Origin of the sequence: Campylobacter sp. TTU_617, from assembly GCF_016599045.1 — a bacterium.
Taxonomy (GTDB): domain Bacteria; phylum Campylobacterota; class Campylobacteria; order Campylobacterales; family Campylobacteraceae; genus Campylobacter_D.
Genome location: NZ_JAENKV010000011.1, coordinates 1 through 48,959, shown reverse-complemented (window position 1 = coordinate 48,959; position 48,959 = coordinate 1). Strand labels below are relative to the sequence as shown.

General features: G+C 27.4%; 44 protein-coding genes, 2 tRNA genes and 2 pseudogenes. 37 read left to right on the top strand and 11 right to left on the bottom strand.

Annotated features, from left to right (window positions below):
• The first annotated feature begins 11 nt into the window (after positions 1 to 11).
• From GQV94_RS05915 to GQV94_RS05895, 5 genes are read left to right on the top strand one after another with little or no spacing between them, the layout of a single operon-like run.
• The gene (locus tag GQV94_RS05915; protein ID WP_200170125.1) at positions 12 to 374 is read left to right on the top strand and encodes a Rid family detoxifying hydrolase; all 363 of its coding nucleotides are present in this window, start codon (positions 12 to 14) and stop codon (positions 372 to 374) included.
• Between the two features lie 2 nt (positions 375 to 376).
• Entirely contained in the window at positions 377 to 1,816 is a 1,440-nt protein-coding gene (dcuC, locus tag GQV94_RS05910; protein WP_200170124.1) for a C4-dicarboxylate transporter DcuC, read from the top strand.
• 11 nt (positions 1,817 to 1,827) lie between these two features.
• Positions 1,828 to 2,991 carry a trans-sulfuration enzyme family protein gene (locus GQV94_RS05905; RefSeq protein ID WP_200170123.1) on the top strand — a complete coding sequence of 388 codons (1,164 nt, stop codon included), beginning with the start codon at positions 1,828 to 1,830 and terminating at the stop codon, positions 2,989 to 2,991.
• Between the two features lie 9 nt (positions 2,992 to 3,000).
• Positions 3,001 to 4,368 (top strand): adenylosuccinate lyase, encoded by a 1,368-nt coding sequence (gene purB / locus GQV94_RS05900; protein WP_200170122.1) that lies wholly within the window; start codon positions 3,001 to 3,003, stop codon positions 4,366 to 4,368.
• Positions 4,369 to 4,376: 8 nt separating this feature from the next.
• Positions 4,377 to 5,714, top strand: a complete 1,338-nt coding sequence (locus GQV94_RS05895) for an MmgE/PrpD family protein (RefSeq protein ID WP_200170121.1) — start codon at positions 4,377 to 4,379, stop codon at positions 5,712 to 5,714.
• A gap of 547 nt (positions 5,715 to 6,261) precedes the next feature.
• On the opposite strand, the gene fldA is transcribed toward GQV94_RS05895, so the two are convergent.
• From fldA to GQV94_RS05880, 3 genes are all read right to left on the bottom strand, one after another.
• A complete protein-coding gene (fldA, locus tag GQV94_RS05890) occupies positions 6,262 to 6,753 on the bottom strand; it encodes a flavodoxin FldA (protein ID WP_200170120.1) in 492 nt (163 codons plus the stop codon).
• An 80-nt stretch (positions 6,754 to 6,833) separates the two neighbouring features.
• The gene (locus GQV94_RS05885) at positions 6,834 to 7,484 is read right to left on the bottom strand and encodes a potassium channel family protein (RefSeq protein WP_200170119.1); all 651 of its coding nucleotides are present in this window, start codon (positions 7,482 to 7,484) and stop codon (positions 6,834 to 6,836) included.
• Positions 7,481 to 8,824 (bottom strand): TrkH family potassium uptake protein, encoded by a 1,344-nt coding sequence (locus GQV94_RS05880; RefSeq protein ID WP_200170118.1) that lies wholly within the window; start codon positions 8,822 to 8,824, stop codon positions 7,481 to 7,483. Before GQV94_RS05880 ends, GQV94_RS05885 begins: the two co-directional genes overlap by 4 nt.
• Positions 8,825 to 8,962: 138 nt before the next feature.
• On the opposite strand from GQV94_RS05880, the gene GQV94_RS05875 reads away from it, so the two are divergent.
• Positions 8,963 to 9,038: transfer RNA gene (locus GQV94_RS05875), tRNA-Phe, on the top strand.
• A gap of 303 nt (positions 9,039 to 9,341) precedes the next feature.
• Here the strand turns inward: GQV94_RS05875 and GQV94_RS05870 are convergent.
• Positions 9,342 to 9,418, bottom strand: a tRNA-Ile gene (locus GQV94_RS05870).
• Positions 9,419 to 9,472: 54 nt separating this feature from the next.
• Positions 9,473 to 10,573: an FtsW/RodA/SpoVE family cell cycle protein gene (locus GQV94_RS05865; protein WP_200170117.1), complete on the bottom strand. Its 1,101-nt coding sequence runs from the start codon at positions 10,571 to 10,573 to the stop codon at positions 9,473 to 9,475.
• Positions 10,574 to 10,648: 75 nt separating this feature from the next.
• Between GQV94_RS05865 and GQV94_RS05860 the strand changes: the two genes are divergently transcribed.
• The 18 genes and pseudogenes from GQV94_RS05860 to GQV94_RS05780 all read left to right on the top strand — a co-directional run bounded on the left by GQV94_RS05860 (position 10,649) and on the right by GQV94_RS05780 (position 30,232).
• On the top strand, positions 10,649 to 11,614 hold the full coding sequence (locus GQV94_RS05860; RefSeq protein ID WP_200170116.1) for an RluA family pseudouridine synthase: 966 nt from the start codon (positions 10,649 to 10,651) through the stop codon (positions 11,612 to 11,614).
• A complete protein-coding gene (locus GQV94_RS05855; protein WP_200170115.1) occupies positions 11,562 to 12,767 on the top strand; it encodes a fibronectin type III domain-containing protein in 1,206 nt (401 codons plus the stop codon). Before GQV94_RS05860 ends, GQV94_RS05855 begins: the two co-directional genes overlap by 53 nt.
• Positions 12,767 to 13,942: a tRNA (guanosine(46)-N7)-methyltransferase TrmB gene (trmB, locus tag GQV94_RS05850; RefSeq protein ID WP_200170114.1), complete on the top strand. Its 1,176-nt coding sequence runs from the start codon at positions 12,767 to 12,769 to the stop codon at positions 13,940 to 13,942. The genes GQV94_RS05855 and trmB overlap by 1 nt, the downstream gene beginning before the upstream one ends.
• Before the next feature lie 73 nt (positions 13,943 to 14,015).
• Positions 14,016 to 14,681 (top strand): cell division ATP-binding protein FtsE, encoded by a 666-nt coding sequence (locus GQV94_RS05845; protein ID WP_200170113.1) that lies wholly within the window; start codon positions 14,016 to 14,018, stop codon positions 14,679 to 14,681.
• Positions 14,668 to 15,474, top strand: coding sequence for an ABC transporter permease (locus tag GQV94_RS05840; protein WP_200170112.1), 807 nt, complete (start codon positions 14,668 to 14,670; stop codon positions 15,472 to 15,474). Before GQV94_RS05845 ends, GQV94_RS05840 begins: the two co-directional genes overlap by 14 nt.
• Positions 15,471 to 16,655 carry a murein hydrolase activator EnvC family protein gene (locus GQV94_RS05835; protein WP_200170111.1) on the top strand — a complete coding sequence of 395 codons (1,185 nt, stop codon included), beginning with the start codon at positions 15,471 to 15,473 and terminating at the stop codon, positions 16,653 to 16,655. Before GQV94_RS05840 ends, GQV94_RS05835 begins: the two co-directional genes overlap by 4 nt.
• Before the next feature lie 50 nt (positions 16,656 to 16,705).
• Positions 16,706 to 17,425 carry a UMP kinase gene (pyrH, locus tag GQV94_RS05830; protein ID WP_200170110.1) on the top strand — a complete coding sequence of 240 codons (720 nt, stop codon included), beginning with the start codon at positions 16,706 to 16,708 and terminating at the stop codon, positions 17,423 to 17,425.
• 9 nt (positions 17,426 to 17,434) lie between these two features.
• Positions 17,435 to 17,653 carry a DNA-directed RNA polymerase subunit omega gene (locus GQV94_RS05825; RefSeq protein ID WP_200170109.1) on the top strand — a complete coding sequence of 73 codons (219 nt, stop codon included), beginning with the start codon at positions 17,435 to 17,437 and terminating at the stop codon, positions 17,651 to 17,653.
• On the top strand, positions 17,640 to 19,832 hold the full coding sequence (locus GQV94_RS05820) for a RelA/SpoT family protein (RefSeq protein WP_200170108.1): 2,193 nt from the start codon (positions 17,640 to 17,642) through the stop codon (positions 19,830 to 19,832). Before GQV94_RS05825 ends, GQV94_RS05820 begins: the two co-directional genes overlap by 14 nt.
• 12 nt (positions 19,833 to 19,844) lie before the next feature.
• On the top strand, positions 19,845 to 21,053 hold the full coding sequence (gene tyrS, locus GQV94_RS05815) for a tyrosine--tRNA ligase (RefSeq protein WP_200170107.1): 1,209 nt from the start codon (positions 19,845 to 19,847) through the stop codon (positions 21,051 to 21,053).
• Positions 21,050 to 22,141, top strand: coding sequence for a nitronate monooxygenase (locus GQV94_RS05810; protein ID WP_200170106.1), 1,092 nt, complete (start codon positions 21,050 to 21,052; stop codon positions 22,139 to 22,141). The genes tyrS and GQV94_RS05810 overlap by 4 nt, the downstream gene beginning before the upstream one ends.
• Positions 22,141 to 23,389, top strand: a pseudogene (locus GQV94_RS07960) (N-acetylmuramoyl-L-alanine amidase); the annotation flags it as partial. The gene GQV94_RS05810 and the pseudogene GQV94_RS07960, both read left to right, overlap by 1 nt.
• Positions 23,390 to 23,493: 104 nt before the next feature.
• Positions 23,494 to 24,180, top strand: a pseudogene (locus tag GQV94_RS07955) (N-acetylmuramoyl-L-alanine amidase family protein); the annotation flags it as partial.
• 5 nt (positions 24,181 to 24,185) lie between these two features.
• Positions 24,186 to 26,018, top strand: a complete 1,833-nt coding sequence (gene mnmC / locus GQV94_RS05800; RefSeq protein ID WP_200170104.1) for a bifunctional tRNA (5-methylaminomethyl-2-thiouridine)(34)-methyltransferase MnmD/FAD-dependent 5-carboxymethylaminomethyl-2-thiouridine(34) oxidoreductase MnmC — start codon at positions 24,186 to 24,188, stop codon at positions 26,016 to 26,018.
• Positions 26,019 to 26,136: 118 nt separating this feature from the next.
• The gene (locus GQV94_RS05795) at positions 26,137 to 27,276 is read left to right on the top strand and encodes a hydrogenase small subunit (protein WP_200170103.1); all 1,140 of its coding nucleotides are present in this window, start codon (positions 26,137 to 26,139) and stop codon (positions 27,274 to 27,276) included.
• 2 nt (positions 27,277 to 27,278) lie between these two features.
• Positions 27,279 to 28,994 carry a nickel-dependent hydrogenase large subunit gene (locus GQV94_RS05790; protein WP_200170102.1) on the top strand — a complete coding sequence of 572 codons (1,716 nt, stop codon included), beginning with the start codon at positions 27,279 to 27,281 and terminating at the stop codon, positions 28,992 to 28,994.
• 9 nt (positions 28,995 to 29,003) lie between these two features.
• Positions 29,004 to 29,699: a Ni/Fe-hydrogenase, b-type cytochrome subunit gene (gene cybH / locus GQV94_RS05785; protein ID WP_200170101.1), complete on the top strand. Its 696-nt coding sequence runs from the start codon at positions 29,004 to 29,006 to the stop codon at positions 29,697 to 29,699.
• The gene (locus GQV94_RS05780; RefSeq protein ID WP_200170100.1) at positions 29,696 to 30,232 is read left to right on the top strand and encodes a HyaD/HybD family hydrogenase maturation endopeptidase; all 537 of its coding nucleotides are present in this window, start codon (positions 29,696 to 29,698) and stop codon (positions 30,230 to 30,232) included. Before cybH ends, GQV94_RS05780 begins: the two co-directional genes overlap by 4 nt.
• A gap of 13 nt (positions 30,233 to 30,245) precedes the next feature.
• Here GQV94_RS05780 and pyk read toward each other — a convergent pair whose 3' ends face one another.
• From pyk to GQV94_RS05755, 5 genes are all read right to left on the bottom strand, one after another.
• Positions 30,246 to 31,688, bottom strand: a complete 1,443-nt coding sequence (gene pyk, locus GQV94_RS05775; protein WP_200170099.1) for a pyruvate kinase — start codon at positions 31,686 to 31,688, stop codon at positions 30,246 to 30,248.
• Positions 31,689 to 31,698: 10 nt separating this feature from the next.
• Positions 31,699 to 33,045 (bottom strand): FAD-dependent oxidoreductase, encoded by a 1,347-nt coding sequence (locus tag GQV94_RS05770; RefSeq protein ID WP_200170098.1) that lies wholly within the window; start codon positions 33,043 to 33,045, stop codon positions 31,699 to 31,701.
• 109 nt (positions 33,046 to 33,154) lie between these two features.
• A complete protein-coding gene (locus GQV94_RS05765) occupies positions 33,155 to 33,787 on the bottom strand; it encodes a type III pantothenate kinase (RefSeq protein ID WP_200170097.1) in 633 nt (210 codons plus the stop codon).
• A 58-nt stretch (positions 33,788 to 33,845) separates the two neighbouring features.
• Positions 33,846 to 34,844 (bottom strand): hypothetical protein, encoded by a 999-nt coding sequence (locus GQV94_RS05760; RefSeq protein WP_200170096.1) that lies wholly within the window; start codon positions 34,842 to 34,844, stop codon positions 33,846 to 33,848.
• Between the two features lies 1 nt (position 34,845).
• Entirely contained in the window at positions 34,846 to 35,412 is a 567-nt protein-coding gene (locus GQV94_RS05755; protein WP_200170095.1) for a hypothetical protein, read from the bottom strand.
• 180 nt (positions 35,413 to 35,592) lie between these two features.
• On the opposite strand from GQV94_RS05755, the gene gatC reads away from it, so the two are divergent.
• From gatC to GQV94_RS05715, 8 genes are all read left to right on the top strand, one after another.
• Positions 35,593 to 35,880, top strand: coding sequence for an Asp-tRNA(Asn)/Glu-tRNA(Gln) amidotransferase subunit GatC (gene gatC, locus GQV94_RS05750; protein ID WP_200170094.1), 288 nt, complete (start codon positions 35,593 to 35,595; stop codon positions 35,878 to 35,880).
• A gap of 67 nt (positions 35,881 to 35,947) precedes the next feature.
• Positions 35,948 to 36,487: a CvpA family protein gene (locus tag GQV94_RS05745; protein WP_200170093.1), complete on the top strand. Its 540-nt coding sequence runs from the start codon at positions 35,948 to 35,950 to the stop codon at positions 36,485 to 36,487.
• A 21-nt stretch (positions 36,488 to 36,508) separates the two neighbouring features.
• Positions 36,509 to 36,979, top strand: a complete 471-nt coding sequence (locus tag GQV94_RS05740) for a Fur family transcriptional regulator (protein WP_200170092.1) — start codon at positions 36,509 to 36,511, stop codon at positions 36,977 to 36,979.
• Positions 36,980 to 38,479, top strand: coding sequence for a lysine--tRNA ligase (gene lysS, locus GQV94_RS05735; RefSeq protein WP_200170091.1), 1,500 nt, complete (start codon positions 36,980 to 36,982; stop codon positions 38,477 to 38,479). It begins immediately after the preceding gene.
• Between the two features lie 2 nt (positions 38,480 to 38,481).
• A complete protein-coding gene (locus GQV94_RS05730) occupies positions 38,482 to 39,726 on the top strand; it encodes a serine hydroxymethyltransferase (protein WP_200170090.1) in 1,245 nt (414 codons plus the stop codon).
• On the top strand, positions 39,723 to 40,268 hold the full coding sequence (locus GQV94_RS05725; protein WP_200170089.1) for a DUF1882 domain-containing protein: 546 nt from the start codon (positions 39,723 to 39,725) through the stop codon (positions 40,266 to 40,268). The genes GQV94_RS05730 and GQV94_RS05725 overlap by 4 nt, the downstream gene beginning before the upstream one ends.
• A 12-nt stretch (positions 40,269 to 40,280) precedes the next feature.
• Complete coding sequence (locus tag GQV94_RS05720) at positions 40,281 to 41,090, top strand: SPOR domain-containing protein (protein WP_200170088.1); 810 nt, start codon at positions 40,281 to 40,283, stop codon at positions 41,088 to 41,090.
• Complete coding sequence (locus tag GQV94_RS05715) at positions 41,087 to 41,878, top strand: shikimate dehydrogenase (protein ID WP_200170087.1); 792 nt, start codon at positions 41,087 to 41,089, stop codon at positions 41,876 to 41,878. The genes GQV94_RS05720 and GQV94_RS05715 overlap by 4 nt, the downstream gene beginning before the upstream one ends.
• 4 nt (positions 41,879 to 41,882) lie before the next feature.
• Here GQV94_RS05715 and GQV94_RS05710 read toward each other — a convergent pair whose 3' ends face one another.
• Entirely contained in the window at positions 41,883 to 42,740 is an 858-nt protein-coding gene (locus GQV94_RS05710) for a hypothetical protein (RefSeq protein WP_200170086.1), read from the bottom strand.
• A 96-nt stretch (positions 42,741 to 42,836) separates the two neighbouring features.
• Between GQV94_RS05710 and lgt the strand changes: the two genes are divergently transcribed.
• The 5 genes from lgt to GQV94_RS05685 all read left to right on the top strand — a co-directional run bounded on the left by lgt (position 42,837) and on the right by GQV94_RS05685 (position 47,976).
• Positions 42,837 to 43,652, top strand: a complete 816-nt coding sequence (gene lgt / locus GQV94_RS05705; protein WP_200170085.1) for a prolipoprotein diacylglyceryl transferase — start codon at positions 42,837 to 42,839, stop codon at positions 43,650 to 43,652.
• 69 nt (positions 43,653 to 43,721) lie between these two features.
• Complete coding sequence (locus GQV94_RS05700; protein ID WP_200170084.1) at positions 43,722 to 44,504, top strand: fumarate reductase cytochrome b subunit; 783 nt, start codon at positions 43,722 to 43,724, stop codon at positions 44,502 to 44,504.
• The gene (locus GQV94_RS05695; RefSeq protein ID WP_200170083.1) at positions 44,488 to 46,479 is read left to right on the top strand and encodes a fumarate reductase flavoprotein subunit; all 1,992 of its coding nucleotides are present in this window, start codon (positions 44,488 to 44,490) and stop codon (positions 46,477 to 46,479) included. Before GQV94_RS05700 ends, GQV94_RS05695 begins: the two co-directional genes overlap by 17 nt.
• Positions 46,472 to 47,197 carry a fumarate reductase iron-sulfur subunit gene (locus GQV94_RS05690; protein ID WP_200170082.1) on the top strand — a complete coding sequence of 242 codons (726 nt, stop codon included), beginning with the start codon at positions 46,472 to 46,474 and terminating at the stop codon, positions 47,195 to 47,197. The genes GQV94_RS05695 and GQV94_RS05690 overlap by 8 nt, the downstream gene beginning before the upstream one ends.
• 77 nt (positions 47,198 to 47,274) lie before the next feature.
• Positions 47,275 to 47,976, top strand: a complete 702-nt coding sequence (locus tag GQV94_RS05685; protein WP_200170081.1) for a tetratricopeptide repeat protein — start codon at positions 47,275 to 47,277, stop codon at positions 47,974 to 47,976.
• The last annotated feature ends 983 nt before the right edge of the window (positions 47,977 to 48,959 follow it).

Genomic DNA, 48,959 nt, shown 5'->3' with positions numbered 1-48,959 from the left:
AAGGAGATTCTATGTCAAACTATCCAAAAGCTATAGGACCTTATTCAGCTTATAGAGAAGCTAATGGACTTTTATTTATTTCAGGACAACTTCCTATTAATCCAGCAAGTGGTGAAATAGAAGCTAAAGATATTAAAGAACAAACTAAACAATCTTTATTAAATATAGAAGCTATTTTAAAAGAAAACAATCTTTGTTTTGATAATGTAATTAAAACAACTTGTTTTTTAGCTAACATTAATGATTTTGTAAATTTTAATGAAGTATATTCAAGCTTTTTTAAAGCTCCTTATCCTGCAAGAAGTGCTTTTGCTGTAAAAGATCTACCAAAAAATGCTTTGGTTGAAATTGAAGTTATAGCGGTTAAAGGATAAAATTGCTAGGACTTGGTTTTTCATTATTTAGTATAGCTTTGCTTGTATTTATGCTTTATAAAAAAATCAATGCACATATGGCATTGCTTTTAAGTGGCTTGCTTTTGCTTTCTTTAGCTGCTATTTTTGGACTTTCTCCGCATATTGTCGCTAAGGGTTCTTTAAATCTAGGTTTTTTTGATATATTTGAAGTTTTTAATCAGACTATGTCAAAAACATTGGCTGGACTTGGTCTTACACTTATGAGTATAGCAGGTTTTTCTGCCTATATGGATCATGTAGGGGCTTCTTATGCGCTTTTTAAAGTTTTTGAAAAACCTTTAAAAACAATAAAATCTCCCTATGTTTTGCTTATAGTTGCTTATTTTATTGTGCAATTTTTGGTTCTTTTTATACCATCTCACGCAGGTTTGGCACTTTTACTTATGGTTACTATGTATCCTATACTTGTGCGCTCAGGTGTTTCAAAACTTTCTGCTTTGAGTGTTATTGGTATTTGTCAATACATTGATCATGGTCCTGCAAGTGGAAATGTTATTATGGCATCAAAGATAGCTGAGATTGATCCTGCAATTTATTTTGTTCATTATCAACTTCCTGTAACTTTACCAATTATTATAGTTGTAGGTATTACAATATATTTTTGCAATAAATTTTTTGATAAAAAGGATAATTTTATTTTTAATATACAAGAAATTGAAAAAGAACTCAACGAAAATGAAGACAAAGAAAAAGAACTTAAAAAGCCTCCTAGAATTTATGCTATTTTGCCTATAATCCCTTTGGTTTTAATTTTAGGATTTAGTTCAGTGCTTGATAGTATATTAGTTTTAATGGGAATAAGTAGTGCTCAAGAAGTAAAAGCAGCTACTAGTACTGCAATTAAAATGAATGTTCCAGTAGCAATGATTATTTCAACTTTTGTGGCTATTATTTTTGAAATGATACGCTATAAAAGCGTAGTAGAAACACTAAATTCCATTATGATTTTCTTCAAAGGAATGGGACATTTATTTGTTATTACAGTTTCACTTATAGTTTGTGGTCAAGTATTTGCAAATGGTCTTTTATTTGTTGGTTTCGTAGATACTTTAATAGAATTTTGTAAAAATGCAGGATTTGGAGTTTTTGCTATTATTATTGCGGTTTCAATTTTGCTTGCAATTTGTGCTTTTTTAATGGGTTCAGGAAATGCAGCATTCTTTAGCTTTGCTCCACTTATTCCAAATATAGCAAAACATTTCAACATTGAAACTATTATTATGATAGCACCTATTCAAATTATGACTGGTTTTGGAAGGTGTATTAGTCCTATTGCACCTGCAATTTTAGCTATTTCATCTATAGCAAAAGTTAGTCCTTTTGCTATAATTAAAAGAACAGCCATTCCTATGTTTGTAGCAACTATAATAAATATTATTATGACTTATATTTATATTTAAAAGGAGAAAGAATGAATTCAAAAACTAAACTTATTCATTGTGGTAGAGGCGATCAAAGTGTTGAAGCAAGATCGGTTAATCCTGTGCTTATGCGTGCATCAACTATACTTTTTAAAGATCATGCTAGTTGGCAAAAACATAAGGAATTAAGAAAAACAGAACGTGTTTTAAGTTACGGCGCTAGAGGAACGACAACAAATTTTGAACTTGAAAAACTTATTTGTGCTTTAGAGGGTGGTTATAGAGCCCAACTTTTCCCAACAGGTCTTGCAGCACTTGCTATGGTGCTTTTAAACTATGCTAGTAAAGATGTACATTTTTTAATTACTGATGCTATTTATGGCCCTGTTAGAACAATTTGTGAATTATTTTTGGAAAAAATAGGCGTTGAAGTTGATTTTTTAAAAGCTGATGCAAGCGATATTGAAGAGAAAATTAAGCCCAATACTAAACTTATTTTATGTGAAAGCCCAGGCTCTATTCTTTATGAAATTATAGATTTACCAAAACTTTGCAAAATTGCTCACGCACATAATATACCAGTAGCTATTGATAATACTTATTCTAGTGGATATTTTCTAAATCCTTTAGAGCTTGGAGTAGATATTTCGGTTATTGCTGCTACAAAATATCTTAGCGGACACTCTGATGTAACTATGGGTATAGTAGTAGTAAATGAAAAAGAGTGGAAAAATTTTAACAGGCTTCCAGAAGTTTTTGGTTTTACAACAAGTCCTGATGATGTTTATTTAGTGCTTCGTGGTATGAGAACTTTGGATATAAGAATGAGAGCTCACGAAAAAAGTGCTGATGAAATTGTAGAATTTTTACAAAGCAGAAAAGAAATTAAAACTATTTTCTATCCTAAACTCAAATCTCATCCAAATTATGAAATTTTTATGCGTGATCATAAGGGTGCCAATGGTATGATTACTATAGAATTTATAGATAGTTATGATAAAGATGATGCTATTAAATTTGTAGATAAATTAAAATACTTTTCAATCGGTGCAAGTTGGGGTGGATATGAAAGCTTAGCCACTGTTACTACTCCGCCTAGAACTGCAATAGATTTAAGCACAAGAGGTCCATTTGTAAGATTTCATATAGGTCTTGAGGATACTAAAGATTTAATTGCTGATTTAACACAAGCTTTTGATAGTATTAAAAAATAAGGAGATAAAATGACAGGAATTAGCGTATTTGATCAAAAATTATTGGCAAATTCTTGGAGTACTGAAAGTATGCGTGAGATTTTTTGTGAGCAAAATCGCATACAAAAATGGCTCGATGTTGAAGCAGTATTAGCAAAAGCACAAGCAAAACTTAAAATTATTCCTAAAGAGGCAGCTGATGAAATAGCAAAAAAAGCTCATTATAAATTTATGGATATGGATTTTATTTTTGCTGAATTCAAAAAAACTAAACATCCTTTAGTTCCAACTGTTAGAGCTTTAGAAAAAGCTTGTGATAATAATTTAGGTGAATATGTTCATTTTGGGGTAACTACTCAAGATATTATTGATACAGGGCTTGTCTTGCAATTTAAAGAAGCGATGCAACTTATAAAAAGTGAATTAAAGGATATTGCAAAAGCTTTAGTAAAATTAGCTAAAACATATAAAAATACTGCTATGATGGGAAGAACTTTAACTCTTCAAGCTTTGCCTATTACTTTTGGTCATAAAGTGGCTATTTGGTTAAGTGAGCTTGAACGTCATTTTGAAAGAATACTTGAACTTGAAAAAAGACTTTATGTGGGTAGTATAGTAGGTGCTGTAGGAACTAAAGCAAGTTTAAGTGATCAGTGTAATGAAGTAGAAAGACTTACCTTAGAAAATCTAGGACTTAATGTACCTAATATTTCTTGGCAAAGTGCACGTGATCGCTTTGTAGAACTTGGTTTTGTTTTGGGTAATATTAATGCAACTTTTAACAAAATTGCACATGAAATTTTAATTCTTTCACATAATGAGATTGATGAAGTTGCAGAACCTTTTGGTAAAGGACAAGTTGGAAGCTCTACTATGCCACACAAAAGAAATCCTGCAATAAGTGAAAATGCAGTTACAGTAAGCAATGCTTTTAGGGCAAATTTAGCAATTTTAAGTGATATTGAAAGACACGAGCACGAAAGAGATGGACAAGTTTGGAAAATGGAATGGAAACTTTTGCCTGAAATGTTTTTAATGCTTTCTGTAATTTTAGCAAATATGAAATTTGCTCTTAGTGATTTAGAGGTAAAAAAAGATAAGATGCTTAAAAATTTAAATACTCTTAATGGCTTTGTTTTAGCAGAACGCATTATGTTTGCATTAAGTGATCATTATGGAAAACAACACGCTCATGAGATTGTTTATGAAAATGCAATGCTAGGCATTGAAAAACAAAAAACCTTTAAAGAAGTTTTACTTAAAGATAAAAGAGTATCTAAGGTATTAAAAGAAGAGGAAATTGATGCTTTACTTGATGCAACAACCTATGTAGGATACGCACCAAAACTTGTAGATGAATTTTTAGAAAAAATTAAAAATAGTGCTATTTTAAAATAGGAAAAATTATGTTTTATAGCGAAATTTTAGCAGATTTTATTTTTAATCTTAAATATGAAAATATCCCTAATGTGGTTATTCAAAGGGCTAAAGAGCTCATGCTTGATAGTCTTGGAACCGCTATAGCAGCAAGCAAAGAAGAATGTGTTTTAAATGTTTTTAAGACTTTTGAAAATTTAAGCATAGAAAAAAATACTTCTGTTTGGATAAATGATCAAAAATTAGATCCTATATATGCCACTATGCTTAATGGCATTGCTTCTCATATGTTAGATTTTGATGATACACATACAGAAGCTATTTTGCACGCAAGTGCAATTTTAACTCCGCTTTGTTTAAGCTATGGTTTTTCTATCAATCAAGATGCTAAAAAAAATATTAAAGCTTTTATAGTTGGCTGGGAAATTGCAGCTAGAGTAGGTATTGCAAGTAAAGGCACTTTTCATAAGCGTGGTTTTCATACTACTGCTATTGCAGGAATTTTTGGAAGTGTTAGCACAAGTGCAATTTTACTAGATCTAAATAAAGAGCAAATTATTAATGCTTTAGGACTTGCAGGAAGCTTTGCAAGTGGGATAAATGAGTTTTTATCTAATGGATCTAATTCAAAAGTTTTACATATTGCTAATGTCATTAAAAATGGAATTATGATTGCTCATTTTGCTAAAAATAACATGAGTGGACCTTTGAGTATTTTTGAAGGCAGAGATAATATATTTAAATGTTTTGGTATAGAAGAAGAGTGCGATAAAACAGAACTTAATAAAGGTTTAGGTGAAATTTGGCAAACTATGCAAGTTTCGATAAAGCCTTATCCAAGTTGTCATTTTGCTCACGGGTTTATTGATTGTGCTATTGCTTTAAGAAATGATGGCTTGAAGGCTAATGAAATTAAAAATATTCATTGTTTTGTTGATGAGGTTCCTATCTCTTTTATTTGTGATCCTTTGGAAATAAAATATACTCCAAAGAGTGCTTATGAAGCTAAATTTTCTATGCCTTTTTTAATGGCTTTAGGATTTTTTGATGGTCAAATTACTTTTAAATCTTATGAAAATTTAAAACGTAAAGAAGTACTTGATTTTGCTAAAAAAATTACTTATGAAAAAAGAAAATCTCAAGGTTTTCCAAAATATTTTCCAGGACATTTAAAAGCTATTTTGCAAAATGGAAAGATAATTCAAAAAGATGTTTTTATTAATAAAGGTAATTTTGATAATCCTTTAAAATTTGAAGAGCTAAAAACTAAATTTTTAAATAATGTTTGTATAAAACTAAACAATAAAGAAGCTAATGATTTGTTTGATTTTATTATGAATTTAGAAAAACAAAATAAATTTTTATAAGCTTTTAAAACTTAGCTTTTTACATTTTGAGTAATTAAATAAAGTATTAAAATTATTAGTATTTTTAAAGATTGATAAGTAAAAAATATTAAATTTTAGATAAGAAACTTATTTTTGACTTGTTGAAATATTCAAAAATTAAAAATTTAAAGTAGCTAAAATATAATTTATTTTTAATTTTTTTGTAGATTTTCTTTTAAGGGGAAATTATATAAATTCAAGTATTTTTTGCAATAATCTTAGAAAAATAAGTTACATTAAGAATAGTTTTTAAAAACTTATTAATTAGAAATTTTATATAAATAATACTTTATTTTTTAAGCTTATTGAAGACAAATTTAATAATTAATATAAAAAGTAGTATTTTTACAATCAAAAATTTAAAAATAAAATAATATAGTAGCAAAAGTATAAAATTAAATTTTTAAAACTTTTGATATTTTATTTACTTTGCAATTGATTAGAATTTTGTTAATACAGTTTCAAATAATATATAATTTAAATTGAAAATTATTTAAAGTTTGCATTTTTGCAAACTTTAATGAGATTAAGAAAAATAAGGTTTAATTTGCTCAACCCAAGCATCAATTCTTGATTCTGTTTGATCTTCTTGATTGTCATTGTCTAATGCAAGTCCTACAAATTTACCATCAACTACAGCTTCGCTTGCTTCAAAAGTATAACCATCAGTTGAAACTTCACCTACTAAATTTGCTCCAGCATTTTTTAAATTTTCGGCTAATTTTCCCATACCGCTACAAAATGTGTCAGAATAACTTTCGCTATCACCCATACCAAAAACCGCTACAGTTTTACCTGAAAGATTTAAAGCTGAAAAATCAAAACTATCCCAATCATCTTGTAAATCACCGCTTCCCCAAGTTGATGTTCCAAAAAGAATTTTATCATAAGAATTTATTTTATCAGCATCAATATCACTGATATTAAAAACATCATTAATTCCAAGTTTTGAAGCAATTGTATTTGCAGCACCTTCAGTATTTCCCATTGAGCTTCCATAAACTATTGCTATTGACATTTTATCTCCTTTAAAATTTTTAAATTATATATGGTATTTTATCATAATTTTGTTAAGTTCTTGAATATTAATATTAATTATTAATATTCAAAATTTTTTAATTCTTTGCTTGTTCCAAGTAAAATTACAACATCGCCACTATAAGCAATAATTGTTTCAAGATCTGGCATTATTTCCCAAGCTCCATTTGATTTTTTATAAGCAATTATTTTCATATTTTGTGCTATATGCTTAAGTGAATTTCCTGCCATTTTATCATCTACTATCATTTTAATGGCACGTATTGTATTAGCAGATAAATCAAAAATTTCGAAATCTGTTGAACGTAAAAGAAATTCTTTTACAAGTCTTTTTGCGCTTTCTTTTTCTGGATATATAACTTTAGATGCTCCTAATTTAGAAAGAATTTGGCCATGCATAGCAGAAGTTGCTTTTGCAATAATAGTATTTACTCCTATGTCTTTAAGAGCCATTAAGGTTAAAATACTTTTTTCAACATTTTCTCCAATACTTACAATAACAATTTCAGCTTCATGAAAACCAGCTTCTTTAAGAGCTGTGGTATTAGCAGAATCTAAAATATAAGCATAATTTGTAGAATTTTGGATATTTTTTAAAGCTTCTTCATCTTTATCTGCAACAATAACAGTATGCCCTTGAGAAATTAATTCTTCAGCAACAACTGAACCAAATTTTCCTAATCCAATAATCCCATAAGTAATATTTTTCATAAATTTATCCTTCCTTCTGGATATTTGATATACATAGTTTTATCTTTGTTAAATACAGAAAGTAAAAATGCAAAAACTCCTATTCTTCCACTAATCATTAAAATAATTAATATGATTTTACTTGGCTCATTTAATAAAGCACTTAAAGAAAGTGATCCACCATCTCCCACTGAAACTCCGACCGTAGCAAATGCTGAAGAAGTTTCAAATAATAGGGCAATAAAACGTATATCTGGATTTAATAAAGAAAGCAAAATTACGCATACGATGATATAAACAGCTGAACCAATAGCAATAATAAAAGCTTTATTGATAGTTTCTTGTGGAATTTCATAATTAAAAATTCTTACACGGCCATTTTTAATAGACCAATAAGCATAGATTAATAATACAACTATGGTAGTAACTTTCATCCCCCCAGCAGTTCCTCCTGGTGCTCCACCTATTACCATAAATAAAGATCCAAAAAACAAACTAGCATCTCTTAAACCACCTAAATCAAGCATTGAAAATCCTGCTGTTCTATAATTAATTGCTGTAAAGTATGAAGCAAGTAATTTATCAAAAAAAGAGAAATTTCCTATTGTTTTGGCGTTAGAGTATTCAAAAGTAAAGATGATAAAAGTTGAAAATAAAATTAAAAATATTGTTGCAATAATAACGATTTTGGCATGTAAGCTAAGATTTTGCAATCGTTTTTTTTGAAAAAAATAAAGTTCAATTAAAACAAAATATCCCAAACCTCCAATAATAATTAAGGTTGTGATAATAAAATTTATAGCCAAATCATTTTTATAATCTGCAAGCCCTGTTTTAATGATGGTGAAACCAGCATTATTAAATGCACTTATAGAGTGAAATAAACCAAACCATAAAGCTTTTAAAAAGTTCATATCTAGAGCAAAGCGTAAAGTTAATAATAAAGCTCCGCATAATTCTATAGCAATAATAAATAATAAAACTTTTTTAAAGAATTTAAATAAACCATCCATAGATGGGTAAAGCAAAGTTTCTCTTAATAAATTTTTACCGTCAAAACTTACCTTTTTTCTAATTAAAATATAAACTAAAAGTCCTATTCCTACGTAACCTAATCCACCAATTTGTATAAGAGTTAAAATAATAATTTGCCCGTAAATTGTAAAATCAGTTGCAATATTTTTAGTTACAAGCCCAGTCATACTAACAGCTGAAGTACTTATGAAAAAAGCATCTAAAAAACTAATAGGTTTTGTATGAGCCCAATTACACAATAAAAATAAAGCCCCTATCAAAGCAATAATAATATAACCAATTAATAATATTTTGAAAGTACGTCTATCAAGTCCGAATTGTTTCAATAAAACCTCATTTAAGTTTTAAATTTAATAAATCTTGTAATTCTAGCTTCTAAAACTTTAATAAAAATAAAAATAAAATTTAAAGTTATATTAAAGATAAAAAGATAGAATTACACTCTATGAAAAATTTTCGAAAATGGTTGGATAGCTCAGTCGGTAGAGCAGCAGACTGAAAATCTGCGTGTCGGCAGTTCGATTCTGCCTCTAACCACCATTTTTTTCTTCATATGTAAAAATATTCCTTTTCTTTATTTTTTAATAAATTTTTTAAGATATAAATTTAAATCATTTTATTTTTTATTGGTAATTTAAATAATTATAACACTATTTATTTTTATAAAATTTTTATTTTTCAAAAAAATATAGACAAAAAGATAAGCAAGTGAAAATATTTTTTTGTATTACTAGATTTTTTTAATTTTTAAGAATTTATTATGTAGATAATTAATTTAAGTTTTAGTTAAAAATCTATTAGAGTTTCTATATAAATTTATTTTACTAGCTAATAGAGAGATAGTGGTGGATTTAGCAGGACTCGAACCTGCGACCAACCGGTTATGAGCCGGTTGCTCTAACCAACTGAGCTATAAATCCGTTATTTTATTAAAAATGAAGTTGTAATTATAATTAAAATTTCTTAAAAATATTTTATTTTTTGATTTTTTGTGTCCAAAAAAATCTAAAAGTAATTAAATGTTGCAAAATTCCAAAAAAAACCATAAAGGTTGTGAAAGAGCTTCCACCGTGGCTAAAAAATGGTAAAGGAACTCCAACTACGGGAGCAAAACCTATAGTCATAGAAATATTAACCGCCGCATAGATAAAAATAAAAAGTGCTACAGCATTAATGGCCACTCTAGCAAAATAATCTTCTTTAAGTTTATAATTTAAGCTTAAAAGATGAAGTATAAGTAAAATATAAAGTATGATTAAGACAAGACCTCCTAAAAATCCAAATCTTTCTATCATATATGCAAATATAAAATCACTCGTAGAAATAGGCAAGAATTTAAAATGAGTTTGAGTAGCTTCTTCATAAGTTTTTCCAGTTAATCCTCCATTGCCTATAGCTATCATTGATTGAACAACTTGATAACTCGGTTTTTCCGATAAGAAATCGTGAATTCTTTGTTTTTGATACGGTTTTAAAAAATGAGTATAAATCAAAGGAGAACTTAAAGACAATGCTAAAAAAATACTAAGCCAAATTTTATAATTTACTCCAATGATAAAAAGTATTCCAAAACCAACTATAAGTAATATTGTAGCAGTTCCTAAATCCGGTTCTTTGGTAATAAGCAAAAAAGGTAAAAGTATATAAAAGCTTAGTTTTAAAAATTGCTTGACATTGTAGCCATTTCTTGATGGAGGATTTTGGTGGATAAGATAAGCAAGCATTAAAATAAAAAAAGGTTTAAATATTTCAGAAGGTTGAATAGTAAAATGTGTAAAGGGAATTTCAAGCCATCTTTTGGCTCCAAGTTTTTCAACTCCAAAAATATCTACGCTCAAAAGCAAAGCGATATTAAGCCAATAAAATACAGGTATAAGCCATATTAGCTTTCTAAGTGGCAAAAGAAAAAAAAAGCTAAAAGCTAAAAATCCTACACAAGTATAAATAAATTGTTTTTCAGCTAAAAAAGTATTTGCTTCAAATACAAGAAAAAATGATATTAGTATAATAGGCAAAATTAAAATAGGTTGAATATAGTCAAAATGTGTTAAAATACGTCTATCTAGTTTAAACAAAATTAGCCTTATAATTTTAATATATTGAATTATATGTTAAAATTCTTTAATTTTACAAAGGGTTTTAAAAAAATAATGCAAAATTTTTTAGTAAGCAATGATACTCGTTTGGATATTTTTCTAAGTAAAAGCTTAGAACAAAGTCGTAATCAAGTAGCTTTACTCATTAAAAATGGTTATGTTTTAGTTAATCAAAAAATTCAAACTAAAAATTCTTTCAAACTAAAAATAGGGGATATAGTTGATATTAAAGAAGTAATTTTACAAGAAAAGAAACTTAAACATGAGATAGATTTTGATATAGATATTTTATATGAAGATGATGATGTAATAGTATTAAATAAACCTCCTTATTTAGTTGTCCATGGGGCAAAAAGTGTTAAAGAAGCTACTTTGGTTGATTGGCTTATGCAAAAAAATTATACTCTTTCAAATTTAGGGGGTGAGCTTAGAGCAGGTCTTGTACATAGATTAGATAAACAAACAAGCGGAGCGATAATTGTTGCAAAAAATAATTACTCTCATAAAATTTTAAGTGATCAATTAAAAGATAAATCTATGGGTAGAATTTATCTTGCATTAATTAATTTACCTTTAAAACAAGATAAAATAATAATAGAGAAATTTTTAATAAGATCTCCTAGCAATCCAATTAAGAAAATAGCTATAAATGAAGATTTAGCAGGTGCAAAAAATGCAAAAAGTGCTTTTGTTAATTTAATGATCAATGATGAATTTTGCTTAATTGGAGCGAAGCTTTTTACAGGAAGAACGCATCAAATAAGAGCACATTTAGCAAGTTTAAATCGTTATATTTTAGGAGATTGTTTATATGGATATAAAGGAAAAGATGACTTAAGGGTTATGCTTCATGCTTATATTTTATATTTTATTCATCCAAGAACAAAGAAAATGTTATTTATTAACGCTCCTTTGATGGATGATTTTAAAAATAATTTATTGAAAAAATACACTTTAGGAGAATTAGATGAAAAAATTTCAGCTCAAACTTTATTTTCTTTGTTTAATTCTTTTGTTTGATATTGTAAAAGCAAAAGAAGTTTTAATTAACGAATCTCTACCAAAAATAGAAAATTTAAAAAGTATTAGTGAAATGAGTAGTATAGGTTTTGAGTGGGATCCTTTATATGATCAAAATATAGCCGGATTTTATCTTTATCGCGCCAGCGATAGTGAACCAAATTTCAAAATTGTCGCTACAATTAAAGATAAATTTCAAACACATTTTGTTGATACAAAATTAGATCCAAATACTAAATATTTCTATAGCTTAAGAAGTTTTAATGATCAAGGTCATATTTCAGAAGAAGGTAAAGTAATAGAAGTTTATACTATGCCACGTCTTGAAAAAATTCCTTTTGCTGAGGCTATTACAAATTTGCCAAATCGTATTAAGCTTATTTGGCGTCCTCATCCTGATTTGCGTGTAAATTCTTATATTATCGAAAGAATGAAAGAAGGAGAAGGAGAGTTTAAAAAAATAGCAGAAGTTAAAAATCGTTTAAATGCAGAATATATAGATGATAATTTAAAGCCAAATGAAAATTTTACTTATAGAATTTTTGCATTAAGCTTTGATGGTGTAAAAAGTGAGCCAAGCGATATTTTAAATTCAAATTCAAAGGCTTTACCACCAGAGGTTACTTCCCTAAGTGCAAGTTTTGATCAGGTAAATAAAATTTTATTAAATTGGGATAAAAGTGATTATAAAGATTTTTCTTATTATAAGATTTATTCTACAAGTTCAAGCTTCTTGCCTTATACTTTGCTTGCAAAAACTCAAGATAATAATTATGAAGATATAGTAAATGGAAAAAACAAAAGTAAGTATTATAAAGTAACTATAGTAGATAAAGATGGACTTGAAAGCCCTATGCCAAAAAATGCTATAGAGGGAAAAACTTTAGGAGACCCTTTGGCTCCAAGTATTATACTTGCACAAATTAAAGATGGTGCAATTGAAGTTGAATGGATAGATAATGATAATAGAGCAGTTGAATATATGGTAAAAAGATATGGTGGTGGTAGTACTGCTATTTTTAAAGGTCTTAAAGAAAAAAAACTTAGAGATATTAAAGCTTTACCAGGGGTAGAATATACTTATGAAGTTATTTCTATTGATAATCAAGGTTTAGAGTCTGAACCTTCTAAAAAAGTAAAAGCAGCTCAATAATGCCAAATTTTAAAACTAAAACAATTAAAGAATTAACGTTGCCTTTTTGTAGCAATGGGGTAGAATTTTTATGGAAAGCACATAATGAAAATATTATTTTAATTTTTACAAAAGTAGAAGAAGAAAGTTTTTTTTTACAAATCAAACAAGATGATAAAAATTTTATCATTAAAGCTGATAAGCATTCTAAACCATCTAAAATAACGTATGTACAAAAGGCTTTATTATGTTTTAAAGAAAATTTTTGCAATGATATTGTGAGCGAATCTTTTGCTTTTAAAAAAAATGCTTTAGATAAAAAAATTCCTTTAATAGCATATGATTTTAATGAAGTTTTTGAAAAATTACAAAATTATAAGAAAATTTATATAGAAATAGGTTTTGGCTCAGGAAGACATTTGCTTTATCAAGCTAAAACCCATCAAGATGTTTTGATTTTAGGTATAGAAATATATATCCCAGCTATAGAGCAGGTTGCTAAACTTGCTTTAAGTCAAGAAATAAATAATATTTTATTGATACAAAGTGATGCAAGATTATTATTAAGTGTTTTACAAAAACAAAGCATTGATAGGATTTTTTTACATTTTCCTGTTCCTTGGGATAAAAAACCACATCGTAGAGTAATGAGCGAGCCATTTTCTAAAGAATGTGCTAGAGTGCTTAAAAGCAAAGGGACATTTGAACTTAGGACGGATAGTTATGAGTATTTTAAATATAGTTTAAATATTTTTTTGGAATTTATAAATCCAAAATTTACTATAAAAAAGAATGAAGATTTAAAAATTTCAAGTAAATATGAAGACAGGTGGAAAAAACAAAATAAAGATATTTATGATTTGATTGTTTGTGATCTTAATTTTTGTGAACAAGAAAAAAATATTATAGATTTTGATTTAAAATCAATCTATTTTTCCAAAGAACAATTAAATTCTTTAAATGTTTTTAAAAATAAAACATTTAAATATAAAGATTTTTTTCTTCATATTGAAAATTTTTATTCTACTTTAAATGGTTTGGTTGTAAAAATAGCCTTTGGAGCTTTTAATAAACCAGAACATACTTATATTTTTTTAGGAGATGAGTGTTATTTTGTATTTAAAACTCCTTTTAAAACTTTAGAGAATTTAAAAGCCATAGAAGAATTTAAAAAAATAATTTATCATAAAAAATAAATTATTTTCTTGAATTTTAAGTGAAAATAAAGCAAAATGTTTTATTCGAATTTTTTATTTTTAAGGAAAATTAATGTCTGACCTTATAAAAGCACAAAAATTATCTTTAGGTTATGATGAGTTAGTGATTAAAGAAGCAAGTTTTGCTTTTAAAGATGATGACTTTGTTTTTATTACAGGTAAAAGTGGAAGTGGTAAAAGTACGCTTTTAAAATCATTTTATGGAGATTTAGATTTACTTTCAGGTCAGCTTGAAATTTGCGGAAGTAGTATGAAAAAAATAGGAAATTTAGAACTTTTAAAATTAAGACAAAAAATAGGTATTATTTTTCAAGATTATCGCTTAATTAAAGAATTTAGTGTTGAAAAAAATGTTATGCTTCCTCTTATGATAAAAGGTTATAGTAAAAAAATATGTCAAGAACAAGCAACTAAACTTTTAAAGCATGTAAATTTGACTTTTAAAGCAGATAAAAAACCAGATCAACTTTCAGGAGGCGAACAGCAACGTGTTGCTATGGCAAGAGCGTTGGCTCATAATCCTAAGCTTTTGCTTTGTGATGAGCCAACTGGAAATTTGGACGAGTATTCATCTGATATTATTTGGACTCTTTTAAAATCAGCTAGAGAGCTTTTAGGAACTTGTGTAGTAGTTGTTACACATAGAATCCCAAGTAATTTAAGGCTTAATTACAGAAGATTTAATATAGAAAATGGAAAAATGAATGAAATTTTTTAAAACACACTTATCTTTAATATTACCTTTACTTTTTATGATGTTTGCTTTTGAGTTTATTTTGTTAACTAATGCTACTTTAAAACATTATGAACAAGTTTTAAACAAAGAATACAATATTATAGTAACTAGTTCAAATGAATTAAGTCAGAATTTGATTAAAACCAAAATTACATCTGTGATATCAGTAGAAGCTTTAGATCCTAAAAAACTTATTGAGAGACTTAAAAATGATATTTCAGATAAAAATTTAAAAACTTTAAGAGCTTCTTTGCCAAAATTTTATACCCTTAAGCTTGATTATCTTCCAACTCAAGAGGAATTAGCGCAAATTAAGACCAATCTTTTAACAATACCTGGAATTAATAAGGTTGAAACTTTTTCAAAGACCCACGATAAAATATATTCTTTGCTTGTTTTTATTAAAGTGATATTTTGGTTTTTTATGTGTATTATTATCTTGCTTTCATTTGTGTTATTTTTAAAACAAATGAGAATATGGCTTTATGAGCATACACAAAGAGTTGAGATTATGTGTTTATTTGGTGCGCCATTTTGGTTTAGATCTTTTATGCTTTATAAAATTGTTTTAATTGATTGTTTAATTGCATATTTAATTTTGCTTATATTTTTTACACAAATTTATAATTTTTCATTTATACAAGAAAGTTTAAATTCTATTGACCTTATTTTACCTAAAATTAATTTTATTTTACATTTAAGCGGAATTTTTATTTTTACTTTGTTAATTTGCTTAATTTGTGTTAATTCTGTAATGTTTAAGGTTAAAAAATGAAAAAAATCTTTTTTCTTTTTTTTTGTTTTTTAAGTTTATTTGCTAATGAAATTTCAGAAAAAACTAAAAATTTAGAAAGCAATAAAAGAATTCAAGAACAACTTAATAAAAAATTAGAAGATTTAGCAAATGATATTTTAAATGGAGAAAAAAAATTAAAAGAACTAAATAATCAAATTCAAACCTTAAGTTTGCAAACAAATAAATTAGAAGCTAATGCTAAAACACAAAATCAAGAGCTTCAAACTTTAGCTTCTCAAAACAAAGAATTACTTAAAAGTAAAGCTTTAATGGAAAATAAACTTATAGTTTTAATGGCTAAAGATTTTGCCTATGATTTACCTATTCCACAGGGTTATATAGAGAGCCAAGAAAGCTTTATGGCTTTTGAAGTTTTAGGAGGACTTGATAAAGTTTTAGGTGAAGAGATCTTTAAACTTTCAAAAGATTATGAAGATGTAACACGTCTTATTGATGATAAGCAAGCTCAAATTCAAAAAATTAATCTTAGTCTTAAAGATTATAATGAACAAATTACTAAATTACAACTTCTAAAACAAAATCAACTTAATGAGATTAACAAACAAAAAACAGATAGAAGTATTTATGCTAAAAAATTAGATGATTTGCAAGCTCAACAAGAAGAATTAAGAAAAACTTTAAATCAATTAAAAATTATCCAAAGTAAAAAACAAGAAGAAGCAAATGATAATAAGTTAAAACCTTCAAATAATAATCAGCAAGCTATCAGACAACTTGGCTCAAGTTATCAAGGTGGCAATATTAAAAAATATACTGGAAAAAAAACTATAGCTCCTTTAGACTCTTTTACTGTAAAACAAAAGTTTGGTAATTATTTAGATCCTATATATAATATAAAAATTTTTAATGAAAACGTTATATTAAGAAGTACAAAAAGTGATGCAACGGTTCGAAGTGTTTTAGATGGCAAAGTTGTATTTGCTAAGGATACTTCTATGCTTCAAAGGGTTGTTATTATAGAACATAGTAATGGTATTCATACTATTTATGCACATTTAGACAAAATAGCGCCAACAATCAAAGTAGGAAAAAATGTTAAAAAGGGTTCGGTTGTTGGGAGAATTAAAAATGATTTAACTTTTGAAGTTACTCAAGAAAATTTCCATATTAATCCGTTAGAGCTTATTAGTTTAAATTAGCTAATTTTAATAGAAGTTAAAATATAATTTTATAAGTTTAAGGAGGAAAAATGCATCAAGATAAAAAAAGAGTTTTAGTAAAATTTTCAGGAGAAGCTTTGGCTGGGGAAAATGGCTTTGGAATTGAAAATTCTATTTTAAAATTCATTGCTGCAGAAATTAAAACTTTAATTCAAAATCAAATTGAAGTTGGTATTGTTATAGGTGGAGGCAATATAATAAGAGGTGTTTCTGCATCAAAAGGTGGTCTTATTAAAAGAACAAGCGCTGATCATATGGGAATGCTTGCAACGGTTATTAATGCTATTGCAATTCAAGAAGCGTTAGAAAGCTATGGACTTGATGTTAGAGTTCAAAGTGCTATACAAATGGAAGCTTTTTGTGAAACTTATATCATGAGAAGAGCTCAAAGACATTTAGAAAAAGGTCGTGTTGTAATTTTTGCTGCAGGAACTGGAAACCCTTATTTTACTACCGATACAACTGCTATTTTAAGAGCTGTTGAAATTGATGCTCATATGGTTATTAAAGCTACTAAAGTTGATGGAATTTATGATAAAGATCCAAATAAATTCGAAGATGCAAAATTTTTAAATACTCTAAATTATGATGAAGCAATGCAGGATAATATAAAAGTAATGGATGATACTGCAATTGCTTTAGCAAAAGATAATGCTTTACCTATTGTAGTGTGTAATATGTTTAAAGAGGGAAATTTGTTAAAAATAATACAAGGCGATACTAGTCTTTGTTCTATAGTAAAAAATTAAAGGATAAAAATGTTAAGGATTGAAGAAATTACTGCCAAAGCTTTAAAAAAGATGAATAATGATCGTTATAGACTATCTTTAGTTGTTGCAAAAAGAGCGGAACAATTAGCTAATGGTGCTACTTGTTTAGTTGAACTTGATAAAAATAAAGTAAAATTAACAGATATTGCTTTATATGAAATTGCAAATGATAAAATTACCTTAGAGGGTTTAGTTGAAGTTAATTGATGAAGAATTACTACTTGAAAAACTAATAGAACAAGTTAAAAATTGCAAAAGTCTTGAAGAAGCAAAAGAGCTTCTTTATGCTATTTTTAAACCTGATTCTATATTGGAAAAAGCAGTAAATTGTTGTATCGCTTATCATAAAGGGCAAGTACGAAAAAGCGGGGAACCTTATGCTGTACATCCTATTTTGGTAGCTGCTTTGGTAGCTTTTTTAAGTGATAATAAGTCTTGTGTAATTGCTGCTTTACTTCACGATGTGATTGAGGATACTTACTGCACAGAAGAAGAATTAGAAGAAAAATTTGGTTCTGAGGTTTTAAAACTTGTTTTAGGGCTTACTAAAATTATTGAGATTAGAGAAGATAATCTTATTAGTTCAAAATCTAAACAAAATTTAACTAAATCAGCTTTGACATTTAGAAATATGCTTTTAGCAGGAATTGAAGATGTTGGAGTCTTGGTTGTAAAGCTTTGTGATAGACTTCACAATATGCTTACTCTAGATGCTTTAAGAAGTGAAAAGCAAAAAAGAATTAGCGAAGAAACATTAGTTGTTTATGCTCCTATTGCTCATAGACTTGGAATTTCAAGTATTAAAAATCATCTTGAAGATTTAAGCTTTAAATATTTAATGCCAGATGAATATAATCAAATTAATCGCTATATTAATTCTAATAATCAACATATGCAACTTGGTCTTAATGAATTTATTTCTAAAATAGAACTTTTATTTTTAAACAATGGTTTTAGACAGGGAAGTTTTGAAATTCAAAAACGCATTAAACATAGTTATTCTATATATCTTAAGATGCAAAGAAAAGGTATAGGTATTGAGGAAGTTTTGGATTTATTAGGTGTTAGAATTTTAGTAGAAAAAGTAAGTGATTGTTATCTTGCTTTGGGGATTTTACATACACATTTTAATCCTTTAATTTCTCGTTTTAAAGATTATATAGCTTTGCCAAAACAAAATGGATATCAAACATTGCATACAACTTTGTTTGATACAAAAAATATTATTGAAGCACAAATTAGAACTTTTGATATGCATAAAATTGCAGAATATGGAATAGCAGCTCATTGGAGATATAAAGAGGGAAATGTAGCTGTGCCTAAACTTGATTGGATAAATGATCTTTCTTCAAATGAAGTTTTAAATTCGCAAGATTATAGTGCAATAGAGCTTTATGAATATGCTAAAGATAGCTTATATGTTGAAGATATAGCCGTTTATTCTCCTAAAGGAGAAATTTTTACTTTACCACGTGGAGCAACTGCTCTTGATTTTGCTTATGAAATACATACTAAAATAGGACTTCACGCAAAAAGTGCTTATGTAAATCGAATCAAGGTTCCGCTTTTAACAGAACTTAAGAATGGGGATATTGTTCATATCATAACAAGTGATGAAAAATTTTATCGTTGTTCTTGGATAGATAGTGTAAAAACTGGAAAAGCAAAAGCTAGTATAAGGGAATTTTGTAAACAAAAATCAAGAGAAATTAATCTTATTAATGTAATTAATATTTTATGTTTTATTTTTGGAACTTCTAAAAATCAGATTGAAAATTGGATTGAAAAAGAGAATCTAAAAAGAAGGATAAGACAAGCTTCTAATGATAAAGTATATTTGCAAGATATTGTTAATGGGCTTAAAAAATATGCAAAAAAATCTTATTGGTTTGATAAATACGAGATTAAAGAGCAAAAGATAGGGAATTTTATTCTTTATTCAAATCATAAAATTTCAAATATAGAATTTGACTATTGTTGCCATCCAAAATATGGAGACTCTATAATGGCTTTTGTTCATTCTGGAAATGCTATGGTTCATCATAAATTTTGTGAAAGAGCTGATAAGATGCTTGAAGAAAATAAAGATATGGTTTTTATAAAATGGGATGCTAAAATTCCAAAAAGTTATAAACTTCTCTTTTCTTTGGAGAATAAAAAAGGTGCTTTAGCTGAATTTTTGGCTTTACTTGCTAAAATGCAAATAAATTTATTAAAAATTAATTTATTTAATGAGAAAAGTTCTATTGTAGATTATTTTGAAATTATAATAGAATTTTTAGATGATATTAATCCTGAGCTTATAAAAGATAGATTAAAAACTCATTGTAAAATTTTAGATTTTGTATCTTTAAATGATGCATATAAAGAAAGTTGGTGTATATAGTAAAGGATAAAAATGGATATAGTAAATATTTTAGCCGAGATCAAAAGAGGATGTACTGAGATTATTGATGAAGAAAAAATAGAAAATTTAATTAAAAATTATTATGAAAAAGGCGAAAATTTTTTTATCAAAGCAGGTTTTGATCCAACTGCTCCTGATTTGCATTTAGGTCATAGTGTAGTTTTAAATAAAATGGCTTTTTTACAAAAACATGGAGCTATAGTGCAGTTTTTAATTGGTGATTTTACGGGGCAAATTGGCGATCCAAGTGGTAAAAATGCTACTAGAAAAAAACTGGATAAAGAACAAGTTTTAAAAAATGCAAAAACTTATGAAGATCAAGTTTTTAAAATTTTAGATAAAGATAAGACTCAGATTCAATTTAATTCTGTTTGGCTAAATGAACTCGGAGCAAGTGGATTGGTTGAACTTACTTCAACTTTTAGTGTAGCTAGAATGCTAGAAAGAGATGATTTTACCAAACGCTTTAAAGAGCAAAGTCCTATTAGTATTTGTGAGTTTTTATATCCTTTGCTTCAAGGTTATGATAGTGTTGTACTTAAAAGTGATATAGAAATGGGTGGAACGGATCAAAAATTTAATCTTTTAATGGGAAGAACATTGCAAAGAATTTATAATACAAATAAAGAACAAGCTATTATAATGATGCCTCTTTTAGAAGGCTTAGATGGCGTTAATAAAATGAGTAAAAGTTTAAATAATTATATAGGTGTTACAGAAAAAGCTAATGATATGTATGCTAAAATTTTAAGTATTAGTGATGAACTTATGTTTAGATACTATGAGCTTTTAAGTCAAAAAAGTTTAGCTGAACTTGATACCATAAAAGAAAATATTAAAAATAATAAACTTCATCCTAAAGTAGCTAAAGAAAATTTGGCTTTAGAAATAGTGGAACGTTTTCATTCTAAAGAACAAGCAAATAATGCAAAGATAGAATTTGATAAAATTCATAGTTTTAATGCTTTGCCAAGTGAAATTGAAGAATTTGAGTTTAAAGGAGAAAGTATTTGGCTTGCCAAGGCTTTGGTATTTTGTGGCTTAGAAAATTCAACTTCTTCAGCAAGAAGAAGTATATTAGCTAATTCTGTAAGTATTAATGGCAATAAAACCAAAGAAGAACAAATGCAACTTTATAAGGGTGAATATATTATACAAATTGGTAAAAGAAAATTTGCGAAGTTAAAGGTAGTTCAATGAGTTTTAAACCTTTAAAAATAGGAAAACATACTATAAAATACCCTATATTGCAAGGTGGTATGGGGCTTGGTATAAGCTGGGATAGGCTGGCTTCTGCAGTATCTTTAAATGGGGGACTTGGAATTATTTCATCCGTTGGAACAGGATATTATGGGAATTTGCAATATGTAAGCAAGGAATTTAATTCAAGACCTTATGGAAGTGAAAATTTTTATTCACGTAAAGGCTTGCAAGCATTAATTGATAATGCTAGAAAAATTTGTAAAGATGCACCTTTAGGGTGTAATATACTTTATGCTAGCAATGATTATGCTAGAATTGTGCGTGATGCTTGTGAAGTCGGTTTTAATGTTATTATTTCAGGAGCAGGTCTTCCTACAAATTTACCAGAATTTACTGCAGATTTTCCAGATGTAGCCCTTGTTCCTATTATTTCATCTGCTAAGGCTTTAAGGATTATTTGTAAAAGATGGCTTGGGCGTTATAATCGTTTGCCAGATGCTGTTATTTTAGAAGGACCAAAAAGTGGAGGACATCAAGGTTTTACTTACGAGCAATGTTTAAATCCTGCTTATAAACTTGAAAATTTAATTACTCCTGTATTAGAAGAAGTAAAAAATTGGGGTTCTTTTCCTGTTATAGCTGCTGGTGGAATTTGGGATAAAAATGATATTGAAAAAATGCTTTCTTTAGGGGCAAGTGGGGTTCAAATGGGGACAAGGTTTATTGGGACCTTTGAATGTGATGCAAGTGATGAATTTAAAAAAGTTTTACTTGAATGCAAAGAAGATGATATTAAACTTATAAAATCTCCTGTAGGCTATCCAGCAAGAGGAATTCAAACTAATTTGCTTGATTTGGTTGAAAAAAGAATGGGACCAAAAATTAATTGCGTAAGCAATTGTGTTTCTCCTTGTGAAAGAGGTAAGGAAGCTACAAAAGTAGGGTATTGTATTGCTGATAGGCTTTTTGATGCTTATTATGGAAAAAAAGAAACGGGATTGTTTTTTACAGGAGCTAATGGCTATCGTTTAGAAAAATTAATAAGTGTTAAAGAACTTATAGATAAACTTGTTAATGGGGAATAATGCCTAAAATTTTAGTATTATTTTTTATTTTTGTTAATTTTTGTTTTGGTGCTTTTGAAAACGAATTATCAAATTTTGATAAAAATTTTATTAATGCAAACAATCAAGAACAAGTTAAATTTCATCACCAGCTTAAAAGTCTTTATATACAAAGCGTAATACAAGATGATGAAAAATCTAAAATAGAAGTTTTAAAACGTTTAATTATTAGTTCTAATGCTCTAAATTTAGATGATAAGTCTTATGCTAATGAATTAGAAGAAAGCGGAGTGAAACAAAATGTTATTAATGCTTTAAGAGAAGTCATTATAAAACTTAAAGATGAAAAATCTAAAACATCAACAAAGGTAAGTTCTAAAAACGATACTCAAATTATTCAAGCATCAAATTCTTTAAATAAAAAAAATAAAGAAGAACAGGCTAAACCAAAGCGAATTAAGCAAAATGAGATTGAAGATCAAGATAAAAAAATAATAGATAAAAATTTAACAAAAAATATCAATCAAAATAAACAAGATACTAATTCTCAAAGTGATATTAAAAAAGATAAAATTTATATTTTATCTTCAAAAAAGAATGATCAAGGTGTTGAATTAAGTCTTAATTCAAATTTAAAAAAGGAAGATATTAAAAATTTTATTTTAGATGAAAAAAATAATTTTCGTTATATTATTGATTTTGGAGCTATTTTAGAAGGTGGAAGAAAAAAATATGATTTTAATGATTATAGTATAGTAATTTCTCAATATAATCCCAAAACAACGCGTATTGTTGTTTATGCTAAAGAGAGATTTCCTATTAATTTTAAGCTTGATGAGAATAAAATAAGTATTTTAGCAACACAAAAGGAGCAAGAAAAAAAGAAAAATTCTATTCAAGAAAAAAGTAAACAAGAAAATATTATAGATAAAAAAATAAGTAAACAAGAAGTAAAATCTCGGACTACGGAAAAAAAACAAATTCAAAATATAAATGAGAAAAAAAATCAAAAAGAAGAAACACTTTATGTTTTAGATGTGGATAAAGTTTTAAATGGAGTAGTTTTAAATTTAAGTAAAGATGTTGATGAGAAAGAAATTAATTCTTTTAGTTCAAAAGAACAAAATATTTTTAGACATATTATAAGTTTTAAAGGTGTTTTAGAAGGATCGCGCAAAAGTTTTAGTTTTAAACAAAATACAATTACAGTAGCACAATATAATCCTAAAACTATTCGTATAGTTTTAAGCGGATCAAAAGAATTTCAATTTACACAAGATGTAAGTGATAAAACTTTAATGATAGCTTTTCAAGATTCAAAAAATACTACAAAAATTAATTCTAATAAGAGTGCTTTAAATTCAAATTTTAGATCTAAAAAACTTATAGTAATTGATGCAGGACACGGAGGAAAAGATAGTGGTGCTTTAAGTGATAAAGCAGGCACTTTAAAAGAAAAAAATATAGTATTAGATACAGCTTTAAAGCTTGGCAATGAACTTAAAAAAAAGGGTTATAAGGTTCTTTATACTAGAAGTACAGATAAATTTATCAATCTAAGAGATAGAACTAAATTTGCTAATGATAAAAAAGCTGATTTATTTATATCAATCCATGCAAATGCAGCTCCTAATGCTAAAAAAGCTAAAAGTGCTGAAGGGGTTGAAACTTTCTTTTTAAGTCCAGCAAGAAGTGAAAGAAGTAAAAAAGCTGCTGAAAAAGAAAATCAGGGAGATTTTGAAGAAATTAATTATTTTTCAAAACAAAGTATCTTAAATTTTTTAAATCGTGAAAAAATTATAGCGTCAAATAAATTTGCTATTGATGTTCAAAAAAATATTCTTTCTCAAGTAAGAAAAAAATATAAAGTTGTTGATGGTGGGGTAAGAGAGGCTCCTTTTTGGGTTTTAGTTGGGGCGCAAATGCCAGCAATTTTAATTGAAATAGGCTATATTACTCATCCAAATGAAGGTAAAAGAATAGCAAATAAAAATTTTCAAGATACTTTAGCTAAGGGAATAGTAGATGGAGTGGAAAGTTATTTTTATAACAATCGTTAAAGAATATGAAAAAAGCTAATATTATTTTTAAAGATAATACTCCTTTTTCTTTAGATTTTGATGATTTTTATTTTAATTCTAAAGATGGCTTAAACGAAAGTAAATATATCTATAGCGAAGCTTTTGAATTTACACAAGAAGATAATTTTGTAATTGCTGAATTAGGTTTTGGTATAGGCTTAAATTTTTTTCTTACTTTAAAAAGATTTTTAAAATACACAAAAAGACCTAAAAAACTTTTTTATATTAGCATAGAAGGTTTTTATATAGAAAAAGAATTTTTAAGAGAAATTTATAAAAAATTAGGATTTTATGATGAATTTAAAGAGTATTTAGAAGAATTTTTGAAATTTTATCCAAAATGTAAAAAAGGGTATTATCGTTTTTATTTTAAAGATTGTTTTTTAGATCTTGTTTTTAGTGGTATTAATGTTTTAAACGATCTTGAGTTTAAAGCAGATGTTTGGTATTTAGATGGTTTTTCTCCTAATAAAAATAAAGAAATGTTTGATGAAAAGCTTGTATTTAATATGGCAAGATTATCAAATTTTAAGGCTCAAGTTTGCACTTTTTCTGCTTCGAGCTTTTTAAGAAAAAACCTTGAAAAATTTGGCTTTGAAACAAAAAAAGTTGCTGGTTTTAAAAAAAGAGAAATGCTTAGAGCTTTTTTTAAAGGATATTTAGTTAAAGATAAAGAAGCTTATTTTGCCAAAATAGATCAAAAAGCAAAAAATAAAAAAGTTGCAATTATAGGATCAGGCATTTGCGCTGCATTACTTGCTTATGAGCTTAGTTTAAGAGGATTTGATATTAGCATTTTTGAAAAACATTCTTCTTTAGGTTGTGGCGCAAGTGGCAATGAAAGTGGAATTTTAAGCTCTTTAATCTTAAAACCCAATGTTTCTTTAGGGGAATTTTCCCAAGAATCTTTTATTGAAGCAAGTCGTTTTTATAGACAAATTCTTAATTTATCTTTTGATGGGGTATTTGAATTTGCTCATAATGATTTAATGAAGCAAAGATTTTTAAGTCAAAAAAATAATCCTTTATTTGCCATAAAAGATAATCAAGCTTTTTTAGAAGATGGTGGCGTTATAGATCCTAAAGAAATTGTAAAAACACTGTTTGCAAAAAGCAATGCTAAAATTTTCTTTAATCATCAATTTATAAGTTATGAATATGCTAATGATCTTTTTTCACTTCAATTTAAAGAAACTGAAAAGAAAGATGGTTTTGGAATTTTAATTTATGCTTTAGGCTCAGATACTAAAGATTTTATAAATTATGATGGGATGAATTTAAGCAAAGTTAGAGGTCAGGTTACTCATTTAAAGCCTGTTTTAGATATTAAATATTCTTTATCTTCAAAAGGTTATATTTGTCCTATAAAAAATGATATACAAGTAATTGGAGCAAGTTATGATCGCTTAGATGATAACTTAACTCCTAAAGATTTAGATGATAAAGAAAATATAGAAAAAGTCAGCGAATTTTTAAAAGATAAAAACATTGCTATTATTGGTTCAAAAGTAGGTTTTAGATCTTATTCAAGTGATAGGTTTTGTATAGTAGGAGCTGCTTATGATGAGCAGTTTTATAAAATAAATTATAAAAATTTGTTATGGACTAAAAACAAAGAACAAAATTTTGGAAAGAATATTCCTAATCTTTATTTAAATTTTGCACATGGATCAAGAGCTTTTGGAACAAGCATTTTAGCTGCTAGGTATATTTGTTATCTAATCAATAAAGAGCCTTTAGGTTTTTTTAAAAAATTTGTTCCTGATATACATCCTGCAAGATTTTTGATTAGAAAACTAAAAAAAGGTTTATTATAAAATTAGTATTTAATTTACAAAATATTATAAATAATAAATCAAAATTTAACTTTAATTTAAATTTCTTTATTTTATTATACATTCATAATAAAATAAATTTACCATGCAAGGAATAAGGATGATTGATTATAAAAAAATTGATTTCCGTTTAAAAATGCTTGAAAAACTCCCTTCTTTAAAAACTAATGATTCTATAGTAAATGCTTTAGAAAAATCAGGTTTTACTAGAAGAGATTTTATGAAATGGGCAGCAGCTATGACAGCTTTTTTGGCGCTACCAGCAAGCTTTACTCCTGTAGTAGCTCGTGCTGCTGAATTGGCTGATAGACTTCCTGTTATATGGTTGCATATGGCAGAATGTACAGGTTGTTCAGAGAGTTTATTAAGAACGGATACACCAACTATTGATAGTTTGATTTTTGATTATATTTCTTTAGAGTATCATGAAACTATTATGGCAGCAGCAGGTTGGCAAGCTGAAGAGAATTTAGAAAATGCTATTGTTAAATATAAAAATAAATATATTTTAATGGTAGAAGGGGGTATTCCTTCCGGAGACACAGAGTATTTTTTAACTATAGGCCCAAAAGGAAAGAGTGGATTTGAAATAGCAAAAGAAGCAAGTGAAAATGCTTTAGCTATTTTTGCTATAGGAACATGCTCATCCTTTGGAGGAATTCAAGCAGCAAGACCAAATCCAAGTAATTCTAAAGCTTTATCGAAAATAACAAATAAAACTGTTATTAATATCCCTGGTTGCCCTCCTAGTGAAAAAAATATTGTAGGAAATGTTTTACATTATATACTTTTTGGAGAACTTCCATCTTTAGATGTTTATAATAGACCAAAATGGGCTTATGGTTTAAGAATTCACGACCTTTGTGAAAGAAGAGGACATTTTGATGCAGGTGAATTTGTCCATTCTTTTGGAGATGAGGGTGCTAAAAATGGTTATTGTCTTTATAAAGTAGGTTGCAAAGGACCTTATACTTTTAATAATTGCTCAAGAGAAAGGTTTAATCAGCATACTTCATGGCCTATTCAAGCTGGACATGGTTGTATAGGTTGTTCAGAGCCTGATTTTTGGGATACTATGGGGCCTTTTGAAGAACCTATGGCAAGTCGCAAATTTGATACAGTATTTGGTTTAGGTGCTGATAGTGTTTCTGATAAAATTGGTATAGGGGTTCTTACTCTTACAGGTGTTGCAATTGCGGCACACGCTATTATATCTTCTGCACAAAAAGACAAGGAATAATAATGAATCAAAAAATTATTGTAGATCCAATTACAAGAATTGAAGGACATTTAAGAGTTGAGGTTGTTGTTGATGAAAACAATATAGTAAAAGAAGCTTATGCGGGTTCAACCTTATGGCGCGGTATTGAGGTTATTGTTAAAGGACGTGATCCAAGAGATGCTGGTTTTATGACTCAAAGAATTTGCGGAGTTTGCACCTTTTCTCATTATAAGGCAGGAATTGTTGCTGTTGAAAATGCTTTAGGGATTACTCCTCCGCTTAATGCTTTGCTTACTAGAACTTTAATGAATGCTGCTTTATTTTTACATGATCATATAGTTCATTTTTATCAACTTCATGGTCTTGATTGGGCTGATGTTGTAAGTGCTTTAAGTGCTGATGTAAAAAAAGCTAGTGATATTGCATTTGATTATACTTCTAATCCTTATGCAACAGGAGCAGATAAACTTTTAGAAGTACAACAAAGACTTAAAACTTTTGTTGATAAAGGAAATTTAGGTCCTTTTGCTAATGCTTATTATGGACATCCAACTTATCGTCTAAGCCCAGAACAAAATCTTATAGTGCTTTCTCATTATCTTGAGTGCTTAAGAATACAAAGAACAATTGCTCAGTGTATGGCTATTTTTGGTGCTAAAAATCCGCATCCTCAAAGTTTAACCGTAGGGGGAGTAACTTGTGTAATGGATTTATTATCTCCTTCTAGAATGGGTGAATATATGAGTAAATTTCAAGAAGTTGCAGATTTTGTTAATCGTGCTTATTATCCTGATCTTGTTATGGCAGCTAAGGCTTATGCAAATGAAGCAAGTGTCTTAAATGATGCAGGTGTTTCAAATCTTTATACTTTTAAAGAATTTCAACTTGGAAGAAATGAATGGCTTTTTGAAAGTGGTATTATTAAAAATGGTGATTTAAGTAAGGTTTATGAAGTTGATGAGGATAAGATTACAGAAGAAGCAACTCACTCTTGGTACGCAGATAATGAAGCTTTCCATCCTTATGATGGAAAAACTAATCCAAATTATACAGGTCTAATAGATGGTGAAAGCATAGATCACAAAGGAAATAAGGTATCTTCTAAAGTATTTGATACTAAAGGTAAATATAGCTGGATTAAAGCACCAAGATATGATGGAGAACCTATGCAAGTAGGACCTTTAGCAAATATTGTAATTAATTATGCTAAAGGCAATAAAAATGTTATTCCTGTTGTAGATGAATTTTTAAAAGAAACAGGACTTCCTTTAAATGCTATATTTAGCACGCTTGGAAGAACAGCAGCTCGTTGTTTAGAAGCAAAAATAGTAGCAAATAATGCTTTAAGAGCTTTTGATAATTTAGTAGAAAATTTAAAGATAGATCAAAGTACTTGTGCTCCATATGTAATTGATAATTCTAAAGAATATAAAGGTCATTATATGGGACATGTACCTCGTGGAGCATTAAGTCATTGGTGTCGTATTAAAAATGGAGTAATTGAAAATTGGCAAGCGGTAGTTCCATCAACTTGGAATGCAAGTCCAAAAGATGCCAAAGGAGTAGGCGGAAGCTATGAACAATGTTTAATAGGCTTAAAAATTGCTGATGTAAAGCAGCCACTTGAAATTATTAGAAAAATTCATTCTTATGATCCTTGTATTGCTTGTGCTGTTCATGTTATGGATACAAAAGGTAATAATTTAAGTGAATATAAAGTCAATGTCAATTTATAGGAGGCTTTTATGTTTAATCAAAATTTTAAAGATGATAAACTTCGAAAAGCAGAATATGAATTTAGTATAGGCTTACGTTTAACACATTGGATTCGTGCTATTGCTATTGTGATTTTAGTAGGAACAGGGTATTATTTATCTTATGTATTTCAAAGTCCTATTAGCAATGGTGAGCCTATTAATTTTATGCAAGCAAAATATCGCTTAGTGCATCAAGCAGTAGGCTTTATTTTGATCGCTTGTATTATTTTTAAAATATATTTATTTTTTTGCGATAAGGTAAGTGCTAAAGAACGTAAAAGTATATGGGATATTTTTAATATTAAGTTATGGATAGAACAAATAAAATTTTATATTTTTTTAGGAAAACATCCCCATTTACAAGGAGTTTATAATCCTTTGCAATTTGTGACTTATTTTTTGTTTTATCTTGTAATATTAGGTATTATTTTAACTGGACTTATTCTTTATACTCATACTTATCACGAGGGTTTAGGTGGAATTTTATATAATATATTAAGACCGCTTGAAGCTGCAATGGGTGGTTTAGCTGATGTAAGGACTTATCATAGAATTTTAATGTGGGTGATTATAATTTTTGTTCCAGTGCATATTTATATGGCAATTTTCAATGCAATAAAAGGCAAAGATGGTGCTATGGATGCTATCGTTAGTGGATATAAATTTGTAAAAGAAAAACATTGAAATTTCTTATTTTAGGTATTGGCAATATTATGTTTGCAGATGAAGGCTTAGGCGTTCATCTTTGCAAACTACTTGAAAAAAATTATGAGTTTTCCCATCCAAAAGAATATATTTTAGATTTTATTGATGGAGGAACTTTGGCTTTGCAATTGAGTTATATTATTGCCAAATATGATAAAGTAATTATTCTTGATTGTATTGAAGCTGATGATTCAAATATCGGAGAAGTATTTTTTTTCCCTTATGATGCTATGCCCAATAAAATTAAATGGAGTGGAAGTGCTCACGAAGTTGAAATGCTTCAAACTTTGCAATATATGGAACTTTTAGGGGATTTACCTGAAACTAAAATTTTAGCCTGCGTTCCAAAAAGGATAGAGCAGATGAGTTTTAAGATTTCAGATGAAATAATCAAAAGCACTCAAGTTATGGAAAAAATTCTATTAGAATTTTTAAAAGAACAAGGATTTTCTTATATTAAAAAAGCAAATTATTCTTTACAAGAATTAGCTTATATTTCTTATAAAAATTAAAATCTTGATTTTATCAATCAAGATAATGAGTTATTTGTTCTTCTTTAAGTATGCGGATAAGATTGCTTGATCCTTCTACTCCAGTTGGAAAACCTGCAGTTAATATATAACATTTACTTTTATCTATAAAACCTTTTTGAACACTTGATCGTATGGAATCTTTTAATAAGGTATTAAGATTTTCACTTTTATTAACTAAAATAGCAGGATGAACTCCCCATACAATACTTAAAAAATTTAAAGTTTTTTCAGAATGAGCTATAGCAATAATTGGCATATTTGGTCTATATCTTGCCATTTTAATTGCTGATTTTCCACTACTAGTTAATGCAAATATAGCATCTACTTTTAAATCTTTTGCTAAATGGGCACTTGATTGCATTATTTTATCTGTGTCATCCTTATAATCAAAAGTGTTAAATTTATTATAGGGATAAGTTTTTTCTATTTCTATAATAGTTTTACTCATAATATCAACAGCATTAACAGGATCTATTCCTACAGCACTTTCTTCACTTAGCATGACAGCGTCTGTTCCATCTAAAACTGCATTAGCAACATCTGAAATTTCAGCTCTTGTAGCCGTTTTGCTTTTAGCAAGAGAAAAAAGCATTTGTGTTGCTGTAATTACAGGTTTACTTGCATTATTGGCTTTTTGAATGATTCTTTTTTGTATATTTGGAACTTTATAATAAGGAACCTCTATCCCAAGATCTCCTCTAGCTACCATAATTCCATCGCTTGAATCTATAATTTCATCTATATTTTCTACAGCATCAAATTTTTCTATTTTAGCAAAAATAGCTATTTTTGAGTTGTTATCTTTTAAAATTTTCTTTACTTCTTTAATATCGTGAGCATTTTGAACAAAAGAAATGGCTAAAAAATCCACTTCATTTTCTATGCCCCAAAATAAATCCTCTTTATCTTTGCGTGTAATAACATCAATATTTATTTTAGTATTTGGAAAATTAATTCCTTTATTTGAATTTAAAAATCCATCATTTTCAACTATGGTTTGTATATAATTTTTTTCAATGCAAGAGACTTTAACTCGAATACTTCCATCATAAAGATAAATATAATCATCAATTTTTAACATATCAAGAATTTCTGGGTGATTTATACTAATTTTATAATGTTTATCATTAATTTTTTCTCCAAGAATTTCTTCTTTATAAAAATCAAGTCTATCATCTTTTTTAAGATTGAAAGCCTCTTTTAATTCTTTAGTTCTAATTTTGGGTCCACTAATATCTTGAAGAATTCCAACTCTTATATTAAGTTCTTGACTAACTTTTCTAATTGTTATTAAATTTTTTTTGTGATATTCATGGTTGCCGTGTGAAAAATTTAGTCTAAAAACATTGACTCCTTTAATAATCATTTGGCGTAAAGTATTTTCATCTTCGCTTGCTGGACCTATCGTTGCAACAATTTTTGTTTTTTTTATCATAGATATCCTTTTAATTTAATAATTCCGAATTTAATTTATCTTCATCAAGATATGTTCCTAAATACTCACATATTATTTTTATATCTCTTTGAGCATTGTATAAGCAACTTGTTGCACCTGGGCTTGGAGTCATATTAAAAATTATACCTGGTATATCATTAATACTTGACTCTCCTAACATAAGTTCTTCTTTATTTTTATCAACGACTTGCGGACGAATTCCACCAAAACCTTTAGCATAAAAAATATCATCAGTTTTAAGTGAAGGGATAATTTTTCTTATATCTTTAGCAAATACTTTTTTATTAATAAAAGGGATTTCAAAAAGATAATTATAAAATATATAATTACGAATTGTTGGATCTTTTAACATTTTTATACATACTTTTAAAACAGTTTTATCTAACTTTAAAGCTTCAAAAAATTCAGGAACAGATTTTAAACCTTTATAACGTTCCAATTTTGGTATAACAAGAGCGGTTGGTCCAAAACGCGTATTCATATCTGCCATTAAATCTGGATCCCCGTGAAGTGCTGCAAAAGGAAGTTTTGGGTTTTGAACGGTATAAACTTTTCCGTTTAAAAGTCTTTTTTTTGTCAAATAAAAACTTCCAGCGACTGGCCAACAAGATTTATCAAGACCTAAATTCATTTTATGTGCTAGATATAAAGAATGAGCTCCTGCATTTACAACTACAAATTTAGCTCTATATTCTTTAAAATCAGAACTTCTTGCAATAAAGATATCATCTTTTTTTTCTATATGGACAATTTCTTGATTAAAAATCACAGCAGTATTTTTATTTTGTTTTTGAGCTTGCTCAATGAGGCTGTAGCTCATTTTTTCAAAATCAACAGTTGTGAAAATTTCATCTTTTTCAACCCCAATGGCTAAGATATTTTCTTTTCTTGTATTAACTCCATCAGGTCCTAAAGCAACTTTTGGTTCGATTTTTTTTATTTTATTTTTATCAAATAGCTTAATATAAGGATAAAGTTCTTTAAATTCCTCATAGCGTTTTTTTATAAAGTCACATTCAGTATCTCCTACACCTAGAACCATTTTTTGATGAGAAAACATAAATTTATTTTGTGCATTTTGCAATAGACCATATTTTATAATCATATCAGCACTAATTTTTACTTTTTTTGCCTTTTCCAAAGTGTAATTTGTTTCAATATCGCCACAATGTATAGTTTGAGAATTACTTGTGCTTTTGCTGTTTAAACTAGCTGGTACATTATATTTTTCTACTAAAGCAATATTTTTAATATTTGTATATTTTGCAATTTGATGAAATAATGCTGCACCAGAGATCCCAGCTCCAATAATTAATACGTCAAATTCCTGATTCACTTTCTTCCTTGTTTTTTTTGGATAAGTTTAGTAAAAGTTTAATTTAATTTATTTTATAAATAAATTAAATAAAATAATAATATATTATTAAGAGAGTATTTTTGTAACATTAACTAGATAATAAGCTAGGATTTTCTTGAAGTACTTTTTTCATTCCTCTAAAAATTAAAAGTTTATCATAGATTGAAAATTCAAAAAAATTAGCAAGAAATTGCCCATCTCCGCCGGTAAAATAAATTTTTTTATTTTTGGCAACATCTTTGATAAGCAAATAAATCCCTTTAAATACGCCATAACTTAAGGCATCCATTGTTTTTTGTGGAAAAGCATCAAAACTTACTTGAGTATTTAATTCGCATTTTAATCTTGGAGAAATATGCGAAAAGATTTTGCGAAAGTTAGCAATCCCTGGCAAAATAAAACCACCCAAGTGAATAGAATTTGAAACAATATCAACACTTATTGCACTCCCTGCATCAACTACTACCCCATCTGTTATAGTATAACAAGCAGAAATCCTATCGACCCCTAAACCTTGATATATGGTATCAAAAGAGAAGTAAGGTTCAAGATCTATAAAGTGTGGCGAAGATTCAAGATGTTCTTTTATTTGTTCATTGACATTAATATAAAAAATTTTGTGTTCTGTTTTAAATTCTAAAAATTGTTTAATATTAAGAGAGAAATATTTATTATTATCTAAAAAATTTGCATTAGAATTTCCAATATCACATAAAATCATAAATTTATAATCCTTTGTAAATCTAGTTGCAAATTTTAGAAATTTTTAAGTTAAAAAACTATTTAAATTTTAAAATTTTATTATCATAATAAAATGCTTCATTATTCATAAATGACATTTTATCAACAGCATTGCCCAATTCATAAATTTCCATATTATCTAAATTTAAATCACTTTTAATTAAATATCCAGTTTTTTCAAATATATACAAATAATCATCATAAATATTTACTTTTGTAAAGATAGCAAATTCAAGTTTTTTTTCTGTTATTTTGTTAAGATTTAAATCTGTTTTAATAATGTTTCCATCTTTATCAAATATAAAGATATTGTTATGGTTTGCAACAATATCTTTAATATCTGTGTATAAATAAAATGTTTGATTTTGGGTTACAACTATAACTTTCTTTGCACTTGCAGCAATGAGTTTATCGTCTATAACATTAAGATAGATGATATTATTAAAAAAATCTTCAGCAGAAATAACTACGTCTTTTAAAATTCTATAATCATTTTTTGAGATGATAATAATTCTTCCATCTAAAGTTGGATAAACAATGATATTATCTAAAAATATAGGAGCAGCGATTCTATTATCTTGTGCTATAGATGGGCTTAGTTTTTGGGAAAATTTAATTCCTAGTGTTCTATTTAAAAGAACAATAGAATTATTGGCTAATATCAAAGCCATATCATCTCCATTTGATGCTATGCTTACAACACTTGCATCAAATTGATAAGAATAAATTTCTTGATTTTCGTTATTGTAAATTTTTAAATTTCCATTATTATCAGCAATAAAAAATTCATCATCTTGAATATTTAATAACATATAATTCTTTTCAAGTTTAAAATTTTTAATAAGACCTTGGTTTTTAAAAATTACTTGATTATTTTTAAGTTTAGCTGCAAAAATATTCCAATCAATAATTGTTGAGTTTAAACTTTCGCTTTTGTTGAGTCCTTTATCAATGTGTTCTGGTTTAAAATATTGTCTTTTTGTGCTACAAGCATTAAATAAAAAAATACATAAAAAAATTAAAATTAATTGTTTCATTTTAGTTGATACCTTGATAATGTTTTAAATTGTCTGCAATTTGTTTTAATTCTGAATTGCTTTTAATTTGAGTTAATAAAACTCTGGCTTCTTCGATTTTATTTTGTTCTAAAAAATTATAAGCTTGTAAAATTTTAGAATAATCTTTTAAAAACAAAGATTTTTGATGAAGCTCAAGATCTATAATATTTTTTATTAATAAATTTATTTTTGAGTCTTGACTTATTTGTTTTAATTGCTCAATAATTTTTAAATCATTTTTATTATTTAACTGATTTAACAAAAATATAGCATAAAGATTTATATTTTTTTCTTTTAAAGCAGAAGAAATTTCAGTATTATTTGGATTTTGTATTAAATTTAAATAAATTTGATTATTTTCTTCGGTATTTTTTTCTTTAATTTTTTCATTGATTATAGAGGCAGCTAGCCAAATTAATAGACATATAATGATTCCTAAAATATAAAACTTGTATTTTTTAAAAAATCTTTCGCCTTGAATAAATGTTTTAAAAAAATCTTCTTGAATATTGAGATTTTTAGCATTTGATTTATCTTGAAAATTCAATTGTTTATCCTTAAATTTTATTAATTTTGTCTAATATTTAAAACAACTTTTGATTTTAAATTATATCTTATAAATTAAAATGTATTTTAACATCAATTAAATTAAATATTCTTAAACTATTTAAGAATATTTATGATATAATTTAAAGATTTGACTGCTTTTTTATAAAAGGACTAAATTATGCAAATTGATACAAATTTGTTAGAAAAACTTGAAAGATTAAGTGCATTAAGAATTGCAGATGATAAAAGAGAAAAACTTATTTCTGAGCTTAGTGAAATTGTTGATTTTGTTGAAAAATTAAATGAAATAAACTTAAATTCTTTAGAAAGTGCTATTAGTCCAATCGAGAATAGCATTATTTTTAGGAATGATGAAGTTAAAAATAGCAATGTGGTTAATGAAATTTTTAAACATTCTCCAAGTTGTCAAGAACATTTTTTTATCGTGCCAAAAATTATTGATTAGAATTGATTAAATATTTATTTTATTATTATAGAATTTTTATCAAAAATAATTTTTAGATAGGATTTTTATGAGTTTTTACTGGTTTGATTTATTTGTTTTGGGATTTACCTTGCTTTTAGGCCTTAAAGGTATATTAAATGGTTTAATTAAAGAAATCTTTGGACTTTTGGGTGTAATTGGGGGTATTTTTATAGCTTCTAAATATTCTATTGAAGCTACCAAATTAATTCAAAATTCTTTTTACAAAATAGAAAACGAATCTTTAGCTTCATTTGCTGGTTTTATGGTCATTCTTATTTTATTTTGGGTTTTTTGTTTGATATTAGGAAGCTTTCTTTCAAAGCTTGTTAAATGGAGTGGTTTAGGTTTTATTGATCGTATAGGAGGTTTTTTATTTGGTGCAGCAAAAATATTTTTAATTTTTGCTATTTTTGTTTTTTGTGTTTCTAAAATAAGCTTTTTGAATGATAAATTAAATAGTTTTGCTCAAAATAGTTATACTTTAGATTTATTGAAAAATGTGGGTTCTTATATTATGAATCAACCTTTAACGGAAACATCTATTGATATGATGAATAACAATTTAAAAGAACTTAATTCAGATTAATGCTTTATAAGGATAATTTTAATGCTCGTTGAAAATATAGAATATGACGTTTTGCTAGAAAGTTTTAAAAAAATTTTACGTAAGGGTGGTTTAAAATATACTAAGCAAAGAGAAATTCTTTTAAAAACTTTATATAATAGTGATACGCATTATACCCCAGAGAGCTTGTATATGGAGATTAAGCAAATAGAGCCTAATTTAAACATAGGTATAGCTACAGTTTATAGAACTCTAAATTTACTTGAAGATGCTCAAATGGTAACTTCTATATCTTTTGGTTCTGCTGGAAAAAAATACGAATTAGCAAATAAGCCCCATCATGACCATATGATATGTAAAAATTGTGGAAAAATTATAGAATTTGAAAATTCGATAATTGAAGAGCAACAATCTGTAATTGCACAAAAATATAATTTTAAACTTACCGGTCATTTAATGCAACTTTATGGAATTTGCAATGAATGCAATATAAAAGCAAAAACAAGGATATAAATGTTTGATAATATTTTGGAACAACAAAGAATTGAAAAAGCAAATGAATTTAGAAAAATAAATATTAATCCTTATCCACATTTTTTAAAAAAAGAAATGACTCTTAAACAATTTAAAGATCATTTTCTTTATGTAATGGACAATGAAAACAAAAGAGATGAAAATTCTATTGTTGCAACAGCTGGACGCTTAAAACTTTTTAGAATCGCAGGAAAATCTGTTTTTGCAAATATAGAAGATGAAGAATCAAATTTGCAAATTTACTTTAGTAAAGATAGCGTTGGCGAGGAATATTTTAATTTTCTTAAAAAAAATCTTGAAGTAGGGGATATTGTTTTAGTAAAAGGTTTTCCTTTTGTAACTAAAACAGGAGAATTTAGTATGCATGTTAAGGAATTAAAATTAGCTTCAAAAGCTATTGTTCCTTTACCAGAAAAATATCACGGTTTAACAGATATTGAGCAAAGATATCGAAAACGTTATGTTGATATGATAATGAATAGCGAGGTAAGAAGAGATTTTTTTCTAAGGTCTAAAATTGTAAGTTTAATACGTGCTTTTTTTGAAAAAAAAGGATTTTTAGAAGTAGAAACTCCTATGATGCATCCTATTGCTGGAGGAGCTAATGCTAAACCATTTAAAACTTTTCATAATGCTTTGGGTGTTGAAAGATTTTTAAGAATTGCCCCAGAGTTATATCTTAAGAGATTAGTTGTTGGAGGATTTGAAGCTGTTTTTGAAATCAATCGTTGTTTTAGAAATGAAGGTATGGACTTAACTCATAATCCAGAATTTACTACTATAGAATTTTATTGGGCCTATCATAATTATAAAGATTTAATGGATTTAACAGAAGAGTTATTTGCCATGCTTTTAAAAGAATTAAATTTAGGTTTTAAGATAGAATTTGATGGGAATATCATTGATTTTTCAAAACCATTTGAGAGAATTTCTTATAAAGAAGCTTTGAAAAAATATGGAAATTTACAAGAAGATCTTATAGAAGATAAAGAAAAGATTCTTTTAAAATTAAAACAAGATGGTTTTGAAGCAAATGAAAAGTTAGATTTAGGTCATTTACAAGCAGAGCTTTTTGATCATTATGTGGAAGATAAATTAATTAATCCTACTTTTGTTACAGAATTTCCAATTTCTATAAGTCCTTTATCAAGAAGAAGTGATGATAATGAAAATATAGCAGAAAGATTTGAACTTTTTATTTGTGGTAGAGAATTAGCCAATGGTTTTAATGAGCTTAATGATCCTATTGATCAGTATGAAAGGTTTTTAAAACAAGTTGAAGCAAAAAATAATGGCAATGAAGAAGCTTGTGAAATGGATGAAGATTTTATAAATGCCTTAGGATATGGAATGCCTCCAACTGCAGGAGAAGGTATTGGAATTGATAGATTGGTTATGCTTTTAACTAATAAAAAATCGATTCGTGATGTTATATTATTTCCAGCAATGCGCCCAATTAATCTCAATATTAAAGGATAAATATGAGTTTAGAGCATTTTGATAAAGAAATTTATGAATTAACTAATGAAGAATTAAAAAGACAATGTGAAGGGCTTGAAATGATAGCCAGCGAAAATTTTACTTTGCCAGAAGTTATGGAGGTTATGGGAAGTATTTTAACCAATAAATATGCTGAAGGCTATCCTTTAAAAAGATATTATAGCGGATGTGAGATTGTTGATCAAATTGAAACTTTAGCTATAGAACGTTGTAAAAAGCTTTTTAATTGTAATTTTGCAAATGTTCAACCTCATTCTGGATCACAAGCTAATCAAGGTGTTTATGCAGCCCTTTTAAATCCAGGGGATAAGATTTTAGGTATGGATTTAAGTCATGGAGGTCATTTAACACATGGAGCAAAAGTAAGTTCATCAGGTCAATTTTATGAGAGTTTTTTTTATGGAGTGGAACTTGATGGAAGAATAGATTATGAAAAAGTAAGATATATTGCAAAAATTGTTAAACCTAAATTAATTGTTTGTGGTGCTAGTGCATATCCTAGGATAATTGATTTTAAAATATTTAGAGAAATTGCAGATGAAGTAGGCGCATATTTATTTGCGGATATAGCGCATATTGCAGGTTTAGTTGTAGCTAATGAACATCCAAGTCCTTTTCCTTATGCACACGTAGTAAGTTCAACAACTCATAAAACATTAAGAGGACCAAGAGGTGGTATCATTATGTGTAATGATGAGGAAATTGCTAAAAAAATAAATTCGGCAATTTTTCCTGGAATTCAAGGTGGACCTTTAATGAATATTATAGCTGCAAAAGCTGTAGGGTTTAAATTTAATTTAAGTGATGAGTGGAAAATTTATGCTAAAAATATTATTAATAATACTCAAGTTTTAGCTAAGATTCTAATAGAAAGAGGATATAAGCTTGTTAGCGATGGAACAGACAATCATTTGGTATTAATTAGTTTTTTAGATCGTGATTTTAGTGGAAAAGATGCAGATTTAGCTTTAGCAAATGCTGGCATTACAGCGAATAAAAATACTGTTCCAGGAGAAAAACGTAGCCCATTTATCACAAGTGGTTTAAGATTGGGTACGCCAGCTTTAACAGCAAGAGGTTTTAAGGAAGAGGATATTCAAATAGTTGCTAATTATATAGCTGATATTTTAGATGATATAAATAATACAAATTTACAATTAAACATAAGAGCAAAATTAAAAGAACTTGCGAGTAAATTTACAATTTATACAAAGGCTATGTTTTGATTTCAATGATGGATTTATCACTTATTAAGATTATAAGTAGCTATTACTATATACAAAGAGATAGAGTTGTTAATAAATATGAACATCGTGGTAGATATTTTTTTGATAAATTTGAAAAAATTGATGCTCCTTTAACTAGCAATCTCATTAGAGAACACTGTGAAAAGAAAATTACTATTGCACACGATCTTATATCAAAAACTAATAAAGTTGAAAATATAGTATTTGATTATAATGGCTTTAATGCCGAAAGATTTTGGCATAGAGCGCAACTTATTTTGCGTGATCAAGGTTTTATTAATTTTACAGCATATAAAACTAAGACTCCTGGACATTTACATTTATATGTTCATAAGGGACATACAGATTTGGTAGAGGGGTATTCTTTAGCATCGAGACTCTCTGCTTTATTTGCAACTAAAATGCCAGTTGAATGGAGGGTTTTTCCAACTATGGATTTACCTAGAGATTTTAATATCTTAATTTTGCCTTATGAAGTGTATAAAAAAGAACGTGGGACTTCTTGGTCAAAACATATGTAAGAAAGGAAAAAAATGGAAAATAATAAAAAAAATGAATTTGATGATATTATCTTAGATAGAGTTAATAAAAGCGAAAAAATTAAAAAAATTCTATTAAGGGTTATTGCTTTAGTAATTTTATTTTTGGTGATTATGATTGTAATGAAGCTTATTAATGGAAATGACAGTAATGAAAATAACATATTACCTTCAGAACCTGTAAATGTGAGTGTTGATGAAAATACTGATGGACAAAATTCTTTTGAAAATATACCTATTACTCAAGAAGATTCTGCTGAAGATCAGTTTGAAATTTTAAAAAAACAAATTCAGGGTGAAGATACTACAAATGAAAATAACACTAGTGACCAATTGGTATCAAATATTCCGCAAGAGCCAGCACAGTCAATACAACAACCACAGCCACAAATTCAAGAAAAAGAAAAAACTATCGTTTCTCAGCCAAAGGAAAATAAAGTAGAAAAAAATACACTAAATTCTAAAAATAATATAACTCCAAAAGCTAAAGAAGAATCAAAATCTAAAACTCAAGATCCAAAAGAGCTTTTTCAAAAAGTTGATCCAAAAATAGAAACCTCAAATGATTTAACTCCGGGAATATATGTTCAGATTTTTTCAGTTTCTAATGTTGATCAAAAATCTAAAGAGCTTATGGCAGTGAAACAAAAAGGTTATGATTATAAGCTTTATAAAACTACAATTAATGGTAAAGAAATTACAAAAGTTCTTATAGGTCCTTTTAGTAAAGATGCTATTACCAATGAACTTGCAAAAATTCGCAAAGATATAGGAAAAGATGCATTTTCTTTCACTTTAAAATGAAACTTTTTAGCGTCATAGGCAATCCTATTATGCATTCTAAATCTCCTAGAATGCATAACAATGCTATTAAAAATTTTGGATTCGATGCGCTTTATACGCGTTATAATTTAGAAGATGAAGATAAACTTAGAGATATATTATTTAACTTAAGGATCAGTGGAGCTAATATTACTCTACCTTTTAAAGAGAAAGCTTTTAAGATAGCAGACGTTAAAGATGAGAGCATATTTGATATTAAAGCTGCTAATACTTTAATTATAAAAAAGTCTAAAATTTATGCTTATAATACAGATATATTAGGATTTTTAAAAGCCATTGAAAATTTTGAAAATTTGAATAAAGTATTGATTTTGGGAGCTGGTGGAACTGCAAGAGCTATTGCTTATGCTTTAAAGTATAAAAATATAAAAGAAATTCATATTGCAAATCGAAATTTAAAAAGATTTAGTTCTTTTAAAGATTTTATTACTATGCTTTATGAGGATATTGATGATTTTAATTATGATATGATAATTAATACCACTTCTGCTGGTCTTTTTGATGAGAATCTAGCTTGTGATAAAAAAATATTAGAAAAAATTTTTAATTATAGCAAATATGCTTTTGAGGTAATTTACAATAAAGAAACACCTTTTATAAAGCTTTGCAAAAAACATAATTTAATATATAAAAACGGTCTAGAAATGCTTTTATGGCAAGGAATTTTTGCTTTTGAACTTTTTTTTGAAATTAAAAATCAGCAAAATAATATTAAAAAATTTATGTTAGAAGGTTTAAATTTAGAGTAATAATTTATTCAAAAATTATTACTCCATCGTCATTTTTATTTTGAGAATGTTTTTCTTCACTAGTTTCGCTAGTATTGTTGTGATTTGTTTTATTATCTTTTTCTTCGAAATCTTGTGCATTAAATTCATTAAATTCTTGTTTATTTTGTACAGAAGGTTTTCCAATATCTAAAGCTTTTGGAAGATTAGAGTATAAAGTATTTAAAAAATTCTTATAAAAAGCTAAAAAACTTTTATCAATTTCAAAAGCAGGACGTTCTAAACCTTTGTTTAGTTGTGTTGGAACACTGCTAATTGATGTTTTAAACATATTGATCCCATCATCACTTTTAATAGGATAGGTTAAACTGATTAAAGAGTCAAGTTTGGTGTTACTTGTCATATTTGTTTTATTTTGTGGATCATAAATATTAATAAATTCAGCATTAGCTTTAAAAGCCATCCCTAGTTTAGAATTAATAAAATCTCCACTAAGAAGTTCATTTGTTTTTTGTATTTCTTTTTCTTCAATATAAATGCTTATGGTAGTTTTAAGTTTGTAATCTGGTTGTTTATCATCAATTTCATAACCTGCTAAAAGAGCTATAGTTTTGATTTGCTCTTCTAAATTTTCTTTTAAAAGATCAATTTCTTTTTCAATTCTGAGTTTTAAAACAGAATTTTCAAAATAATCAGAATAATTATTATTTTGTTCAATGTTAATCGGCTCTAGACTAATTTTAACATTTGATTGTATAGGTTCAATTTTTGTAGGCACTTGAGGTTTAAAATTTGGCAAAGAAACATTAACAAAATTAGAGCTTGTACTAGAACAGGCACTTAAAAGTATCATAAAAATACCAATAGTTATAAATTTTTTCATGCAACTTACCTTTAAATTATATTTTAATGAAATTATAGCAAGATTAAATTTTTTTTGGTATATTCTAGTTTATTTTACTTTGTGGATTTTAAAATTATGGAAAAATGGCAAAATATTTATTCGAATTTTAATGTAGTGGCTTTTGAATTATTTGGTTTAAAGGTTCATTGGTATGGGATAATGTATATTTTATCTTTAATAATAGCTTTATTGTTGGCAAAATTTTTTGTTAAAAAATTTAAAATCAATATAAGTTCAAAGATGTTGGATAATTATTTTATATGGGTTGAAATAGGAGTTGTTTTAGGAGCACGTTTAGGATATATTTTAATTTATGATTCTAATACTTTATGGTATTTGGCTCATCCTTGGCAAATTTTTAATCCTTATTATAATGGAGAATTTGTAGGAATTCGAGGCATGAGTTATCATGGTGCTATAATAGGTTTTTTAGTAGCCACATTTTTATTTTGTAAAAAATATAAACAAAATATGTGGATTTATTTAGATCTTGTAGCTTTGAGTGTTCCATTGGCTTATATATTTGGCAGAATTGGAAATTTCTTAAATCAAGAGCTTTTTGGGCGTGTAACAGATGTTCCTTGGGGAATTTATGTTAATGGAATATTACGCCATCCCTCTCAACTTTACGAAGCATTTTTTGAAGGTTTTGTTGTCTTTTTAATTGTTTATTATGCAAATTTAAGAAAAAGTTTTAACGGAGAATTAATTATTATTTATGCTAGTGCTTACTCCTTAGCAAGATTTTTTTGCGAATTTTATAGAGAACCTGATTTTGGCTTGGGTTACATTATTTTTGGTTTAAGTATGGGGCAAATTTTAAGTTTATTAATGTGTATGTTATCTTTGTTATTTTATATTTATCTTAAAAAATATAAAATAAATATTTAATTTTTATTAAAGATTTGTTACAATATAATTTGATATTTTTTAATTCTTTAAAACTACCAAGGAGTAAAAATGGGTTGGCTTATCGAAGGATATCTAGGTAGAAGTATTGAGGGTAAAAAAAGTAAAATTCCTGCAAAATTGGATTTTATCCAAAGTGCTTCTGGGCTTTTTTTAGGATTATTTATGTGGATGCATATGTTTTTTGTATCTACTATTTTAGTGAGTGAAGATTTTTTTAACTCTGTTGTTCATTTTTTGGAATTAAAATTTGTTTATGATAATCCAATAATGAGTTATATTACTTCTTTTCTTGCAGCTTGTGTTTTAATTATTTTTATTATTCATGCTGGTTTGGCAATGAGAAAATTTCCAATCAATTTTCGTCAATATCAGCTTTTAAAAACTCATATTAAAACTATAAAACATCAAGATACAACTTTATGGTGGACTCAAGCATTAACTGGTTTTGTAATGTTTTTTTTGGGGTCTGCTCATCTTATTTTTGTTATTACAAATGCAGATAAAATTAGCGGAGATTTATCAGGAGATAGAGTTGTTAGTCATTTTATGTGGCTTTTTTATATAGTACTATTAATTTGTGTTGAGCTTCACGGTAGTATAGGTCTTTATAGACTTTGTGTTAAATGGGGTTGGTTTGAAGGAAAAAATGCTAAAGAAAGTCGCAAAAAACTTAAAACTGCTAAATGGGTAATAAGTATTTTCTTTTTAGTTTTAGGCTTTTTAAGTCTTGCAGCTTTTGCAAAAATCGGTTATAAAAATTATCAAGAACAACAAATACAAAGTGTAATGATAAAAAATTATGATGGAGTAAAACATGAATATACAATATAGTGATGCTTTAATCGTTGGTGGAGGTTTGGCTGGACTTAGAGCAGCAATTGAAGTAGCTAAAAGTGGGCAAAGTGTTACACTTTTAAGTATTTGTCCTGTGAAAAGATCACACTCTGCAGCAGTTCAAGGTGGAATGCAAGCAAGTTTGGCAAATGGTGCTAAAGGTGAAGGAGATAATGAAGATTTGCATTTTGCAGATACTGTTAAAGGAAGTGATTGGGGTTGTGATCAAGAAGTAGCAAGAATGTTTGCACAAACTGCTCCAAAAGCGGTTAGAGAGCTTGCTGCATGGGGTGTTCCTTGGACTAGAATTAAAAAAGGACCAAGATCTGTGGTTATTAATGCACAAAAAACAACTATAGAAGAAAAAAGCGAAGCTCATGGACTTATTAATGCAAGGGATTTTGGTGGAACAAAAAAATGGAGAACTTGTTATATTGCTGATGCTACTGGTCATTGTATGCTTTATGGTGTAGCAAATGAAGCTATTAAATACCAAGTAAAAATTATAGACAGAATGGAAGCTGTGCGTATTATACATGATGGTAAAAAATGTTTAGGCGTTATAGCAAGAGATCTTACAAATGGCCAACTTATTGCTTATGTGGCAAGAGGAACTATGATAGCAACAGGTGGTTATGGAAGAATTTATAAACAGACTACAAATGCTGTTATTTGTGAAGGAACTGGAGCTGCTATTGCACTTGAAACAGGACTTTGTAGACTTTCAAATATGGAAGCGGTTCAATTTCATCCAACTCCTATTGTTCCAAGTGGAATTTTACTTACTGAAGGTTGTCGTGGAGACGGTGGTGTTTTACGTGATGTTGATGGATATCGTTTTATGCCAGATTATGAACCAGAGAAAAAAGAGCTTGCAAGTCGTGACGTTGTAAGTCGTCGTATGATGGAGCATATACGCAAAGGAAAAGGAGTTAAAAGTCCATATGGAGATCATTTATGGCTTGATATTTCTATACTTGGGCGTGCTCATATTGAAAAGAATTTAAGAGATGTTCAAGATATTTGTAAAACTTTCAATGGCATAGATCCTGCCGATGAAGGACCAAAAGGATGGGCTCCTGTATTGCCTATGCAGCATTATTCAATGGGTGGTATTAGAACTAAGCCAACAGGTGAAAGTCAATGGCTTGAAGGGCTTTTTGCTTGTGGGGAAGCAGCTTGTTGGGATATGCACGGTTTTAATCGTTTAGGTGGAAATTCTTGTGCTGAAACTGTTGTTGCAGGTATGATAGTAGGTGATTATTTTGCTGATTATTGTAAAAATAATGGTGAAGTTATCGATACAAACATTGTTAAAGATTTTCTAAGTAAAGAATATCAATATTTAAAATCTTTAGTTGATAAAGAAGGTAAATTTGATGTTTTTGAAATCAAAAATAAAATGAAAGATATTATGTGGGAAAAAGTTGCTATTTTTAGAACAGGAGAAGGTTTAAAAGAAGCTGTAGATGAACTTGAAAAGTTATATCAAGAATCTTTAGATCTTAAACTACATAATAAAGAATTAGACTGTGCAAACCCAGAATTAGAAGAAGCTTATAGAGTTCCAAGGATGCTTAAAATTGCTTTATGTGTTGCTTATGGCGCGCTTTTAAGAACAGAAAGTAGAGGGGCGCATTTTAGAGAAGATTATCCAAAGAGAGACGATTTAAATTGGATGAAAAGAACAAATACTTATTGGGTTGAAGGTGAAACTTTGCCACGTGTAGAGTATGAAGATCTTGATATTATGAAAATGGAAATGCCTCCAGCATTTAGGGGTTATGGAGCAAAAGGAAATATTATAGAAAATCCTTTAAGTCAAAAGCGTCAAGAAGAAGTTGATGCAATTCGTGCTAAAATGGAAGCTGAAGGTAAAGGACGCTATGAAATTCAAGAAGCTTTGATGCCTTATGAGTTACAAGAAAAATATAAGAAACCAAATCAAAGAATAGGAGTTGATTATGAGTAGAAAATTAACAATTAAAGCTTTTAAATATAATCCTTTGAGCAAGATTTCAAAACCTCATTTTGTTACTTATGAACTCGAAGAGACTCCTTTTATGACAGTTTTTGTTTGTCTTACTTTGATTCGTGAAAAAATGGATGCAGATTTGAGTTTTGATTTTGTTTGTCGTGCTGGGATTTGCGGATCTTGTGCTATGATGATTAATGGTGTTCCAAAACTTGCGTGTAGAACCCTTACTAAAGATTATCCTGATGGAGTTATAGAGCTTATGCCACTTCCTGCCTTTAGACATATTAAAGATTTAAGTGTAAATACTGGTGAATGGTTTGAAGGTATGTGTAAAAAGGTTGAGAGCTGGGTACATCACGATAAAGAAGTTGATATTTCAAAACTTGAAGAGCGTATAGAACCTGAAGTAGCTGATGAGACTTTTGAACTTGATCGTTGTATTGAATGTGGAATTTGTGTTGCTTCTTGTGCAACGAAATTAATGAGACCAGATTTTATAGCAGCGACTGGACTTTTAAGAACAGCACGCTATTTACAAGATCCACACGATCATAGAAGTATAGAAGATTTTTATGAGCTTGTGGGTGATGATGATGGAGTTTTTGGTTGTATGTCATTACTTGCTTGTGAAGATAATTGTCCAAAAGAACTACCTCTTCAAAGCAAGATAGCTTATATGAGAAGACAACTAGTTGCTCAAAAAAATAAATAATCCCAAAAAAGGATTATTTAAATTTGTTTGTTAAATTGTGTTATAAATCAAATTTATAACACTTTTTAAGGAAAATAATGAAAAAAATCTTTTTAATTTTGCTTTTCTTTAATACTCTTTTTTCTACCGATCTTGATAAGGCTTTAAAATTTTATGATAATAAAAACTATCAAAAAGCTTATGAAATTTTTAATAAACTTTGTGAAAAATCAAATTCAAAAGCTTGTTTTTCTCTAGCTTATATGTATGAGAATTCTCAAGGAATTACAAAAGATCTGCAAAAAGCTTATAAATTTTATGATAAATCTTGCTCCTTAGGATTAAAACAAGGTTGTTCTAATTTGGCTTTTTTATTACAAAATCAAGGTTTTTTTAACGAAGCTATACTAGCTTTTAATAAAGCGTGTAAATTAAATGATATACAAAGTTGTAATACTATAGGTCTTTTTTATGAAAAAGAAAAAGATGGAGAATTAGCTTTAAGTTTTTATAAAAAATCTTGTTCTTTAAAAGATTCTAGAGCGTGCTATAAAATAGGTTTTTTATATGAAAAAGGTACCCTTATCAAACAAAATTTAGATCAAGCTTTGTATTTTTATAAACAATCTTGTTCTTTTGGTTTTGGAGAAGCTTGTTATCTTTTAGGTCGTTATAATCAATTTGAAAAAAATGATTTAAAAACAGCAAAAAGATATTTTGGAATAGCTTGTGATCAAAAACATTTGCAAGCTTGTGAAGCTTATAAAGATTTAAACAATCAAGATATAAAAATTTATTAATTTTATAAATTGATTTAAAATATTAAATTAAATTTATATTTTTGTTCACAAATTTAAAAACATTTGTTTTTTGATATAGGAATTATTTTTAAATATTTTAATATTTTTAATATGATAAAACTTTTATATATTTGTAAAATATTTAAAACTAATAAATTTTTTAATAGAAAAAATAAAAAGATATTAAATTTATGGAAATTACAATGATAATTTAAAATTATTTTAAAGTAAAAATTTTTAGTATTTTTTATATAAATTCTTATAAGTTTTTATATTTATAAAAAATATTTTAAAAAATATTGCAAGGGGTATTTAAAAGAATATGTGTAACTATCTTTAAATAATTTTAACAAAAATACCAAATATAGCCCTTTAAAGTATATAAAATAACTTTTTATCTTTTCAGTTTAAAGCGTAAAATACTCAAATATCTTTAAAATATCTGTTTTATATCAAAATAGTAATTAAATGCTGTTTAAAAGATAGATAAAACAATGTTTGATTTTTAAATTTTATATCCCAAAAGTGTTTTTACTCTCTGAGATAATTACATTTTTATTTAAAACAAACTTATTTTTCTTATTGTGTTTAATAAAACTTATAATTTAACTATTTTTTATAAAAATAGCATATAACTAACTTTAGTTTTAAGTTTTACAAGGTAGTTATATAGAAAATTTAAATATTTTTATAAAATAATATTTATGTAAAAAAATCATAGAATTATAAATATAATATAATCAAAACTAGTATATTTTAAGGATGACAATACGCTAAAAATAACAACAAATTATAATTAGTTTGCATTAGAAAGTTGGACTGATAGTGGATATCTTTGTAATTAAAATCATTAAATAACCAATGAAAATATCTTAAGTACTAAAGTTTTGATGATGTAAAATTAAACAGATACTTTGATAGAATATATAGACTAGAAAATTATAAAATTGTATTTATCACAATTATTTAAATTGCAAATTTTA

What these genes read in the sequence shown, in the direction of transcription:
- GQV94_RS05915 (WP_200170125.1), top strand. Translation starts at nt 12, where the DNA reads ATGTCAAACTATCCAAAAGCTATAGGACCTTATTCAGCTTATAGAGAA.
- GQV94_RS05905 (WP_200170123.1), top strand. Translation starts at nt 1,828, where the DNA reads ATGAATTCAAAAACTAAACTTATTCATTGTGGTAGAGGCGATCAAAGT.
- purB (WP_200170122.1), top strand. Translation starts at nt 3,001, where the DNA reads ATGACAGGAATTAGCGTATTTGATCAAAAATTATTGGCAAATTCTTGG.
- GQV94_RS05895 (WP_200170121.1), top strand. Translation starts at nt 4,377, where the DNA reads ATGTTTTATAGCGAAATTTTAGCAGATTTTATTTTTAATCTTAAATAT.
- fldA (WP_200170120.1), bottom strand. Translation starts at nt 6,753, where the DNA reads ATGTCAATAGCAATAGTTTATGGAAGCTCAATGGGAAATACTGAAGGT.
- GQV94_RS05885 (WP_200170119.1), bottom strand. Translation starts at nt 7,484, where the DNA reads ATGAAAAATATTACTTATGGGATTATTGGATTAGGAAAATTTGGTTCA.
- GQV94_RS05860 (WP_200170116.1), top strand. Translation starts at nt 10,649, where the DNA reads ATGCAAAATTTTTTAGTAAGCAATGATACTCGTTTGGATATTTTTCTA.
- GQV94_RS05855 (WP_200170115.1), top strand. Translation starts at nt 11,562, where the DNA reads ATGAAAAAATTTCAGCTCAAACTTTATTTTCTTTGTTTAATTCTTTTG.
- trmB (WP_200170114.1), top strand. Translation starts at nt 12,767, where the DNA reads ATGCCAAATTTTAAAACTAAAACAATTAAAGAATTAACGTTGCCTTTT.
- GQV94_RS05845 (WP_200170113.1), top strand. Translation starts at nt 14,016, where the DNA reads ATGTCTGACCTTATAAAAGCACAAAAATTATCTTTAGGTTATGATGAG.
- GQV94_RS05840 (WP_200170112.1), top strand. Translation starts at nt 14,668, where the DNA reads ATGAAATTTTTTAAAACACACTTATCTTTAATATTACCTTTACTTTTT.
- GQV94_RS05835 (WP_200170111.1), top strand. Translation starts at nt 15,471, where the DNA reads ATGAAAAAAATCTTTTTTCTTTTTTTTTGTTTTTTAAGTTTATTTGCT.
- pyrH (WP_200170110.1), top strand. Translation starts at nt 16,706, where the DNA reads ATGCATCAAGATAAAAAAAGAGTTTTAGTAAAATTTTCAGGAGAAGCT.
- GQV94_RS05825 (WP_200170109.1), top strand. Translation starts at nt 17,435, where the DNA reads ATGTTAAGGATTGAAGAAATTACTGCCAAAGCTTTAAAAAAGATGAAT.
- tyrS (WP_200170107.1), top strand. Translation starts at nt 19,845, where the DNA reads ATGGATATAGTAAATATTTTAGCCGAGATCAAAAGAGGATGTACTGAG.
- GQV94_RS05810 (WP_200170106.1), top strand. Translation starts at nt 21,050, where the DNA reads ATGAGTTTTAAACCTTTAAAAATAGGAAAACATACTATAAAATACCCT.
- mnmC (WP_200170104.1), top strand. Translation starts at nt 24,186, where the DNA reads ATGAAAAAAGCTAATATTATTTTTAAAGATAATACTCCTTTTTCTTTA.
- GQV94_RS05795 (WP_200170103.1), top strand. Translation starts at nt 26,137, where the DNA reads ATGATTGATTATAAAAAAATTGATTTCCGTTTAAAAATGCTTGAAAAA.
- GQV94_RS05790 (WP_200170102.1), top strand. Translation starts at nt 27,279, where the DNA reads ATGAATCAAAAAATTATTGTAGATCCAATTACAAGAATTGAAGGACAT.
- cybH (WP_200170101.1), top strand. Translation starts at nt 29,004, where the DNA reads ATGTTTAATCAAAATTTTAAAGATGATAAACTTCGAAAAGCAGAATAT.
- pyk (WP_200170099.1), bottom strand. Translation starts at nt 31,688, where the DNA reads ATGATAAAAAAAACAAAAATTGTTGCAACGATAGGTCCAGCAAGCGAA.
- GQV94_RS05765 (WP_200170097.1), bottom strand. Translation starts at nt 33,787, where the DNA reads ATGATTTTATGTGATATTGGAAATTCTAATGCAAATTTTTTAGATAAT.
- GQV94_RS05760 (WP_200170096.1), bottom strand. Translation starts at nt 34,844, where the DNA reads ATGAAACAATTAATTTTAATTTTTTTATGTATTTTTTTATTTAATGCT.
- gatC (WP_200170094.1), top strand. Translation starts at nt 35,593, where the DNA reads ATGCAAATTGATACAAATTTGTTAGAAAAACTTGAAAGATTAAGTGCA.
- GQV94_RS05745 (WP_200170093.1), top strand. Translation starts at nt 35,948, where the DNA reads ATGAGTTTTTACTGGTTTGATTTATTTGTTTTGGGATTTACCTTGCTT.
- GQV94_RS05740 (WP_200170092.1), top strand. Translation starts at nt 36,509, where the DNA reads ATGCTCGTTGAAAATATAGAATATGACGTTTTGCTAGAAAGTTTTAAA.
- lysS (WP_200170091.1), top strand. Translation starts at nt 36,980, where the DNA reads ATGTTTGATAATATTTTGGAACAACAAAGAATTGAAAAAGCAAATGAA.
- GQV94_RS05730 (WP_200170090.1), top strand. Translation starts at nt 38,482, where the DNA reads ATGAGTTTAGAGCATTTTGATAAAGAAATTTATGAATTAACTAATGAA.
- GQV94_RS05720 (WP_200170088.1), top strand. Translation starts at nt 40,281, where the DNA reads ATGGAAAATAATAAAAAAAATGAATTTGATGATATTATCTTAGATAGA.
- GQV94_RS05715 (WP_200170087.1), top strand. Translation starts at nt 41,087, where the DNA reads ATGAAACTTTTTAGCGTCATAGGCAATCCTATTATGCATTCTAAATCT.
- GQV94_RS05710 (WP_200170086.1), bottom strand. Translation starts at nt 42,740, where the DNA reads ATGAAAAAATTTATAACTATTGGTATTTTTATGATACTTTTAAGTGCC.
- lgt (WP_200170085.1), top strand. Translation starts at nt 42,837, where the DNA reads ATGGAAAAATGGCAAAATATTTATTCGAATTTTAATGTAGTGGCTTTT.
- GQV94_RS05700 (WP_200170084.1), top strand. Translation starts at nt 43,722, where the DNA reads ATGGGTTGGCTTATCGAAGGATATCTAGGTAGAAGTATTGAGGGTAAA.
- GQV94_RS05695 (WP_200170083.1), top strand. Translation starts at nt 44,488, where the DNA reads ATGAATATACAATATAGTGATGCTTTAATCGTTGGTGGAGGTTTGGCT.
- GQV94_RS05690 (WP_200170082.1), top strand. Translation starts at nt 46,472, where the DNA reads ATGAGTAGAAAATTAACAATTAAAGCTTTTAAATATAATCCTTTGAGC.
- GQV94_RS05685 (WP_200170081.1), top strand. Translation starts at nt 47,275, where the DNA reads ATGAAAAAAATCTTTTTAATTTTGCTTTTCTTTAATACTCTTTTTTCT.